General features: G+C 61.1%; 56 protein-coding genes (1 of these 56 running past the window's edge). 27 read left to right on the top strand and 29 right to left on the bottom strand.

All coding sequences use genetic code 11. The features are described from left to right. The 4 genes from EQV97_RS00280 to EQV97_RS00265 form a co-directional block, all read right to left on the bottom strand. Nucleotides 1-34, bottom strand: partial view of a tripartite tricarboxylate transporter permease gene (locus tag EQV97_RS00280; protein ID WP_122838523.1) — the 5' end (the start) only. It extends 1,475 nt beyond the left edge of the window; 34 of the gene's 1,509 nt are visible here — the first part of the coding sequence; it begins with the start codon at nucleotides 32-34; its stop codon lies beyond the left edge, outside the window. Nucleotides 35-52: 18 nt separating this feature from the next. Next, entirely contained in the window at nucleotides 53-547 is a 495-nt protein-coding gene (locus tag EQV97_RS00275; protein ID WP_122838522.1) for a tripartite tricarboxylate transporter TctB family protein, read from the bottom strand. Nucleotide 548: 1 nt separating this feature from the next. After that, nucleotides 549-1,493 (bottom strand): tripartite tricarboxylate transporter substrate-binding protein, encoded by a 945-nt coding sequence (locus EQV97_RS00270; RefSeq protein WP_240888654.1) that lies wholly within the window; start codon nucleotides 1,491-1,493, stop codon nucleotides 549-551. Between the two features lie 166 nt (nucleotides 1,494-1,659). Next, on the bottom strand, nucleotides 1,660-2,541 hold the full coding sequence (locus EQV97_RS00265; protein WP_122838520.1) for a LysR family transcriptional regulator: 882 nt from the start codon (nucleotides 2,539-2,541) through the stop codon (nucleotides 1,660-1,662). A gap of 92 nt (nucleotides 2,542-2,633) precedes the next feature. Between EQV97_RS00265 and EQV97_RS00260 the strand changes: the two genes are divergently transcribed. The 6 genes from EQV97_RS00260 to EQV97_RS00235 all read left to right on the top strand — a co-directional run bounded on the left by EQV97_RS00260 (nucleotide 2,634) and on the right by EQV97_RS00235 (nucleotide 9,577). After that, the gene (locus EQV97_RS00260; protein ID WP_240888070.1) at nucleotides 2,634-4,076 is read left to right on the top strand and encodes an aldehyde dehydrogenase family protein; all 1,443 of its coding nucleotides are present in this window, start codon (nucleotides 2,634-2,636) and stop codon (nucleotides 4,074-4,076) included. Between the two features lie 13 nt (nucleotides 4,077-4,089). Continuing rightward, complete coding sequence (locus tag EQV97_RS00255) at nucleotides 4,090-5,076, top strand: dipeptidase (RefSeq protein WP_240888069.1); 987 nt, start codon at nucleotides 4,090-4,092, stop codon at nucleotides 5,074-5,076. Nucleotides 5,077-5,181: 105 nt separating this feature from the next. Beyond that, entirely contained in the window at nucleotides 5,182-6,735 is a 1,554-nt protein-coding gene (locus EQV97_RS00250; RefSeq protein ID WP_122838517.1) for a BCCT family transporter, read from the top strand. A 2-nt stretch (nucleotides 6,736-6,737) separates the two neighbouring features. Further along, nucleotides 6,738-8,468 carry a hypothetical protein gene (locus EQV97_RS00245; protein ID WP_240888068.1) on the top strand — a complete coding sequence of 577 codons (1,731 nt, stop codon included), beginning with the start codon at nucleotides 6,738-6,740 and terminating at the stop codon, nucleotides 8,466-8,468. After that, a complete protein-coding gene (locus EQV97_RS00240) occupies nucleotides 8,468-9,169 on the top strand; it encodes a DUF3726 domain-containing protein (protein WP_240888067.1) in 702 nt (233 codons plus the stop codon). The genes EQV97_RS00245 and EQV97_RS00240 overlap by 1 nt, the downstream gene beginning before the upstream one ends. Nucleotides 9,170-9,202: 33 nt before the next feature. Continuing rightward, complete coding sequence (locus EQV97_RS00235) at nucleotides 9,203-9,577, top strand: RidA family protein (RefSeq protein WP_122838514.1); 375 nt, start codon at nucleotides 9,203-9,205, stop codon at nucleotides 9,575-9,577. A gap of 152 nt (nucleotides 9,578-9,729) precedes the next feature. Here the strand turns inward: EQV97_RS00235 and EQV97_RS00230 are convergent, their stop codons facing one another. Then, nucleotides 9,730-10,818 carry a polyamine ABC transporter substrate-binding protein gene (locus tag EQV97_RS00230; protein ID WP_240888066.1) on the bottom strand — a complete coding sequence of 363 codons (1,089 nt, stop codon included), beginning with the start codon at nucleotides 10,816-10,818 and terminating at the stop codon, nucleotides 9,730-9,732. Nucleotides 10,819-10,870: 52 nt separating this feature from the next. Further along, nucleotides 10,871-12,172: an FAD-binding oxidoreductase gene (locus tag EQV97_RS00225; RefSeq protein WP_240888065.1), complete on the bottom strand. Its 1,302-nt coding sequence runs from the start codon at nucleotides 12,170-12,172 to the stop codon at nucleotides 10,871-10,873. A 148-nt stretch (nucleotides 12,173-12,320) separates the two neighbouring features. Here EQV97_RS00225 and EQV97_RS00220 point away from each other — a divergent pair, with 148 nt between their 5' ends. Next, complete coding sequence (locus EQV97_RS00220; protein WP_240888064.1) at nucleotides 12,321-13,220, top strand: LysR family transcriptional regulator; 900 nt, start codon at nucleotides 12,321-12,323, stop codon at nucleotides 13,218-13,220. Here EQV97_RS00220 and EQV97_RS00215 read toward each other — a convergent pair. The 4 genes from EQV97_RS00215 to EQV97_RS00200 all read right to left on the bottom strand — a co-directional run bounded on the left by EQV97_RS00215 (nucleotide 13,217) and on the right by EQV97_RS00200 (nucleotide 17,421). After that, the gene (locus tag EQV97_RS00215; protein ID WP_122838510.1) at nucleotides 13,217-13,438 is read right to left on the bottom strand and encodes a hypothetical protein; all 222 of its coding nucleotides are present in this window, start codon (nucleotides 13,436-13,438) and stop codon (nucleotides 13,217-13,219) included. The genes EQV97_RS00220 and EQV97_RS00215 overlap by 4 nt on opposite strands. Before the next feature lie 164 nt (nucleotides 13,439-13,602). Continuing rightward, entirely contained in the window at nucleotides 13,603-14,856 is a 1,254-nt protein-coding gene (locus EQV97_RS00210; protein ID WP_240888063.1) for an OprD family porin, read from the bottom strand. A gap of 87 nt (nucleotides 14,857-14,943) precedes the next feature. Continuing rightward, nucleotides 14,944-16,248: a citrate:proton symporter gene (locus tag EQV97_RS00205; protein WP_122838508.1), complete on the bottom strand. Its 1,305-nt coding sequence runs from the start codon at nucleotides 16,246-16,248 to the stop codon at nucleotides 14,944-14,946. A gap of 90 nt (nucleotides 16,249-16,338) precedes the next feature. Continuing rightward, nucleotides 16,339-17,421 carry a 4-oxalomesaconate tautomerase gene (locus EQV97_RS00200; RefSeq protein WP_122838507.1) on the bottom strand — a complete coding sequence of 361 codons (1,083 nt, stop codon included), beginning with the start codon at nucleotides 17,419-17,421 and terminating at the stop codon, nucleotides 16,339-16,341. A gap of 168 nt (nucleotides 17,422-17,589) precedes the next feature. Between EQV97_RS00200 and EQV97_RS00195 the strand changes: the two genes are divergently transcribed. Next, a complete protein-coding gene (locus EQV97_RS00195; RefSeq protein ID WP_122838506.1) occupies nucleotides 17,590-18,480 on the top strand; it encodes a LysR family transcriptional regulator in 891 nt (296 codons plus the stop codon). A 71-nt stretch (nucleotides 18,481-18,551) separates the two neighbouring features. Here EQV97_RS00195 and EQV97_RS00190 read toward each other — a convergent pair whose 3' ends face one another. Together EQV97_RS00190 and EQV97_RS00185 are read right to left on the bottom strand one after the other, a co-directional pair. Beyond that, complete coding sequence (locus EQV97_RS00190) at nucleotides 18,552-20,042, bottom strand: aldehyde dehydrogenase family protein (RefSeq protein ID WP_240888062.1); 1,491 nt, start codon at nucleotides 20,040-20,042, stop codon at nucleotides 18,552-18,554. A 47-nt stretch (nucleotides 20,043-20,089) separates the two neighbouring features. Continuing rightward, nucleotides 20,090-20,479 carry a c-type cytochrome gene (locus tag EQV97_RS00185; protein ID WP_122838504.1) on the bottom strand — a complete coding sequence of 130 codons (390 nt, stop codon included), beginning with the start codon at nucleotides 20,477-20,479 and terminating at the stop codon, nucleotides 20,090-20,092. 278 nt (nucleotides 20,480-20,757) lie between these two features. On the opposite strand from EQV97_RS00185, the gene EQV97_RS00180 reads away from it, so the two are divergent. After that, entirely contained in the window at nucleotides 20,758-22,080 is a 1,323-nt protein-coding gene (locus EQV97_RS00180; protein WP_240888061.1) for an alginate export family protein, read from the top strand. 115 nt (nucleotides 22,081-22,195) lie between these two features. Here the strand turns inward: EQV97_RS00180 and feaR are convergent, their stop codons facing one another. Continuing rightward, nucleotides 22,196-23,116, bottom strand: a complete 921-nt coding sequence (gene feaR / locus EQV97_RS00175; protein ID WP_122838502.1) for a transcriptional regulator FeaR — start codon at nucleotides 23,114-23,116, stop codon at nucleotides 22,196-22,198. Here feaR and EQV97_RS00170 point away from each other — a divergent pair. Genes EQV97_RS00170 through EQV97_RS00145 form a run of 6 tightly spaced genes read left to right on the top strand, consistent with a single transcriptional unit; the run spans nucleotide 23,091 to nucleotide 26,935 of the window. Continuing rightward, nucleotides 23,091-23,459: a hypothetical protein gene (locus EQV97_RS00170; protein WP_240888060.1), complete on the top strand. Its 369-nt coding sequence runs from the start codon at nucleotides 23,091-23,093 to the stop codon at nucleotides 23,457-23,459. The genes feaR and EQV97_RS00170 overlap by 26 nt on opposite strands. Nucleotides 23,460-23,484: 25 nt before the next feature. Continuing rightward, nucleotides 23,485-24,633, top strand: coding sequence for an amine dehydrogenase large subunit (locus tag EQV97_RS00165; protein WP_122838501.1), 1,149 nt, complete (start codon nucleotides 23,485-23,487; stop codon nucleotides 24,631-24,633). 12 nt (nucleotides 24,634-24,645) lie between these two features. After that, complete coding sequence (locus EQV97_RS00160; protein WP_122838500.1) at nucleotides 24,646-25,185, top strand: MauE/DoxX family redox-associated membrane protein; 540 nt, start codon at nucleotides 24,646-24,648, stop codon at nucleotides 25,183-25,185. Between the two features lie 3 nt (nucleotides 25,186-25,188). Next, nucleotides 25,189-25,815, top strand: a complete 627-nt coding sequence (gene mauD / locus EQV97_RS00155; RefSeq protein ID WP_122838499.1) for a methylamine dehydrogenase accessory protein MauD — start codon at nucleotides 25,189-25,191, stop codon at nucleotides 25,813-25,815. A gap of 18 nt (nucleotides 25,816-25,833) precedes the next feature. Next, a complete protein-coding gene (locus EQV97_RS00150; RefSeq protein WP_122838498.1) occupies nucleotides 25,834-26,355 on the top strand; it encodes a methylamine dehydrogenase light chain in 522 nt (173 codons plus the stop codon). A gap of 58 nt (nucleotides 26,356-26,413) precedes the next feature. Next, nucleotides 26,414-26,935 carry a cytochrome C gene (locus EQV97_RS00145; RefSeq protein ID WP_122838497.1) on the top strand — a complete coding sequence of 174 codons (522 nt, stop codon included), beginning with the start codon at nucleotides 26,414-26,416 and terminating at the stop codon, nucleotides 26,933-26,935. A gap of 1 nt (nucleotide 26,936) precedes the next feature. Here the strand turns inward: EQV97_RS00145 and EQV97_RS00140 are convergent, their stop codons facing one another. Further along, nucleotides 26,937-27,590, bottom strand: coding sequence for a peroxiredoxin (locus tag EQV97_RS00140; RefSeq protein WP_045059024.1), 654 nt, complete (start codon nucleotides 27,588-27,590; stop codon nucleotides 26,937-26,939). A gap of 243 nt (nucleotides 27,591-27,833) precedes the next feature. After that, entirely contained in the window at nucleotides 27,834-28,163 is a 330-nt protein-coding gene (locus EQV97_RS00135) for a hypothetical protein (protein WP_122838496.1), read from the bottom strand. 182 nt (nucleotides 28,164-28,345) lie between these two features. Here EQV97_RS00135 and potE point away from each other — a divergent pair, with 182 nt between their 5' ends. The 3 genes from potE to EQV97_RS00120 all read left to right on the top strand — a co-directional run bounded on the left by potE (nucleotide 28,346) and on the right by EQV97_RS00120 (nucleotide 32,658). After that, a complete protein-coding gene (gene potE / locus EQV97_RS00130) occupies nucleotides 28,346-29,755 on the top strand; it encodes a putrescine-ornithine antiporter (RefSeq protein ID WP_122838495.1) in 1,410 nt (469 codons plus the stop codon). Further along, entirely contained in the window at nucleotides 29,752-32,037 is a 2,286-nt protein-coding gene (locus EQV97_RS00125; RefSeq protein ID WP_240888059.1) for an Orn/Lys/Arg decarboxylase N-terminal domain-containing protein, read from the top strand. Before potE ends, EQV97_RS00125 begins: the two co-directional genes overlap by 4 nt. 228 nt (nucleotides 32,038-32,265) lie before the next feature. After that, nucleotides 32,266-32,658, top strand: coding sequence for a hypothetical protein (locus EQV97_RS00120; protein ID WP_122838643.1), 393 nt, complete (start codon nucleotides 32,266-32,268; stop codon nucleotides 32,656-32,658). 60 nt (nucleotides 32,659-32,718) lie between these two features. Here the strand turns inward: EQV97_RS00120 and ligD are convergent, their stop codons facing one another. From ligD to EQV97_RS00100, 4 genes are all read right to left on the bottom strand, one after another. Next, nucleotides 32,719-35,346, bottom strand: coding sequence for a DNA ligase D (ligD, locus tag EQV97_RS00115; RefSeq protein WP_240888058.1), 2,628 nt, complete (start codon nucleotides 35,344-35,346; stop codon nucleotides 32,719-32,721). A gap of 3 nt (nucleotides 35,347-35,349) precedes the next feature. Further along, the gene (locus EQV97_RS00110; protein WP_240888057.1) at nucleotides 35,350-36,342 is read right to left on the bottom strand and encodes a class I SAM-dependent methyltransferase; all 993 of its coding nucleotides are present in this window, start codon (nucleotides 36,340-36,342) and stop codon (nucleotides 35,350-35,352) included. Nucleotides 36,343-36,352: 10 nt separating this feature from the next. Continuing rightward, a complete protein-coding gene (locus EQV97_RS00105) occupies nucleotides 36,353-37,738 on the bottom strand; it encodes an iron-containing redox enzyme family protein (protein ID WP_240888056.1) in 1,386 nt (461 codons plus the stop codon). A 239-nt stretch (nucleotides 37,739-37,977) separates the two neighbouring features. Beyond that, the gene (locus EQV97_RS00100; protein ID WP_122838490.1) at nucleotides 37,978-38,703 is read right to left on the bottom strand and encodes a tellurite resistance TerB family protein; all 726 of its coding nucleotides are present in this window, start codon (nucleotides 38,701-38,703) and stop codon (nucleotides 37,978-37,980) included. 264 nt (nucleotides 38,704-38,967) lie between these two features. On the opposite strand from EQV97_RS00100, the gene pcsA reads away from it, so the two are divergent. After that, nucleotides 38,968-39,690, top strand: a complete 723-nt coding sequence (pcsA, locus tag EQV97_RS00095) for a phosphatidylcholine synthase (RefSeq protein ID WP_122838642.1) — start codon at nucleotides 38,968-38,970, stop codon at nucleotides 39,688-39,690. Nucleotides 39,691-39,802: 112 nt separating this feature from the next. Here the strand turns inward: pcsA and EQV97_RS00090 are convergent, their stop codons facing one another. Both EQV97_RS00090 and EQV97_RS00085 read right to left on the bottom strand, forming a co-directional pair. Further along, the gene (locus EQV97_RS00090; protein WP_122838489.1) at nucleotides 39,803-40,615 is read right to left on the bottom strand and encodes a class I SAM-dependent methyltransferase; all 813 of its coding nucleotides are present in this window, start codon (nucleotides 40,613-40,615) and stop codon (nucleotides 39,803-39,805) included. A gap of 36 nt (nucleotides 40,616-40,651) precedes the next feature. Beyond that, the gene (locus tag EQV97_RS00085; RefSeq protein ID WP_122838488.1) at nucleotides 40,652-40,921 is read right to left on the bottom strand and encodes a DUF4242 domain-containing protein; all 270 of its coding nucleotides are present in this window, start codon (nucleotides 40,919-40,921) and stop codon (nucleotides 40,652-40,654) included. Between the two features lie 180 nt (nucleotides 40,922-41,101). On the opposite strand from EQV97_RS00085, the gene EQV97_RS00080 reads away from it, so the two are divergent. Next, nucleotides 41,102-42,076 carry an AraC family transcriptional regulator gene (locus EQV97_RS00080; protein ID WP_122838487.1) on the top strand — a complete coding sequence of 325 codons (975 nt, stop codon included), beginning with the start codon at nucleotides 41,102-41,104 and terminating at the stop codon, nucleotides 42,074-42,076. Between the two features lie 153 nt (nucleotides 42,077-42,229). Here EQV97_RS00080 and EQV97_RS00075 read toward each other — a convergent pair whose 3' ends face one another. The 3 genes from EQV97_RS00075 to EQV97_RS00065 all read right to left on the bottom strand — a co-directional run bounded on the left by EQV97_RS00075 (nucleotide 42,230) and on the right by EQV97_RS00065 (nucleotide 44,123). Continuing rightward, on the bottom strand, nucleotides 42,230-43,438 hold the full coding sequence (locus EQV97_RS00075) for a cytochrome c biogenesis protein DipZ (protein ID WP_240888055.1): 1,209 nt from the start codon (nucleotides 43,436-43,438) through the stop codon (nucleotides 42,230-42,232). A gap of 166 nt (nucleotides 43,439-43,604) precedes the next feature. Next, nucleotides 43,605-43,817, bottom strand: coding sequence for a hypothetical protein (locus EQV97_RS00070; protein WP_240888054.1), 213 nt, complete (start codon nucleotides 43,815-43,817; stop codon nucleotides 43,605-43,607). Nucleotides 43,818-43,859: 42 nt separating this feature from the next. Continuing rightward, nucleotides 43,860-44,123, bottom strand: coding sequence for a DUF2790 domain-containing protein (locus EQV97_RS00065; protein ID WP_122838483.1), 264 nt, complete (start codon nucleotides 44,121-44,123; stop codon nucleotides 43,860-43,862). 306 nt (nucleotides 44,124-44,429) lie between these two features. Here EQV97_RS00065 and EQV97_RS00060 point away from each other — a divergent pair, with 306 nt between their 5' ends. Further along, nucleotides 44,430-45,170, top strand: coding sequence for a response regulator (locus EQV97_RS00060; protein ID WP_045059010.1), 741 nt, complete (start codon nucleotides 44,430-44,432; stop codon nucleotides 45,168-45,170). Next, complete coding sequence (locus EQV97_RS00055) at nucleotides 45,167-46,471, top strand: HAMP domain-containing sensor histidine kinase (RefSeq protein ID WP_122838482.1); 1,305 nt, start codon at nucleotides 45,167-45,169, stop codon at nucleotides 46,469-46,471. The genes EQV97_RS00060 and EQV97_RS00055 overlap by 4 nt, the downstream gene beginning before the upstream one ends. Here EQV97_RS00055 and EQV97_RS00050 read toward each other — a convergent pair. Beyond that, nucleotides 46,464-47,153, bottom strand: a complete 690-nt coding sequence (locus tag EQV97_RS00050) for a GNAT family N-acetyltransferase (protein WP_240888053.1) — start codon at nucleotides 47,151-47,153, stop codon at nucleotides 46,464-46,466. The two genes, EQV97_RS00055 and EQV97_RS00050, sit on opposite strands and share 8 nt — an antisense overlap. A 206-nt stretch (nucleotides 47,154-47,359) precedes the next feature. On the opposite strand from EQV97_RS00050, the gene paoA reads away from it, so the two are divergent. From paoA to paoC, 3 genes are read left to right on the top strand one after another with little or no spacing between them, the layout of a single operon-like run. Next, nucleotides 47,360-48,001, top strand: coding sequence for an aldehyde dehydrogenase iron-sulfur subunit PaoA (gene paoA / locus EQV97_RS00045; RefSeq protein ID WP_240888052.1), 642 nt, complete (start codon nucleotides 47,360-47,362; stop codon nucleotides 47,999-48,001). Beyond that, nucleotides 47,998-48,954, top strand: coding sequence for a xanthine dehydrogenase family protein subunit M (locus EQV97_RS00040; protein WP_240888051.1), 957 nt, complete (start codon nucleotides 47,998-48,000; stop codon nucleotides 48,952-48,954). The genes paoA and EQV97_RS00040 overlap by 4 nt, the downstream gene beginning before the upstream one ends. Beyond that, complete coding sequence (gene paoC / locus EQV97_RS00035; protein ID WP_240888050.1) at nucleotides 48,951-51,149, top strand: aldehyde oxidoreductase molybdenum-binding subunit PaoC; 2,199 nt, start codon at nucleotides 48,951-48,953, stop codon at nucleotides 51,147-51,149. Before EQV97_RS00040 ends, paoC begins: the two co-directional genes overlap by 4 nt. A gap of 51 nt (nucleotides 51,150-51,200) precedes the next feature. On the opposite strand, the gene EQV97_RS00030 is transcribed toward paoC, so the two are convergent. After that, the gene (locus EQV97_RS00030) at nucleotides 51,201-51,671 is read right to left on the bottom strand and encodes a cupin domain-containing protein (RefSeq protein ID WP_240888049.1); all 471 of its coding nucleotides are present in this window, start codon (nucleotides 51,669-51,671) and stop codon (nucleotides 51,201-51,203) included. 102 nt (nucleotides 51,672-51,773) lie between these two features. Here EQV97_RS00030 and EQV97_RS00025 point away from each other — a divergent pair, with 102 nt between their 5' ends. Next, entirely contained in the window at nucleotides 51,774-52,667 is an 894-nt protein-coding gene (locus EQV97_RS00025) for a LysR family transcriptional regulator (protein ID WP_201147225.1), read from the top strand. A 76-nt stretch (nucleotides 52,668-52,743) separates the two neighbouring features. Here EQV97_RS00025 and EQV97_RS00020 read toward each other — a convergent pair whose 3' ends face one another. Beyond that, nucleotides 52,744-53,313: a YceI family protein gene (locus tag EQV97_RS00020; RefSeq protein ID WP_240888048.1), complete on the bottom strand. Its 570-nt coding sequence runs from the start codon at nucleotides 53,311-53,313 to the stop codon at nucleotides 52,744-52,746. A gap of 281 nt (nucleotides 53,314-53,594) precedes the next feature. Next, entirely contained in the window at nucleotides 53,595-54,941 is a 1,347-nt protein-coding gene (locus EQV97_RS00015) for an MATE family efflux transporter (protein WP_122838474.1), read from the bottom strand. 294 nt (nucleotides 54,942-55,235) lie between these two features. Between EQV97_RS00015 and EQV97_RS00010 the strand changes: the two genes are divergently transcribed. Beyond that, a complete protein-coding gene (locus EQV97_RS00010) occupies nucleotides 55,236-55,715 on the top strand; it encodes a phage infection protein (protein ID WP_240888047.1) in 480 nt (159 codons plus the stop codon). Here EQV97_RS00010 and EQV97_RS00005 read toward each other — a convergent pair. Next, nucleotides 55,696-55,889 (bottom strand): hypothetical protein (locus EQV97_RS00005; protein ID WP_240888046.1); only part of this gene is annotated, 194 nt, incomplete at its 5' end. The genes EQV97_RS00010 and EQV97_RS00005 overlap by 20 nt on opposite strands.

The raw sequence follows: 55,889 nt of genomic DNA, 5'->3' as shown, positions 1-55,889 counted from the left end.
AGAAACCCATCGCCAGGCTTGAGAGAATGTCCACGGTGCCGATCTCCTGCAGTCAGATCCAGGCGTTGACGAGCGGCGGCAGGGAAACCCCGAGGCCCGCATTGAACAGCCAGTAAATCGGCAGGGTCAGGGCCATGCCGATGGCGAGGTCGCGCACTGGCCGCCGGCTGCCGAAGCCTCGGGCCGCACAGGCGAACAACAAGGCGGCGGCCAGGACAAAACCGATGACATCGATCAGCACCGCCACCGCCACCAGCCCCGCCGTCACCCAGGCGGCACCAGCCTTGCCACCGGGCAGCGCCTTGGCAGATTCCTCATCGTGATCCGCCAGTTCGCGAAACCCGCCGGTGACTGCCTGGTAGCACAACAACAGCCCAACGCCGCCGACGAACGCCGCCAAGGCATAGGGGTAGACATAGGCCGGCAGGATCACAAAGCCCATTTCGGGCGGAAACTGCCAGGCGCCATACGCGAGCACCGCGCTGAGGGCGATCAGACCGACACCGATAGCCAGTTGCGCGGGCAGGACCGACCGGGTGCCGGCCATCTCAAAGCAGCCCGACCTTGACCAGCATCGCGCGCAATCGCACCTGTTCTTCTTCAACGAACTTGCCGAACTCATCACCCGTCAGGATGCTGGGCGACCAGGCGTTGAGCTGGACATTGTCTTGCCAGACCTTACTCTTGGTCGCGCCTAACACTGCCTCGGTTACCTGGGTGCGTTGCTCGGGCGTGAGGTTCGCCGCACCGTACACACCGCGCCAGTTACCGATGGTCACGTCGTAGCCGCTCTCCTTGAGCGTCGGTGCGTCAATGCCTTCGACCCGGGTCGGCGCCCCGATGGCGAGGACACGGAACTGGCCGTTCTTGATGTACTGCCCCAACTCTGCATAGCCGCCGGTGATGACCTTGATCTGGCCGCCAAGGGCCTGCGCCACCACTTCGCCGCCGCCAGCGAAGGCGACGTAGTTGACCTTGTTCACCGGAATGTCCAGTTTGCCGGCCAACTCGGCGATGCCGATATGATCGATCGAGCCTTTGGAACCACCGCCGAAAGTGACGCTGGTGGGTTTCGCCTTGAAGTCCTTGATCAGGTCATCCAGGGTTTTATAGGGCGACTCCTTGCGCACGGCGAGCACGTTGTACTCGGTGAACAGACGGGCAATGGGCGTCACGTCTTTCAGGCTGATTTGCGGTTTGTTCTGCTCGATGCCGGCGACCATGATCGCGCCGATCACCAGCAATGCGTTGGGGTCGCCCTTGGTGCTATTGGCAAATTGCGCCAACCCCAGGGTGCCACCTGCACCGCCCTTGTTTTCGAAGGTGACCGACTTGGCGGTGCCCGCCTCGACCATGGCCTTGCCCAGAATCCGCGCCGTCTGGTCGTAACCGCCCCCCACCGACCCGGGGGCCATGAACTTGACGGTGTCGAGGGCGAAGGCCGGTGTGGCGAGTACAGTGGCGGCCAGGGCGACAGCGAGGCAGCGGCGCATTGAGTGAACCGGAGCAAACATGGAGGAATCTCCCGAGATCGTTGTTTTTATAAGCCTGCGATTCCACACAGCGTAGTACACCTGTGGGAGCGAGCTTGCTCGCGATGGACTTGGTATCACCATCATGTCGCCGGCCAAAACACCATCACGAGATATCAAGCTTCACTCAGCTCGACTGGATATTCACCCGCAAAAACTCCATCAACTCCGCCGCGGCTGGCGACAGGCTGCGGTTCTTGCGGCACAGGATGCCAATCTGCCGCTCCACCTTGGGTTCCGCCAGCGGCAAGAACACCAGTTGATCATTGCCCAACGGAAACGCCAACGACGGTAATGTCGTTATGCCGATGCCCTCTTCAAGCATGGCGATCAGCGAAATCATGTTGGAGACAAACAATAAGCTGCTCTGCAGCAACTCGTGGGCCTGTGTTCCTTCGAGCAGGCGCGAGGTACCGTTACGCACCAACGGGTAGGCTTGCAGGCTAGACCAGTGCAACTGCTCGCCCGCCGCCACCAATGGATGATCTTTGCGGCACACCACGCCCACCCGGTCGCTGAGGATTGGCAGGAAATCGATATTGTCGTCCGGCATCCAGACGCTGCTTATGCCGAAATCCACCTGACCTTGCACCAACAGTTGCTGCACGCTATCGGCGTTGCCATCCTGAATGCTGATCTGGATTTTCGGGTGCTCGCTGACAAACTGTGCCAGCAGCCGGGGCAGTAGCCGGCTCGCCACCGACGGCACCGTCGCGATGCTCACCTGGCCAATTTCATGCCGGGCCAGCAGGCTCACTTCACTGGCGATCCGGTCGTGATGCGCGAGCAAATCCTGGAACAGCGGCAGGCAATGCTCACCGAAAGGCGTCAGTTCGGTTTTGCCGCCTTTCTCAAACAGCGCCTGCCCCAGTTTCTGTTCCAGCTCACGCACAGCAAGGGACAGCGCGGGCTGGGTGCGATACGCCTGTTTTGCCGCGCCATGGAAGCTCTTGAGCTGCGCGACCAGCACGAAGTAACGCAATTGAGTGATCTTCAGCTCTGGCAACACGGTAAGTTTTCCTTATCAGATCATATTTATTATTAATTTTTATTTGCACACTAATACTCGCAAGATGGGAACCACGCAATCGGAGGTTCCCCATGGCACTGCAAACTCATAAAAACTACATCGCTGGCGACTGGTGCGACGGCATGGATGTCATCGCTAACCACAGCCCGTCGGACGTAAACGATCTGGTTGGTCATTACCAACAGGCCAGCGTAGAACAGACCCTGGGCGCAATCACTGCGGCCCGTGACGCTCAACCGGTGTGGGCCGCGACCGGGTTGGAACAGCGCCAACAGGTGTTGATGGCCATCGGCAACGAGTTGATGGCGCGCAAGGAAGAGCTCGGTCAACTGCTCTCTCGCGAAGAAGGCAAACCTCTCGCCGAAGGCATTGGCGAGGTCAGTCGCTCCGCGCAGTTCTTCCACTACTACGCCGCCGAAGTGCTGCGCCAGCTGGGCGAAACAGCCGCCTCAGTACGCCCTGGCATCGAGATCGAAGTGCAGCGCGAACCGGTAGGCGTAGTAGGCATTATCACCCCATGGAATTTCCCCATGGCCACCGCCGCCTGGAAGATCGCCCCGGCCTTGGCCTTCGGCAACGCCGTGGTGTTCAAGCCTGCCAACCTGGTGCCCGCCAGCGCCTGGGCACTGACTGAAATCATCAGCCGCCAGAACCTGCCCGCCGGCACCTTCAACCTGGTCATGGGTAGCGGCAGCGTGGTGGGTGAAAGCCTGATCCAGTCTGCCGATATCGACGCGCTGACGTTTACCGGCTCACTACACACCGGACGCCGGGTGGCCGTCGCTACCGCAACCAACCTGGTGCGCTGCCAGCTCGAAATGGGCAGTAAAAATGCCTTGGTGGTGCTCGACGATGCCGACCTGGAAATCGCTGTCGAGTGCGCCTTGAACGGTGCCTTCTTCGGTACCGGCCAGAAGTGCACCGCTTCCTCCCGACTGATCGTCTGCGACGGCATTCATGATCGCTTTGTCACCGCGCTCACCGCGCGCATGCGGCAGTTGAAAGTCGGGCATGCCCTTGAACCGGGCGTGCACATTGGCCCGGTCGCCGAAGCCCGTCAGCTTGAGCAGAACCTGCAGTACCTGGAACTGGCCAAGGCCGAAGGCGCGACGCTGGTCGAAGGCGGTGAAGTGCTGGCGCTGGAGCCTGCCGGCCATTACATGCGCCCTGCGCTGTTCATCGATAGCAGCAACGACATGCGCATCAACCGCGAAGAAGTATTCGGCCCGATTGCCTGCGTGATCCGGGTCAGCGACATCGAACAAGCCCTCGCGGTACTCAACGACACCGAATACGGCCTGACGGCCGGAATTATCACCCAGTCCCTGCGCCATGCCAGCGAATTCAAACGCCGCGCCCGCACCGGATGCGTGATGGTCAACCTGCCAACAGCCGGCACCGATTACCACGTGCCGTTCGGCGGTCGTAAAAACTCGAGCTTCGGCCCGCGTGAACAGGGGCAGTACGCCCGCGAGTTCTACACCGTGGTCAAGACCACCTACGTGCGGCCCTGAATCGGAGAGCACTATGCAAGACTTGTTGATGATCGACGGCCTGCAGTACTCCAACTGGAGTGAAGAGATTTTTCGCCAGATGCAGGAAGGTGGCCTCAGCGCCGTCCACGCCACCATCGCGTACCACGAGAATGCGCGGGAAACCCTGTCGCGCCTGGGTGAATGGAACCGCCGCTTCGAGGCCTGGCCCGAGCTGATCCGCCCCGTGCGTGAAGCCGCCGACATTCGCCTGGCGCATCAGGAAGGTCGCGTCGGGGTTTTCTTCGGCTTCCAGAATTGCTCACCCATAGAAGACGACATCAGCCTGGTGGAAATCTTCCGGCAGTTGGGCGTGCTGGTCATGCAACTGACCTACAACAACCAGAGCCTGCTCGCCAGCGGCTGCTACGAGCGCGAAGACAACGGCATCAGCCGCTTCGGGCGCCAGGTGATCAGCGAGATGAACCGCGTGGGCATGTTAATCGACATGTCCCACAGTGCCGAACGCAGCACCCTGGAAGCCATCGACCTGTCGAGCCGGCCGGTGATCGTTTCCCACGCCAACCCCTCGAGCTTCCACGCCGCCAAGCGCAATAAATCCGACGCAGTGCTGCGCGGCATCGCCGATTCCGGTGGCCTGCTGGGTTTCAGCACCTATCCGTTCCACCTCAAGGGCGCGTCCGGCTGCAGTCTCGAATCGTTCTGCGACATGGTCGCCAACACTGCCGACCTGATGGGCGTCGAGCACATAGGCATCGGCACCGACCTGTGCCAGCAACAACCCCTTAGTGTCCTGGAATGGATGCGCAATGGACGCTGGAGCAAGGACAAGGACTACGGCGAGGGATCGGCCGACAACGCCAACTGGCCGCAACCGCTGCAGTGGTTCCGCGACAGCCGGGATTTCCCGGTGATCGCCCAGGGCCTGCGCGCCCGTGGTTTCGCTGAGCAAGAGGTGCGCAACATCATGGGGCTGAACTGGCTGCGACTGCTGGAAACCGCCACCACTGCCATTGCCTGACCCTGAAATTCACCGTGAGGACACTATGAAAAACAACAACAATAGCCTCCCGTTCATCTCCCTCATCGGCGATGCACAGCCTCAAGCGCGTATGTTGGAGGCATCATGAAAACATCTAGCAGCCTGCAAGCCGAAAGCCAGCCACTGGCCCTCGCGCCGCCGAAAAAAGACCTCGACTGGCCGCTGTTCCTGATCAGTGGCGGCTTCCTCGGCGCCTTTCTGATCGCCGCGCTGGTCGACATCGAAGGCACCTCGAAACTGGTGAACACCCTGTTCACCTGGTCGACCCGGTTCTTTGGCCTGTACTGGCAAATCCTCATGCTGCTGACGTTTGCCGTAAGCCTGTTCATCTGCTTCAGCAAATGCGGGCGGGTGCGCCTTGGCGGTATTGACCAGCGACCCGACACCAGTACCTTCAACTGGATAGCCGTGATCATGTGCGCGTTGCTCGCCGGTGGCGGTGCCTTCTGGGCCGCGGCTGAACCCATGATGCATTTCGCCAGCCCGCCGCCGCTGTTCGCCGGTGTGCAGGCGCATACAGAGGCCGCTGCGCATGCCGCGCTTGCACAGTCCTTCGTACACTGGGGTTTCCTCGCCTGGGCGGTGCTTGGCAGCCTGCTGTCGATTGTCCTGATGCACCTGCATTACGACAAAGGCTTGCCACTGGCACCCCGAACCCTGCTCTATCCGCTGCTTGGCGAGCGTGCGCTCAAAGGTCCGATTGGTACCCTGGCAGACGCCACCTCGATCATCGCCGTAGTCGCCGGGACCATCGGCCCGATCGGATTCCTGGGTCTGCAAATCAGCAGCGCGTTGCATTCAGTGTGGGGTATTCAGAACGACCTGACGACCCAGGCCATCACCATCATCCTGGTCACGGTGATGTACACCACCTCATGCCTGGTGGGTCTGAAGGGCATTCGCTTCGTCAGTGAAATCAACGTGTGGTTGATGATTGGCCTGGCGGTGTTCATGGTGGTGTTCGGACCGACCGCGTTCATCCTGGGCGGTTTCCCGACTGCATTTGCACTGCACGTGGAACAGTTCATCCCGATGACGCTGTTCCGCGCCGACCCGAAATGGCTCGACTGGTGGACAGTATTCTACTGGGGCTGGTTCATTGGCTATGCACCGATGGTGGCGCTGTACGTGGCGAAGATCTCCCGCGGCCGAACCATCCGCGAAGTGATCATGACGCTGTCGATCATCGCCCCCATCGTGACCATGTTCTGGTTCACCGTGGTCGGCGGCACCGGCATCGGCATGGAACTGCAATCGCCGGGCATCGTCACCGCCAATGGCGCGCAGCCTGAAGCGTTGCTGCTGGGTGTCACGCAGAACCTGCCGCTGGGTGGCCTGGTCTCGGCGTTGTTCCTGTTCCTGAGCTTCATCTCGGTAGCGACCAATGGTGACGCCATGGCGTTCACCGTCGCCATGGCCATGTCCAGAGACGACAAGCCGAAAAAATGGCTGCGGGCCTTCTGGGCCATCGGCATGGGCCTGGCCGCCGTGGTGCTCATCACCATTGGTGCGGGCGGCGTAACCGCGCTGCAATCGTTTATCGTGATTACCGCCGTGCCAGTGTCGCTGCTGATCCTGCCGTCGCTCTGGGACGCGCTGAAAATCGCCCGGTACATGGCCCGCGAGCAGGCGGTCTGAACATGAATAATCCAGGAAGCGTCACGATGTGGTACTCCCCTTGCGAACCATCGCAGCCGATACTGCGCCCGGCCGATCAGGTCATGGACCTCGATCGCCTGGGCAGCCAGTTCCAGAGCCGCCTGAGTTTCGTGCGCAGCAGCATGCGCCGCATGATGAACCAGCAATGGCGTATCCGGCGCCGCCGCTTCGACCTCGACGGCGAAGGTTTCGGCACCGCCATTTATCGAATCGATACGCCCCACGCCCACTACCACTGCGTGATTTTCTCGGCCTACCTGCCCCCGGAAAAACGTAGCGACCGGGTGATCGCCGATCAATGGGACGTCAGCTTCGTCCTGCTGGCTGGTGATGTCGATGAGCTGCAACTGCAGGACCTGCGCCGCAACGTGCCACTGCAGGAAGCCGGGCGATTTGACTCGCGAGTGCTGGTGTTGTCCCGGGCCAATCGAAGCCTGCGCAACTTTGAACGGTTCGTCGCTGCCTTGGCCGAAGGCACCCAGCCCGATCCCCAGCAGCTGGCCGAAGTGGGCTATCTGTATCGCACCACCGCCGTGTACGGCAATGGCAAGTTCGGCATCGCCGACTTCAGCTGCCTGCAAGGCAACGAGGATTTCACTCAGCCCTTCAGCGCGCAAATGTTCACCGTGTACCTGCTGCGCCATTTCAGTATCGAGCAGATCGAACACATGGCGCGGGCGCGCAATCCGCAACGGGCGGTTGGCCTGGCGATTGCCCTGCAACGTTACCTGGGTGTCGGCAATTCCACAGGCCTGGGCATGGCACCATTCCTGATCAATCATCCGCAGCTGGTTAACCAGTGGGTCTGGGCTCGGGAAACCGCACTGGCGCAGGTCCTGGGGCAAGCGGCGGATCTGCCACGGGTTGAGCGCCTGCGGGCATTGCTGGAACGGGGGCGCCGACATGTGCAAGAGACAGTCACCGACGACCAGCGCCAGGCGGCGCTCGATCAGTGCACGCTGGCTGACCTGGCACGCTTGATTCAGTGGTTCGACGCACAGCCTGTCAGTCCTGATCTGTGGACGCGAGTCCAGGGTTGGGCGCAGAGCCATGGCGGTAAAGGCTGCCAGGAATTGCTGGTGAGCCTGCTGCTGGAGCTGTACCCGCAGCTGGTCGATCCCCTGGCGGAACAGATGGCCGTCAGCGAAGGTTTTCGCCTCAACGCCGACATGCCGCTGACGGAGCTGCGCGTACTGATGGAGAACCACTACCGTTGGGCACTGGAGCTTGATCTGGACAGCCCTGCAGCCAATCACTTTTTCTGGTATCGCTCGGTAGAAAAAGAGGAGCCGCGCCTGGGTGAGCGCGCCATGGAGCCGGGAGCGGAAAAGGAAATGCAGCTGGGCATCGCGCACAACATCCAGCGCTGCCACACAGCACTACTGGCCTATCTGGAGCAGCACCCGCAGCAGCTGACGGCGCACTTTCTGCTCGCCCAACCGCAATTCAAGGGCACGGTGTGCCGTCTGCAGGGCATGGCTTGCTGCGCCTATGGCGAGATCCGCGCCAATCTGTTGCATCGCAGCATGCTGCCCATCGACTTGTTGCGCTGCAAACTGGCGTTCTTCGGCGCTGGCAAGTTCGATCCGAAATCCAGCCGCTGGGTGCGCATCACCTTGTTCCAAGGCGCGCCGCTGGTCAGCGAGATCGGCCAGCCTTTTGACGACGACTGGAACTTCGCCGTCATGCCCACCTTGGACGGAGAAGTCTGATGCGTGTTTCGTACAACGAAGTACAGGTGATCTGCCGCAAGGCCTTCGAAGGCCTGGGCTTTGCACCGGGTGACTGCGACGACGCTGCCGATATGATTGCCCGCCTGCAGCAGCAGGGCCTGGACGGCATTGGCGCGCTGAAAAAAGCCCTGGCGTTCCTGCATGATGAGGTCGATCGGCCCATCGAAACCAACTATGAAGACGCCGCGCAATTGACCCTCGACGCTCACGGCCAAAGCATCCTGCGCTGCGCCGCCCAGGCCGTCGAGCTGGGCGTGAGCAAGGCTTTGCGTGGCGGCAGCGCCTTGATCCGCATCCGCCATTGCCACAACCGCATCCTGCTGCTGGGTTACCTGGCTCGTTGCGCCGATCAGGGGCTGAACTTCTGCGCGTACTGGCGGGATGCGCGGCAGGAACTGGTCGCGACCTTCAGTGCCGGCGACAGCCAGCCATCCTTGCGCGTACATGATCTGCCGCAACCAGCCATGGATGATGAGCAGAGCATCAACGTGTTGGTCTCCCGCCACTTCACCCTCCTGCCGTGCCCGGGCCTGACTACCCGGCATTACCACACGTTCGTGGGCGGGCTGGAGGTGGATGACGAGGTGTGGGCCAGGTTGAAAAAACTCGGTGAACGAGTGCTGGTGGAAAGCACCGAAGAATCCCGACGACGTGGTGCCGGTGAAAGCAGCGACGCCTGATCAACTCTCTATCAACGCTTCAGGAATATTTGCATGAAATACGCAGTCAAGACCGACCTCTTCGCCTCTCGCGCTCCGCTGGAATGGGCCGTCGTCGGCAACGGCACGCTGTACACCGCACAAATTCCCATCGATCGGGAGGGGCAGGTGGTGCCCGGGGGAATCGAAGCCCAGACCCGGCAGACCCTGGACAACCTGCGCCACACCCTGGACGCCGCCGGCAGCTCGCTGGACGCCGTGACCCAGGTCCTGATCTATGTCACCGACCGCAGCTATCTGGCGACCGTGAATGGAATGTACACCGAATACTTCCAGGCGCCCTTCCCCAACCGTGCGGCGGTGGTAGTGGCGGGGTTGGCGCGGGAAGAAATGTTGGTGGAGTTGGTGGTTTACGCCTGCGTTGGGTGACTGATCCTGCACTTTGGTAGTGAACGTTAGACCACCATCGCCAGCAAGCCGGCGGCTGCATGGGATCGGGGGGACCCGCAGAAAGACGAGGTATCACAGATCCCCAGGAGCCTGCTTGCCGGCGATTATCGCAATGCGGTCTTTGCGACGGATCAGGTATTAGTCTTTAACCGAGTCCACAAACGCGTACTCAACCGCGCAATCGCCGCCGGCAACTCCTCGACCGTGAACAGCTTCTCCAGCACGGTCTTCGGCGGATAGATCGCCAGGTCCTGCTTCACCGCCGGTACCACATATTGATCCGCCGCCAGATTGGGGTTGGCGTAGTGGATGCTGTTGCTGATATTGGCAATCACCTGCGGCTCGAGCAGGTAGTTCATGTAGGCGTAACCGTTCTTCTCGTGCGGCGCGCTCTTGGGCATCACCACCATGTCAAACCACAGGGTCGAGCCCTCATCCGGAATCGAGTAGGCGATGTTGATGCCATTGTTGGCTTCCTTCGCACTGGCCGCCGCCTGCACCACGTCGCCGTTGAAGCCGATCACTGCGCAGACATTGCCATTGGCCAGGTCGCTGATGTACTTGGAGGCATGGAAGTACTGCACATAAGGGCGGATTTTCAGCAACGCCTGCTCGGCCTTCCTGTAGTCCGCCGGCTCGTGGCTGTGGGGCGGCAGGCCCAGGTAGTTGAGGGTGATCGGCAGGATTTGCGTGGGGTTATCAATGATCGCCACGCCGCATTGGCTGAGCTTCTTGATGTTCTCTTCGTCGAAGAACAATTTCCAGGAACGGGTAATATCGGTGTTGCCAAAAATCGCCTTGATCTTCTCGACGTTGTAGCCAATGCCCGCCGTGCCCCACATATAGGGGTAGCCATACTGGTTGCCCGGGTCGTTGACCTCAAGCTTGTGCAGCAATACCGGATCGAGATTCTTCCAGTTCGGCAGCTGGCTCTTGTCGAGCTTCTGCACGGCGCCGGCCTTGATCAGGCGCGAGAGAAAATGGTTTGAAGGGCTGACCACGTCATACCCTGTGTTGCCGGTCATCAGCTTGGATTCCAGCACCTCGTTGCTGTCATGAATGTCGTAGGTGGCCTTGATCCCGGTTTCCTTGGTAAAACTAGTCAGGGTGTCATCGGCGATGTAGCCGTTCCAGTTGGAGATATTGACCACTTCATCCGCGTAACTGGCTGCCGGGAACGAGGCGAGCATGACCATCAGGGTAAGGTTGTTGATGCGCATTTTCTGTCACCGTGTGTGCTGAGTTGTTGTTCTTGGTTGATCGACGGATGTTCTAGATTTCAGTTCTGGCCCTGACTGACTCCACACGCATGCGCAGCATGGCACCGATATCCAGCAACGGTTTGGGTGGCAGCCAGCCGGGTTGGGCTCGGCGCATCACCGATTGCAGGACTGGCGAATCGACGCCAGAGGACATTTCAGCCAGCAACCGCCCCCACAAAGTGCCGCGTGCCACACCGGAACCATTGCAGCCTGCCACCGCATAAACACCCTCCTCGACCTTGGCGAAGTAAGGCTGGCCGCTGCGCGATGCGCTCAAATGTCCGGTCCAGGTGTACTGGATGTCCTGGGCGCCGAGGAATGGGAAACGCCGCTGCAAACCCAGCACATGATGTTCACGGCGCACTCGCAGCTCGCTGGCGGATAAATCCCGCAACCGGTATTCCGCCGTGTTGCGGATCATCACCCGGCGGTCCGGGGTCAAGCGCACGGTGGCGCCCAGCGGCCGAGTGGACAGCACGCCCCAGGGCTCGACCGCGCCGATTGCCTGGTACTCGGCGTCAGTCAGCTGCCGGGTGAGGCTCGCGCTGAGCTCCATCGCAAACGTTGCGCTGTCGTCGATGCCCGAACGCGAGATGAATGCATTCAGGCATACCAGCACTTGCTGCGCTTCAATTCGGCCGGCAACGCCATTGGCGCGCACGCGCCCCTGACTCAGGCGCTCCAGACCGGTGATGTCGGTGTTTTCGTAGAGGGTGACGCTGGCGGGCAACGCATCCAGCAAGCCCTTGACGTACTTCGCCGGCTGCAACAACGCGTTGCCATTGCCGCACCAGATAGCCGCCTGGTAATGCCGGGTACCCAGCTGGTGATACAGCGCCTCGCCTTGTAGAAAATGCGCCGAAGCACCCACCGCGCGCAGGGTTTGCAGCTTGTCCTCGACCTGGGTCAACTTGCCGGGATCGCTCACCGCAAAAAAGTAACCATCGTCGCGAAAATCGCATTCGATGCCATGCCGGGCGATTCGCTGGCGCACCTCGAGGCTGGCAACCCGGGAGATCTCGGTGTCCACCTGATAGTCGGCAAAACCCTTGCGGCCCAACAACTCATCGGTGCCCGGATGTTCGTGGGCCACGGCAAACCCTGAGTTGCGCGCCGAAGCGCCCTGCGCCGCACGCTGGCGATCAACGATCACGATGCGGGCGTGAGGGTGCATCTGCGCGAGGGTGTGGGCGGCGTTCAACCCGGTAATCCCAGCCCCGATAATCAGCCAGTCAGCCTTCTCGGTACCCTTCAGGGAACCGCGCACGGGCGATCTGCCCGCCTGCGCAATCCAGCCACATTCATTGGTCATGCATCACCTCGATCCCCTGTTGTCCCGCCGTGGGCATTGCCCTTTCCCATGCGTTGAACGCATGAGAAACCTCGGCCACGACTGGAATTTAGAGCGCCAACAGTGATAAAACCAACGTTATAAAATCATCGAAGTATTCGGAAAACGCATGGATAAGCTTCGTCACGTCCCGTCGCTGCAAGCAATGCAGGCGCTGGTGGAAGTTGCCGACTCCGGCAGCTTCACTCAGGCCGCATCGAGGCTGTGCCTGACTCAAAGCGCTGTGAGTCGGCAAATTCAGCAGCTGGAGAGTCACTTCGGTGTCGCGTTGTTCGTGCGCACCAGTCGCAGCCTGAGTCTCACGCCCGAGGGCGAGCAGGTGCTAACCAGTGCCCGCAGCATCCTCGAGCAACTCAAAGCCCTGGAGGAACGGCTGGCCCCCAGGGAGCGTCCGTTTCGCATCCGCATGCACGTATCCCTGGCGGTGCGCTGGTTGCTGCCCAGGCTGAGCGAGTTCTACCGGTCTCATCCCGAGGTTTTGCTGTCGATCGAGACTGTGGCAACTGAGGTGGTGGAGCCAGCCGTCGACAGCGACGCCTACATCCTCTATCTGGCGCAACCATCGAATGATCCACAGTCCATGACGCTGTTCGAGGAAGCGCTTGTGCCCGTCTGCGCACCGGGGCTGGCGCACGCGCTGCGAGCAGTCGAAGACCTGGTGCATTGCACCTTGCTGCATCGCTCCTCGGACCGTCATGACTGGGTAAAATGGTTGGCAGCCAACGGCGGTGGACCGCTGGAGCGCTACCGGCACATTCCTTTCAACCTGGATGAACTGGCACTGGATGCCGCTGCACGCGGGCTGGGCGTGGCGATGACAGACCTGACCCTGGCGGGCGAGTCGGTAGATCGAGGCGTGTTGGTGATTCCCTTCGGTAAGGCGCTGAAGACAAAGGGCGTGTATGCGCTGACCCTGCAACCCTCAGCGAGCGCGCATCCGGCCTGTGGGCTGATCCTAGAGTGGTTCGCCCAGCAGGCCGAGGGGGAAATCGCGAACCCCGAAAGCTAGGTGCCGTTACCGATGCCCTCGGTCGCCTGGGCAAACGCCAAACCGGCCTCGCGCACCAGCTGACGCCATTCGTTGCTGTTGATCAGACCGGCACGTTCCATCTCGTCAGCGGCCTTGAGGAGCTCATCGTACTGCTCCTCACAATCCATGCGAATCAACGGCTCCTTGAGCAGTTGGTACCAGGCCGCCATTGCTTGCTGCTTTCGATCGTCGTTCATGGCCAGACTCCAACGGTTGTTTCTGGTTGGGCGTCTGGCGTGGATAGCGGTTCCCGGGTGCCGACATACGGCGACTGACTCAAATTCCTTGCCATGCCCTGGCCTGGCCTGGCCTGTGGGAGCAAAGCTTGCTCGCGATAACTCCCACCGATTAATCGCCACCTCTACCAAACCGCAACATCGTAGGTGACATAGACCCGATTACTGTCCCGCCCCCGCGCATAATCCGAGCGATACACATAGTTGCGCAACCTGATCCCCAAACCCTTGAATGCGCCGTCCTGCAGCACATACGCCAACTCGGCATCCCGCTCCCACTCATGCAACCGCGCGTCCCCGGATTTGCCATTGTCGCCACTCAGATAGCGCGTGGAAAACGTCAGGCCCGGCACGCCGGCCCGGGCGAAGTCGTAGGCGTAGCTGAGCATCCAGGTCTTCTCGTCTTCTTCGATAAACTTGCCGATCCCGACATTGCTGAACGAATAGACGGTCGCGCCGCTGATGTAGGGCAACCCTGCGTCGCCACTGAGTACCTGATACCCGCCGCCGAAACTGTGCCCTGTCAACGAGTAGGTCAACTGGCCGCTGAGCATATCGTTATCGATGACGCCACCCCGCCCCGTTCCGGCGTCCACGCTGTGGAAGTAGCGCAGGTCGCTGGTCAGCACGCCAGCACCCAGGGTCAGATCATGCTGGACTGCCGCGAACTGCTGACGATAGAAGTCCTGCAGTTCGCCGTAGAAGTACCCCAGGCGAATGTTCTTGCCCAGCTTGTAGTCGCCACCTGCATAGGAAAAATCCGAACCCTTGCCAGTAAAGCCATCGGGAATAATCGAGCGACTGTCCGACGAATCCCTGAGCTTGAACTGATCCAGATGACCGGCAGTGAGTGTCAGGTTGGCGATGTCGTTACTGGTGAACTGGGTGCCTTGATACGTCTGTGGCAACAGGCGCGCATCGTTGTAGATCAACACCGGTGTCCTGGGCAACAAAGAACCCTGCTTGACCACGGTTTTCGCCAGCCGGACCTTGCCCGCCACCCCCAGGCTTGCGAACTCATCCGCCGCACGTACGTCGTCGTGTACCGGCAGCAGACCCGTGCCGCTACGACCTTTGCCGGAGTCCAGTTTAACGCCGACGAGGCCCAGCGCATCCACGCCAAAGCCCAGCGTGCCCTGGGTAAAGCCGGACTGGTAATCGAGCAGGAAACCCTGCGCCCATTCAGTACGCTCGCTCTTGGCAGTCTGCGCCGCCCGGGCGCTCAGGCCGTTTTCATCACGGAAATTTTCGTTGAAGTACACGTTGCGTAATTGCAGCTTCAATTTGCTGTCTTCGATCAATCCCGCCGCCCAGGCACTGGCCGAAGGCACAGCGTTCAAGAGAACAGCAACGGCCCCGCAGGTCAGGAATTTGCTCATGTTCAATACTCATTATTGTTATTGGCCGATGCACTGATCCGCGCGCCCTTTTCCGGGCACGGGAGCAGTTTTCAGGGGGAAAGGCGATCAGACGAACAGGGTCAGTGCACCGGTCAACAGCGCCAACGCTGTGACAACCAGGGAAGTCAGCACCGCCCACTTGAAGGCGGCTTTCTGGAAGTCACCGATGTCGCGGTCGATCATGCCCATTAACAGCAAAGTGGATGCCACCAGCGGACTCATCAGATGCACCGGCTGGCCGAGGATCGATGCCCGGGCTATTTCCAGGGGGCTGATACCGTAAGCAGCTGCGGCGTTGGCGAGGATCGGAACCACGCCAAAGTAATAGGCGTCATTAGACAGGACGAAGGTCAAGGGCATGCTGGTAATGGCCACGACCAGCGGGAACAGATGCCCCCATGCCGGCGGAATCCAATCCACCAGGGTCTGCGCCAAGGCGTCGACCATCTTGGTGCCGGAGAAGATCCCGGCGAAAATCCCGGCCGCAAACACCAACAGCACTACAGTCATGGCGTTGCCGGAATGGGCGAGGATGCGTTCTTTCTGGATGTCCAGTTGCGGGTAATTGATCATCAGGGCAAGTACAAAGCCGATCAGAAACAGAATCGCCGAGTGCATCACGCCCATCACCAGCGCCGCCATCACCACGATGACCAGCAGCAGGTTGACGTAAGCCAGCTTCGGTCGTTTGTGCGGCGTATCGCCGAGGATCGCCTCGATATAGCAATTACCGCCACCGCTGCTCAGGTGCACATTACCGATACGCTTGCGTTCGGAACGGCCCAGCAGGAAAGCGGTAAACACCACCCACGCCGCACCACCCACCATAGTCGGCAGCAACGGAATGAAGTACTCCCCTGCATCCAGGCCCAGTGCCGCGATGGCTCGTGTGGCCGGGCCGCCCCAAGGGCTCATGCCACTCATGATGCTCAGCGACAACATGGCCACGATCCCGAGGATCATCGGATTCATGCCGATGCGCTTGTACAGCGGCAACATGGCAGCGCAGGTGATCATGTAGGTGGTCGTGCCGTCACCATCCAGTGCCACGGTCAACGAGAGCAACGCCGTACCCACGGCGATCTTCATCGGGTCGCCATTGACCCGCTTGAGGATCTTGCGGATCAGCGGGTCGAACAATCCGGAGTCGATCATCAGGCCGAAAAACAGGATCGCGAACAACAACAGCGCAGCGGAGGGAGCGACCATTTTCAGGCCGTCGAGCATCATTTTCCCTGTGGTTCCGCCGAAACCACCAATCACTGCAAAGACAATCGGTACAACCGTCAAGGCGACGATGGGTGACAGGCGTTTGGTCATGATCAGGAAGGTGAACACGACCACCATGGCCAAGCCGAGTAAGGCGAGCATAGGGCAATTCTCTTGTTGTTATAGGTGATAAGGCCGACGGCAAGGCAGGCAACCTGAGCCTACCAGACGACGCAGCCTGCGATCAGGGATCTAGCCCGCGAGTCGCTGTGAAACCGGTGCATACACAAAGCCGGAAAACAGGCGTCGGGCAGTACGCACGACAGAGGCGCGGATGGTTTCACCGTTCTCGCCGGTGTACGACAAGACCACGTCGATACCGCCGCCGGGGTGTTCGATCCGCACGTGTTGCAAGCGCGCGGTGGCGGTATCGCCGAGCATTTGGGCAACGATACTGCCTTGACTGACACAAGCGGTCGCCAGGCCAATGGAACCCGTGATGGCCAGCGAGCGATGACAGCTGTGCGGCATGAAGTAACGCACCTGCAGGGTGCCGCCGGCCTTGGCCGGCGATACCAGCACCGGCTTGGGAATGACCATGCCCTTCACATCGCCCAGACCCATCGCGGCACCTGCACGCAGGCGCAAGGCCTCCAGGCGACGCAGGAATTTCTTGTCGGCGTCCAGCTCTGCCGGGGTTTCATCGCCGCGCTTGCCCAGGTGGCGTGCCTCGATGAGCACCATCGGCATGGCCATGTCGATGCAGGTCACCGGAATGTCGTCGAACACATCCTGGGTGTTGCCGGTGGGAAAGAGCTTGCCGGTCTTGCACCCAGCCGCGTCGAGGAAGGTCAATTGAACCGGAGCTGCGCTGCCTGGCACTCCATCGATTTCGGTGTCCCCTTCATAGCTGACCTTGCCCTGGGGCGTTTGCACTTCAGAGGTGACGAAGGTCCCGGTATTGAGGTTGCGGATGCGCACGCTGGTCATCGTTTGGCTGGCCTTGACCAGGCCTTGCTCGATAGCGAATGGCCCGACCGCGCAGAGCATGTTCCCGCAGTTGGGGGCCGTGTCCACGCGACGCGAGGACACCATGACCTGCACGAACAGGTAATCCACATCGGCATCGGGGTGCAGCGACGGACTGACAATAGCGACCTTGCTGGTCTGCGGGCTGCCGCCGCCAATGCCGTCAATCTCCAGTTCGTGACCGGAGCCCATCAAGGCGAGCAGCAGTTCGTCACGCTGTTCAATGGACACGGGCAGGTCCCAGGCCAGGAATACGGGGCCCTTTGAGGTACCACCGCGCATCAGTACACAAGGAATTCGTTGCATGGCTACTGACTCTTGTTGATTAATCAGGGCGATTGATGTCTTGCAAACAAGAGTGACAGGGAAGCACTGGTGTTTCCAATGCAAAGATTCGAGCTATTATTGCGTTTGACGAAAGAGTTGAACGAGCGAAAATGGCACTTTTCGCCGAGGTATTTTTAAGGGGAATTTATGGAATATGAGCTTCAAGACATCAGATCATTCGTAAAAATCGCCGAACTTGGCAGCTTTCATGAAGCCGCTGATGCCTTGCACCTGTCTCAACCCGCACTGAGCCGGCGGATCAAGAAGCTGGAAGAGGGTCTGGGGACGGCGTTACTGGATCGCACCACGCGCAAGGTCAGCCTCACCAGCGTCGGGCGTGATTTTCTGCCCAAGGCGCGTCGACTGCTGGATGACTTCGACGACTCGATTCTCAACATCAGGGAGTTGGCCGAACGGCAGATCGGCCGGGTGACGCTCGCCTGCATCCCCACCGCCGCCTTCTACTTCCTGCCTTCGGTGATTCGCCTCTATAACGAACGCTACCCCAAAATCCGCATTCGCCTGCTCGACCTGAGCGCGAACGAAGGCCTGGAAGCGGTACTGCGCGGCGAAGCCGACTTTGGCATCAACATGATGAGCGGCCAGCATCCGGATATCGAGTTCGTGCCGCTGGTGAACGAGCCCTTTGTGCTGGCGTGCCGACGCGACCACGAACTGGCCGAACGCAGTTCAGTCACCTGGTCGGAGCTCAGTGAGTATCGGCTGATCGGCGTGGGCCGCCTCAGCGGCAACCGTATGTTGCTGGATCACGCTCTATCCGGTTTGAGCTGGCGTCCGCAATGGTTCTATGAAGTGCAGCATCTCTCGACTTCATTGGGCCTGGTGGAAGCCGGGCTTGGGGTGTCGGCAATGCCGAGCCTGGCAATGCCAGCGGGCGATCATCCAACGCTGGTCAGCATTCCCCTCATTGAACCTGTGGTGAACCGCTCTTTGGGGCTGGTGTACCGCAGAGGCGCATCACTCTCCCCCGCGGCGGAGAAGTTTGTCTCGATTCTGCTTGAGCAATGGCCGCAGTGACCCCTTCTATACCCGCGCGCCCAGAGCGCAATGCCGACACCTAATGTTTTCGTCGGCAAGCGCAGCCAGGATCAATGCGCAATACACACCGATTTCAACTCGGTATAGGCCTCGATCACCGCGCGTCCGAACTCGCGGCCCATGCCGGATTGCTTGACCCCGCCGAACGGCATTGCCGGGTCGAGCAGTACGTGGGCGTTGACCCACACGGTGCCGGCTTCGATGCGCGGGACCAGGTTCATCGCTTTGCCCAGGTCGTTGGTCCAAAGGCTGGCGGCCAGGCCGTAGCGGTTGTCGTTGGCCAGGGCGATGACGGCGTCTTCATCGTCGAAGGGCATGATGCCCAGCACCGGGCCGAACACTTCTTCCCTGCTCACGGTCATGCCGTGGTTGATATCGGCCAGGATCGTCGGCTGCACGTAGAAGCCCTCGCCCTCGAGCAACTCCCCGCCGCACACCACCCGTGCTCCTTCCTGGCGAGCCAGTTCGATGTGCTTGAGCACGCCTTGCTGCTGCTTGCGCGACACCAGCGGGTTGATCGCCGCGTTGCAGTTCATGCCGGCGCCGATCGGCATGGCCGACACCGCTGCCGCGAGGCCTGCAACGAAGCGGTCGTGGACCGAGCGATGCACATAGAAACGTGAGGCGGCGGCGCAGACCTGGCCGTTGTTCAGCAGGCCACCAAGGATCGCGCCCTGAATGGCTTTGTCGATGTCGGCATCGGCGAGCACAATCATCGGGTTCTTGCCTCCCAATTCCAGGGCAAAGCGCGTCATGTTCGCCATGCACGCCACACCCACGCTCTTGCCCACGGCCGTGGACCCGGTAAACGAGACTTTGCTCACCAACGGATGCGCCGTCAGCACGCCGCCCACCGAGACGCCGCCACCGGTTACGACGTTGAACACACCGGCGGGAATACCAGCCTCCAGCGCCAGCTCTGCCAGGCGCATGGCGGTCAACGGGGTTTCCATGGCCGGCTTGATGATCACCGTGCAACCGGTGGCCAGCGCGGGCATCAGCTTCCAGGCGGCGATCAGCAGCGGGAAGTTCCACGGCACGATGCCCACCACGACACCCACCGGCTCGCGCTTGGTGAACGCGGTGAATTTGGCACCCGGTGGCAGCGGGATCGACACGTCGAAAGTCTGCCCTTCGATCTTGGTGGCCCAGCCGGACATGTAGCGCATGAACTCTACGGTCGCGTTCAGATCCAGTGCGCGGGCCATGTTGATCGACTTGCCCTGGCTCAGGGTTTCCAGCTGGGCCAGCTCTTCGGCGTGCGCTTCGACCAGGCGGGTAAAGTTTAGCAGGATGCGCTCGCGATCCGCCGGACGCAGGCCCGACCACACCCCGGATTTGAACGCGGCGTGGGACGACTGCACGGCCTGCTCGACGATTTGCAGCGGCGCATCGAGGGTCTCGCACAGCGTCTGCCCGGTGGCCGGGTTGACCACGGCAATGCTCTGTCCTTCGGCGAACACCCACTGGCCATCGATAAAACAGCCATGCCGGCGCTCAAGGAATGCAGCCACCTGGGGCAGAATTTCAACGTTGCTCATAAGTTGCCTCTTATTCAGACGAATTGTCCGGCGCGTACACCGGCCGATTATTGTTGTTCTTTGAGGTAGCACACGACCGCCTGGCGATCGTCCGCAGAAGCGAGGCCCATGTAGGGCATGTAGGTTCCCGGCACGAACGCCTGGGGCTGAGCGATCAATTGCTCGATGTTCCCGGCTTGCCAGTCGATGTCTTTACTGCGCATGGCCTGGGAATAGTTGAAACCTTCCAGGGAACCGGATTTGCGTCCGATCACGCCTGCGAGGTTGGGGCCCATCATCCCTGTCAGGCCCTTGGTCACCGAATGGCAGACCGCGCATTCATTGGCGAACACCTGGGCGCCGTGGCCCTGGTCCGGCGCGCAGTCTGCGGCCAGCGCGGTGCTGGCCAAGGTGTATGAAAGCAGACCGACAAGTAGCCATCGCAGCGAGCTGAACATAGGAAAAGCACCTTGATATCCGCGTGCTCGCAATTGCCGAGCACCCACACTGAAAATACCGATGCGGGTGCACCGGGAGGTTGGAACGGATTGTCGATGGTCGCTGGCCTGGAGGATTTGCCCTGCGTGCCAGTCGTATTGGCGGGGCTGCCAAACCGGGTTTTCTGGCATGCACAGCCAACTCTTTGGCAACCACACAAAAGGCCTCGGATAGTCGCCGCCGTAGTATCGAAAAAGACCGCAACCCTGCGTTCAAGAACAAGAACGGATGCCACACGATGCCCAAGTCCCCCTTGCTTCGCCTTTCGACGCTCGCGCTGCTGATCAGCACAGGCAATGCCGGCGCCCATGAGCTGTATGCCGATGACGACACCCATCTGAACGCGACCCTGGAAGCGGTCTTTGGCATATTCCACAGCCAGGAAAACTATGCGCTGTCCGGCCGCCTTGGTCAGGGCTCCTCATCGTGGCGCGAGGGCTATATCAAATATGGCCTGAGCTTCGACCAAGGCCTGGCCGGCGCAGGCACCGCTTATGGAGCGGCAAACCTGCTCAGTTCCGGCACCTGGGGTGACGGCGATGCCGCCGGCTTCAGTGATGGTTCCGAGCGCACCACCAAGTTCGAAGACGCCTACCTCGGCTGGCGCTCGGGCAAGGTGTTCGAAGTGCTGGGAGAGGATGGTGTCGACCTGTCGTTCGGCCGGCAGAACATCGTGGTAGGCGATGGTTTCCTGATCAATGGCGACGCCCTGAACATCGGCAAGGGCCTGGCCGACGGAGAGTTTAACCGCGGGGGCGCCTACTGGCTGGCCGCACGCAAAGCTTTCGATCAGACCGCCGTATTGCGCCTGGGTGGCAAGGAAGGTTGGCGCAGCGATCTGATGTGGCTGAAATCGAACAACCGCGCGCAAGCGAAAACCGAGATGTACGTCGGCACCCTCGAGCACGTCAGTGAGGCTGGCACTGTGGGCCTGACCTACATCGACTCCACCGATGTCGACGAGCAATACGCGTCACCCCTGCAACTCGAGCGTGACGGCATGAAAACTTACAGCCTGCGCGCTCAAGGTAATGCCGGAGTACCCAACCTGTTCCTCTCCGGGGAATACGCCAAACAGGACAAACCTCACACCGCCAGCGAAGATGCCTGGTACCTGGAAGCGGGCTGGACCTTCGCCGACGCGCCCTGGACCCCGAACGTCAGCTACCGCTACAGCCGTTTCTCGGAGGGTTACGACACGCTGTTCTATGGTTTCAGTCGTGGTTTTGGCACCTGGTTCCAGGGGGAAGTGGCCGGTAACTATGCGGGTCCATTCAATAGCAATTCACGAATCCAGAACGTGACGCTGAAAGTCGCGCCTCTGGATAACCTGAGTGTTGGTGCGATGTATTTCAACTACGACACCATCGACCGTAACCTCGGCAATACCGACGGCCATGAAATCGACCTGTATGCCGAATGGCACGTCAACGACCACCTGACGGTGATGCCGTTGGTGGGGCTGTATCAGCCGGACAAGAGCGCTGAGCAAGGTGGTACGCAGTTAGGGAGCAATGACAGGAATCTGTATAGCCAGGTGGTGTTTGCGATGGGCTTCTGACCTGAACGAACACAAAAGCCTGCGATCTTTTGACCCTGAAAGATCAAAAGATCGCAGCCTGCGGCCGCCCCTACAGGGGATGGGTGTCGTTCCTACCGCTTGAGTCGCCGCGCGCTCAAGCCTGGCTATATCGCTTGCGGTAAGCCCCCGGGGATACGCCGAAACGCGCCTTGAACGCCGAGGAAAAGTAGCTGGAATCCGAGAACCCCCAGGCGTAGCACAGCGCCGAAAGTTTCTGTTCGCCATGGCTTTCACGCAGGTTTTGCGCGCAGAAATCCAGCCGGCGGTGCTTGATGTATTGCGCCACTACCAAGCCGCGCTTGGAGAACATCCGGTACAACCCACGCACCGAAATTCCCACGTCTTGAGCGATCGTCTCCGGGCACAGCTCTTCGGTGCTGATGTGCTCGTCGATGTAGGCGATGATCTTGCGAAACTGCCGCTCATGGGCATCGCCGCCACTGTCGCGGGCGCTGATACCCGGCAACAACAAGCTGGCCAGCGCATCCAGGACCGCCTCGCTTTCCTGCATGTCCAGGCCTTCCTGCTGGCGGGTTTCCAGCACCAGCCTATTGGCCATTGCCGCCAGTGGCGTGCCCGCCGCGATGCGCGTGGCGCAGCTCAGACCACTGAAGTGCGAGCCCCGCTCCACCACCTGGCGCGGCAGGATCAATGACAATTGCCGGGAGTCTTCATGGTAGGTCATGTCACTGGGGCGGCAAGCGTCGATCAGGGCGATATCGCCCAGGCCCAGGCGGGTACGGTTGTCGCCCTGCTCCAGCTGCGAACTGCCGCGCATCTGGAACACGGCGTAATAATGCCCGTCACTGCTAACGCTAACGTCCTTGCTGGTGCGATACAGGTGCACGTGTGCCATGTCGACGACACTGAGGTTGATGGCGCCACTGCGAAACTCCGCCAGCTCGCCATAAAAATCGCTGTCCAGCACCCGCGCGTCAAATCGCCCGCAGGCCTGGTTGACCTGGCTCAACCATTGTTCGAACGCCCCATTGCGAACCGTCGAAGAACTCATCATCACTGCAAAGCCTCACGTGTTTTTTTTATTTTTCGACCGCTTCGTCGAGCGGTTCGGCGAATGTTCGCAACTGGCCGCCCCCTTCCCTTGCCTGTCACAGGCTCGCCATTCTTCAGGCTCCAGCGTCGGCGTGCCAGCATTGTTTAGGGGTCAAGCGCGACTACCAGACGAGTGGAAACGCCAGCAATCACCGCTGCCCGAGGGATTTTTACGTGTTCTGCCGGCATTTGCCAATCAATGGCACAGACACACAACCACTTGGCAGCCACAGCAATTCTCCGCATTGCCCGGCAAGGCAGAATCGAACTGCAAAAATCTGCGTCTGCACCCGCGATTCGCGTGAACAATAATTCAGGGAGTTGCCCCTAATGCGAGCCACCAGGATCACCGTACAGTCAGCGCTGAGTCTGAGCCTGCTAGTACTCGGTTTGAACAATGCCAGCGCGGACCTGCCCGCTGACACGATCGGCCAGACCGTTCTGGCCTTTCCACCGGAAGCCCACCGCACGTTCATCGTCGATGTCGAATTCGAAAGTTTCGTGACGGGCCGCGTCACCGTGGTCGACCCCGACAAAAAACGCATCCTCGGCATGGTGCCCACCGGCTTCGCCGCGCCCTCGACGCTCAGCCACGACCAGAAGACCCTCTACAGCGCCGACATCTTCTACTCCCGCGGCACCCGTGGTACCCGCACCGATGTGCTGACCGCCTGGGACAGCTCGACCCTGTCGCCGGCCTGGGAATTGCTGATACCGACCAAACGCGCCGAGTCGCTGACCCAGCGCTACGGCCTGAAAACCAGTGCCGATGATCGCTTTGTCTACGTCTACAACTTCACCCCGTCGACCTCCGTGACGGTGGTCGATACCCAGGCCAAGGCCGTCACTTCGGAGATCGCCATCCCCGGGTGCGTGCTCAACTATCCGGTCGGCAATCGTCGTTTCGCCTCACTGTGCGGCGATGGCAGCCTGCAGGTCGTCACCCTGAATGATCAGGGCGTGGAAACCGCCCGCAGCCGCACGCCATTCTTCGACCCCAACGCAGAAAAGCTCGTGGAACGCGCCGTGAATGTAGGCGATACCTACTACTTCACCACGACCACCGGCACCATACGCCCGGTGGATTTCGCCGCCGATGCGCCAAAAATCCTGCCGGCCTGGTCGCTCAGCAGCGACGAAGAAAAGAAAGCCGGCTGGGCCCCCGGTGGCTGGCAGCTGATGGCGGTGGCACCAAAATTGAACCGCTTGTATGTGCTGATGCACGACGCCCACGAACCGATGAAGTGGGAAGACCCGAGCCCGCTGATCTGGGCCTTTGATCTGAAAACCCAAAAGAAAGTCGCGACCCTGGAAGCGCCGGTGCCCGTGTGGAGCATGCAGGCCACCGGCGACGAGAACCCGCTGTTGCTCGGCACCGACGTGGAAGGCGGCTTGCAGATTTTCGACCTCAAGACCAACAAGCTCACCGGCAGCATGGCCAAAGTCGCGAAAACCGCGACACAGGTCATGAGCTACTGACGAGGCCCGACCATGCACATTGATCCGATTTTCATTATCGCCAGCGCCCTGGCCATCGCCGTGCTGCTGGCCAGCGCCGCGACCCACAAGTTGCGCGCGCCGGCACGGTTTGCCAAACAACTGGCGGACTATCAGTTGCTGCCTGAGGCCCTGGTGCGACCCGGTGCACGGGTAATGCCGCTGCTGGAACTGACGATTGCCTTCGCGCTGCTGGTTCCCGTCAGTCGCTCATGGGCAGCGCTGACCGCCGCTGGCCTGATCACTCTGTACGCCGCCGCCATCGGCATCAACCTGCGGCGTGGCCGGCGGGACATCGACTGCGGCTGTGCCGGGCCTGACCAGGCGCAGCCGTTGCGCCCGATCCTGCTGCTGCGCAACAGCGTGCTGATCGCCCTGGCGTTACTTGCAAGCGTGGTGCCGCTGGCCCGTGACCTGAATCTATTCGACGGCTTTGTGACCATCGCCGCCAGCGCCGTGGCGCTGCTGATTTACGCCGCAGCCGATGGCTTGCTGGCGAACTCCCCTCTTCTGCTCAAACTGATTGGTAGGTGATCAATGGACGGCTTAATCGTTTCCAACGCGTTGCTCTGGATTTTGCTGCTGGCCCTGGCGTTCGCCGTAATGGGCCTGGTGCGTCAAATTGGCGTGCTGCACGGGCGCATCGCACCGGCTGGCGCACTGATGGTCGATAAAGGCGTGGCCGTGAACGAGCCCGCGCCGCAAGTGACCGCATCCGACCGCAAGGGTCGCCCGGTGAACTTCGGCTACGCCGGCGAAAAATCCCAGCTGCTGTTCTTCCTGTCGCCGACCTGCCCGATCTGCAAGTCGCTGCTGCCGGCAATCAAGTCGATTGCCCGGGAACAGGCCGATCGCCTCGACGTGGTGTTCATCAGCGATGGCGACATGGACGCTCAGCAAGCGCTGATCCGCGAACACAAGCTCGACGACGTGACCTACGTAGTCGGCCCGGAAGTGGGCATGACCTACCAGATCGGCAAGCTGCCCTACGCCGCTTTGATCGACAAGGCTGGCACTCTCCGCGCCAAGGGCCTGGTCAATTCCCGAGAGCACCTGGACAGCCTGTTCGAAGTCGAGCACCTGAAAAGCGCAACGCTGCAGGAATACCTGAACAGCCAGCCGCACCCCCATGCGCATGACCACAGCCATGGCCATAGCCACTGATTAGGCAGGGAGACTGTTATGAAATTGCTGGATCTGTTGTTTGAGCGTTCATCCCGTCGAGTCGCCGATACGACCTCGCGACGCAAACTGCTGGCGCGAATGGGCTCGCTGATGGTCGCCGGTGCCGCACTGCCCCTGCTGCTGCCGCTGGATCGCACCAGCAAGGCGCTGGCCGCCGATAACCCGAAAGCCGGAGACCCCGGTGACCCGAACAGCTGCGACTACTGGCGCTACTGCTCCATCGACGGTTTCCTGTGCAGCTGCTGCGGCGGCTCGGTAACCTCCTGCCCGCCGGGCACCGAAGCCTCGCAGGTGACCTGGATCGGCACCTGCCGCAACCCGGCCGACAACAAGGACTACATCATTTCGTACAACGATTGCTGCGGCAAACAAAGCTGCGCGCAATGTGCCTGCACTCGTAACGACAGTGAAGAGCCGGCCTACCGCCCGTTCAACAACAACGACGTGAACTGGTGCCTGGCCGCCAAATCGCACATCTACCACTGCACGGTTTCGATCATCCGCGGCGTCGCTGTCTAGTGCACACAAGCCGTTGGTTGCTCAGGTAATCGACGGCTTTTTCGCAGAGGTGTTGTTAATGCACAGGTTGCTCATCTTCGGTCTGGTCTGCGCCATGACCGCCCCGCTCGTTCATGCGCGGGCCATCCCCAACCCGGCGCAGCGCCATGCACCGGGTAATGAAGCACCACAAAAACCCATCGCCGACGCGGGCTACAGCGTTGGCGTGAACTACCAGCTGCAATGCGCCGGGTGTCACCTGGGCAATGGCATGGGCTCCCCGGCCAACGACACGCCACGCATGACCGGGTTCGTCGGCAATTTTCTCAAGGTGCCGGGCGGGCGCGAGTTTCTCGTGCGAGTGCCGGGCATGTCACAGTCGGCGCTGAACAACGCGCAGCTGGCCGACTTGCTCAACTGGCTGTTGCGCGAAGATGGCATGGCCGGCACTAGCATGCCGGCCAACTATCAACCGTACAGCACCGAGGAAGTCACCCGGCTGCGGGCAGCCACCATGCTCAATCTTCCCGGCACCCGCGCCGAGCTGATCAAGGCGATGCGGGCACAAGGCATCGCGATTGAAGACGGGATGGGCAACTGAGCTATTTCGGTTGCGCCACTGTGCGCAAATAGGGTTTTACCGTTTTAAAACCGTCCGGGTACTTCTTCTTCGCGTCCTCATCGGAAACCGAAGTCGGGATGATCACGTCCTCGCCCGGGCGCCAGTTCACCGGAGTGGCCACGGTGTGTTTGGCATTGAGCTGGATGGCATCGAGCAGTCGCAGCACTTCATCGAAGTTGCGCCCGGCGCTCATTGGGTAGATCAGCATGGCCTTGATCTTCTTGTCCGGGCCGATGATGAACACCGAGCGCACGGTGGCGTTGTCCACGGCCGTGCGCGCGCCGCCACTGGCATTGGGGTGGATCATGTCGTAGAGCTTGGCCACCACCAGGTTCTCGTCGCCAATCATGGGGTAATTGACCGCGTGGCCCTGGGTTTCCTCGATGTCCTTGGCCCAGCTTTGATGGTTGCCCACCGGGTCAACGCTGAGCCCGACGATCTTGGTGTTGCGCTTGTCGAACTCGGGCTTGAGCCCGGCCATGTAGCCAAGTTCAGTGGTGCACACCGGGGTGAAGTCCTTGGGGTGGGAAAACAGGATGGCCCACTGATCGCCAATCCATTCATGGAAATGCAGCGTGCCCTCGGTGCTCTCGACGGTGAAATCCGGTGCTTCGTCGCCAATACGAATGGTCATGTGCGTTCTCCTCGAGGTGAAGGGTTGGGAAACTGCTGGACGGGTCAGTATAGGAGACGGTTGAGGATAGGGGTCCGGGAATGGAGAACCCGTAGAGTCCGATGTGCTGCACAAATGCCCTGCACTACCCTGACCCTGTAGGAGCTGCCGAGTGAAACGAGGCTGCGATCTTTTGATTTTCCAGGATCAAAAGATCGCAGCCTGCGGCAGCTCCTACGGGGAACCCATGGAATTCCAGAGTGTTTACCGACGTGCCAGCTTGTACCGCACACAATCCTCATAAAAGCCCTGGCGGATTGCCGCCGGCTTGATCCGCGAGGGGCTGTCGTAGGTCTGTTCGGTGATGCCCATGGCCATCATGCGCATCCACGGCTTGGTGAATTTGTAGGTCTGCAGCTTCTGCCGCGCTGCGTACAGCGACACTCCCGCCAGCTTCAACTCCTGGGCTTTAGCGGCCGTCCCCGCGCCCCAGCTGCACATGTAACGATCATTCGTCTTCAGTTCCCTGGCTTCGGCCATCGTCGCCACACTGGCCAGCCCGCACGACATTAACGCGATCATCACACTGCGCATGTAGATTCGATCCTAACAATTTGAAATTAAATTGATTCTGATCAAATCCCGCAGTGTTCGGGGCCAGTAAAATGCCTTACCGCCACATGAGAATAATTCTTGATAAAGGCAAGACATTTCTTGCAACATCCATTTTGTTAGCTATAGCTAATACTCCCAATGTTCTAAAGTGAGGCAACGGAATGTCAGTCGCAAAGAAAATGACGGTAGGGCAACTGACAATGTTGACAGCCGTCAACATGTTGGGGTCCGGCATCATATTGTTGCCAACCAAACTCGCCGAAGTCGGCGGAATTTCTATCCTCTCCTGGCTGATCACAGCCACCGGTTCCCTGGCACTGGCTTACGCCTTCGCGCGCTGTGGGATGCTTAGCCGCAAAACGGGCGGTATGGGCGGCTACGCTGAATACACCTTCGGCAAGGCCGGCAACTACCTGACCAACTACACCTACGGCGTCTCGCTGTTGATTGCCAACGTGGCGATCAGCATTACGGCGGTCGGCTATATACAGACGCTGTTCGACGTCAAACTGGATTCGCTGCAAGTAGGCCTGGCGACCATTGCGTTGCTGTGGATCACCACGTTCGCCAACTTCGGCGGCGCACGGATCACCGGCAAAATCGGTTCGGTCACTGTCTGGGGCGTGATCGCACCTGTGGTACTGGTGTCCACGATCGGCTGGTTCTGGTTCGACAGCAGCGTCTACGCGGCGGGATGGAACCCGCACAACATGGGCTATCTGGAAGCAGCGGGGGCTTCGGTGGCGATCACGTTGTGGGCTTTCCTGGGCCTGGAATCGGCGTGTGCCAACACCGACGCCGTGGAAAACCCGGAGAAAAACGTCCCGATCGCGGTTCTGGGCGGCACGCTTGGGGCGGCGGTGATCTACATCGTCTCGACCAACGTCATCGCCGGCATCGTCGACAACCCGGAACTCGCCTCCTCCACCGCACCTTTCGGGCTGGTGTTTGCCAAGATGTTCACCCCGATGATTGGTGACATCGTGATGGGGACCATGATCCTCGCTTGCATCGGCTCTTTGCTGGGCTGGCAGTTCACCATTGCCCAGGTGTTCAAAAGCTCGGCTGACACCGGCTACTTCCTGCCGATCTTCGCCAAGGCCACCAAGACCGGCACGCCGATCGTGGGCATGTTGATCCTGCTGGCGCTGCAGACAGCGATCGGTCTATTGACCATCAGCCCCGACCTGAGCAAGCAGTTCGACATCCTCGTCAACCTGGCGGTGGTCACCAACCTGGTGCCGTACATCCTGTCCATGGCGGCCTTGATGACGATCCAGAAGGTTTCCAACGTACCCGCAGGCAAGGCACTGGCCACCAACATCATTGCCTGGATTGCCACGGCCTACAGCTATCTGGCGTTGTACAGCTCCGGCGAGCAGGCACTCATGCTCGGCGGCGTTGCGACGATCTTCGGCTACACCCTGTTCAGCTTCGTCAACAACCGCCTCATCGCGCTCGAAGCGCACAACAATAGCGTGCCGACACAGACGGTCAGCGCCCGGCACATTACGGGCGAACCGGTGCCGGTGAATCATTTGAAAGCTGTACCTGTGGAGGTTAGATCATGACGGAATATAAGCACTCACTGGGAATGCTCACGCTGGTCGTGGGCGCTCCCCCGGACAAACGCACCGTCTTCGGTCGTGCCCTGGATCAACTGATCCATGACGTGGAACAACGCTCCATCAGCGTGCTGATGTCGGAAAGCCTGAGCGACGCGACGTCGATCCTGCGTTCGGACTCGGCCATCCAGTGCGTATTGCTCAGCTGGGAGACGGACGAGAGTGAAGGCCATCAGGAATGTATCAAGCTGCTGACCACCCTGCGCGAACGCAACACTCGGGTGCCGGTATTCCTGATCAGCGACCGCAGTACCGCCTCGAGCATTCCGCTGGTGGTGATGCAGCACGCCGATGACTTCATCTGGCTGCCGGAAGACACCAGTCGTTTCCTCAGCGGCCGCATCATGGCGGCCATCGAGCGCTACCGTCAGGCTGCGCTGCCACCGATGTTCGGTGCACTCGTCAAGTTCTCCCGATCCTATGAATACTCGTGGCACACCCCAGGCCATGCCGGTGGCACCGCCTTCCTGAAAAGCACTGCGGGACGCGCATTCTACGAGTTCTTCGGGGAGAACCTGCTGCGCTCCGACCTGTCGATTTCGGTCGGTGAGCTCGGTTCGCTGCTCGATCACAGCGGCCCGATCGGCCAGGGCGAGCGCTACGCCGCCAAAGTCTTCGGTGCCCACCGCACCTATTACGTGACCAACGGCTCCTCGATGTCCAACCGCGTCATTCTGATGGCGAGCGTCACCCGCGATCAGATTGCCCTGTGCGATCGCAATTGCCACAAGTCGGCTGAACACGCGATGACACTGTCGGGGGCCATTCCGACCTACCTGGTGCCGACCCGCAACCGCTACGGCATCATTGGCCCCATCCTCCCGCAGACGTTGAGCGCCGAGGGCGTCAAGGCGGCAATTGCCAACAACCCACTGGTCAAGGAAGGGATCGATCCGACGCCCGTCCACGCCATCGTCACCAACTCTACCTACGATGGCCTGACCTACAACGTCACCCGAGTCGAGAAATTGCTGGGGGAAAGCGTCGATCGTCTGCATTTCGACGAGGCCTGGTACGGCTATGCGCGGTTCAACCCGCTGTACCGCGAACGCTTCGCCATGCATGGCGCCCCGGAGGATCACGACGAATCCCGGCCGACCGTGTTTGCCACCCAATCGACCCACAAACTGCTGGCCGCACTGTCCCAGGCGTCGATGATTCACGTGCGTAACGGCCGTAATCCGATCCCCCATGCACGCTTCAACGAATCGTACATGATGCACGCCTCAACCTCGCCGAACTACGCGATCATGGCCTCATGCGACGTCAGCTCGGCGATGATGGAAGCGCCCAGCGGGCAAATCCTCACCACTGAATCCATCGAAGAAGCGATCAGCTTCCGTCAGGTCATCTCGCGCATGTACCATGAGATGGCGAGCGATGACCAGTGGTTCTTCACCTGCTGGCAGCCTCCGACCGTGCAAGTCGGCGCGGCGGCGGTGCCGTTCCACGAAGTCGACCCGGTACTGCTCAAAAGCGAGCCGAACTGCTGGGTCCTGCACCCGAACGAGGTGTGGCACGGCTTTGGCGACATCGAAGACGGCTACTGCATGCTCGACCCGATCAAGGTGTCGGTGCTGAGCCCGGGCATGGGCGACGATGGCAATTTGCTGGAATCCGGTATTCCCGCATGCGTGCTGACGGCGTACCTCGGTCGCCAGGGCATCGTGGTGGAAAAAACCACTGACTTCACCATCCTGTTCCTGTTCTCCATCGGCATCACCAAAGGCAAATGGGGCACGCTGGTCAACGCCCTGCTCGACTTCAAGCGGGACTACGACGAGAACGTGGAGCTCGAACTGTGCCTGCCGGACTTGTTGGCCGCGAACCAGCAGCGCTATGCCGGCATGGGCCTGAAGAACCTGGCCGACGAGATTTTCGCCGCCATGAAGGAGAACAAGACCACTTCCACCATGGCCCAGGCCTTCGGCATGCTGCCGCAAGCCGAGTTCAGCCCGGTGGAAGCCTACGAGAAGCTGGTGAGGAACGAAGTCGAACTGGTGACCCTGGAAGAAGCTGCCGGCCGCATTGTCGCGACCGGGATCGTGCCTTATCCACCGGGTATTCCACTGCTGATGCCGGGCGAGAACGCAGGACCTGCGGATGGGCCATTGCTGGCATATCTGAAGGCGCTGGAGAACTTCGACAAATCCTTCCCGGGCTTCACCCATGATACGCACGGTATTGAAACCGAGGACGGCGTATCACGGTTGTTGGTGTTGAAGTGAGGTAAGCCTCTGGGGAGCGAGGGGTGTGCTCGGTGTCGTGGTGGGTCAGGCAATGACTGTATTGCCCGACACACCGCTATCGCGGGCGAGCCCCGCTCCCACAGGTTTTGTGGGGTCCCACAAGGGGCCTCGTCGGGGGTGGGATTTGTGCGCGGCATCGTTTCGGTGTGGGGTTGAAGGTAGTTTCGGCAGCCGATTGGGCTGCTATGATTGACCACCATGACCAACATGCCCGCGTTCCGCCAACCCTGCCCTCCCGGCGCCTGCGATTGCGGGCGCGATCCGCTGCTGGAAACCCCGGGCGCAGACGTACGCATCCTGCTGCTGACCCGGGCGGAAGAAAAACGTCTGCTCGAGCGTCTGGAGAACCTGCAGAGCCTTGGTGACCTGGAGCGCTTGCAACGGCGCATGCACGAACAACTGGGTATCCGCGTTGACATTGCGCCAGGCTTCAACGAAGTCCGGACCATGCGCGGCATCGCCATTTCGATCGCCGAACTGCCCGGCTTGTGCCGCAAGACCCGTGCATCGATCCCGGCGGCCATTCGGCGCGGGTTGGAGAAGCATCCTGAAGTGGCTTATGAATTGCTCAATGCCAATGACCTGCTCAGAGATGCCTGAAACGCAGATCAAGGGCAATTCCAGCAAACTCTGAAGCCCGCAATTAACCCCTTGTGGGGCCTATTTTTTCATTCCAACACGACGGCGCATATCGGCGGTGATGGTCTGGCGGGTTTTTTTCAGGTCTGCCCAGGGCTCATGGCCGACCTCGGCAAGGCGTTCATGCACGTTGTGCACATTCCATTGATTACCGCCCTTCAGCTCCTCTACCTCCTCCCTGAAAATCGGCACCGACACCGGCAGCCCTTCACGGGTGCGCACCGCATAGGCGCAGATCGTCGTGGCGCCGAGGCCGTTGCGCAGGTAGTCGATGAATATCCGACCGACGCGGTTTTTCGGTCCGGAGACCGCAGAAAAGCGTTCGGGCAGCAGTTTCGCCATGTGGCTGACAATCGCGTGACTGAATTCTTTCACCTCATCCCAGCCAAGTTTGCGGGTCAGCGGCACCACCACATGAATACCTTTGCCACCACTGGTCTTGAGGAAAGCCTTAAGCCCTAGTTCATCCAGCACCGACAGGGTCAGCTGAGTCGCCTCGACCATGCTTTTCCAAGGCAGCGCCGGGTCGGGGTCGAGGTCGAGGATGAATCGGTCAGGCTTGTCCAGCTTGTCGGACGCGGCATTCCAGGTATGCAGTTCCACCGTGCTCATCTGCACGGCACCGATCAGCGCTTCGGCGTTGTTGATCATCATCACCGGCTGCCCGGTAAGGTCCTTGTCGAGGGTAGTGATGCCCGGGATCGCGAGGCGCTCGGCGTTTTTCTGGAAGAACAGCTCGCCGGCGATGCCATCCGGAGCACGCACCAGGGCGACCGGGCGATCCTTCAGTTCGGGCAGGATGAATTCGGCGACTCGGGCGTAATACTCAGCCAGTTGCATCTTGGTGGTGCCACTGCTGGCATCGATCACCCGGTCCGGATGCGTAATACGTACCTTGCCTGCAGCAAGCCCCGCCTGGGATGGTGCCGGGCTGGCTTGTTCTGCGGCGGCTTTTTTGCCGGCAGGCTTTTTGGCTGAAGGTTTCCTGGTAGCAGATTTCTCGGCAGCAGGCGCCGATGCAGCGCTTTTTTTCACCACGGCTGGGCGCTCCTCAGTGATGTCTTTGGCCGGCTTGTCGTCACGCAAGCCATGGAACACCGCGTGGCGCACAGAGCCGTCCTTGGTCATTTCGGCAAAGGCGATTTCCGCCAGCAATACCGGCTTGAGCCAGTGCACACCCTTGGCATCGAACCCCGAGGGCGGGTTAGCCACCGAGGCTTTCTTCGCCTTCAACGGCAGCAGCTGCGCGTAGATGCTCTTCAGTGTCGTTTCGTTGAACCCGGTGCCCACCTTGCCGGCATAGCGCAATTTGCCGCTGTCGCGATCATGCAAGCCCAACAACAAAGCGCCGAAGGCACTGCGCGAGCCCTTTGGATCGGTGTAACCCACCACCACGAATTCCTGCCGATGCTTGCACTTGAGCTTGATCCAGTCACCACTGCGCCGCGACACATAAGGCGAGCCCAGGCGCTTGCCGATCAGGCCTTCCATCTGCATCTGGCAAGCGCTGGTGAGCAGGGCATCCGGCGCTTCGCCGAATGAGTCGGAAAACCGCAGCAAGGGATCTTCGTGAGTTCTGAGGACCGTCGCCAGTGCCACCCGACGTTCTTCCACCGGCACTTCACGCAGGTCGACGCCGTTGAGGTATGGCATGTCGAAAAGGTAGTAAAGGATGTTGCCACTGCTGCCCTCTTCGAAGGCATTTTGCAGGGCCTGGAAATCTGGAACTCCCTGCTCGTTGGCTACCACCATCTCACCGTCGAGCCAGGCCGACTCGAGGTCGAGGTCGGTCAGCGCCTTGGCTTGCGCCGGCAGTTTGTGTGTCCAGTCATGGCCGTTGCGAGTGAAGAGCTTGACCTGGCCATGGTCGATACGCGCCATGATTCGATAGCCGTCGAACTTGATCTCATAGCTCCATTCGCCATCCGGGGCTTTTTCGACCAAGGTTGCCAGTTCCGGCTTGATCAGCTCCGGGAGCTTGGCCTTGTGAGCGCCGGTCAGCTTGGCCGACTGGCCTTCAGGGGCGACCTTGGATGCGGGCTTTTTGACGGGCTTGGGTTTGGCGGCGGTCTTGGCCTTTTTCGGCAGGATGGTGCGGTCGCTGAGCACGCTGTCGGGCGCGGCGACGACCACGTCGTAATCGCTCTCGGGCTTGGCCGCGCTGTCCTGATGCTTGATCAGGAACCACTGCTCCTGTTTACCCGGCATGTGCGTGCGCACCAGGTTCCACAGCCCGCTGAGCTTCTCGCCCTGCAGTTCGAACTTGAGCTTGCCCTTGGCGTAGGCTTGGGCCGGATCCTCCTGGGGTATCCACACCCCGCGATCCCAGACGATCACATCACCGGCCCCGTAATGCCCCTCGGGAATACTGCCCTCGAAGGTCGCGTAATCGATCGGGTGATCCTCGACATGCACCGCCAGGCGCTTGACCTTGGGATCCAGGGACGGCCCCTTGGGAACCGCCCAGCTCTTCAGGGCTCCGTCGAGCTCCAGGCGGAAATCATAGTGCAGGCGCGAAGCGTCATGCTTCTGGATGCAGAACTGCAAGGCGTGGTCTTTGGCCTTTTGCTTACCTGGTCGTTTCGCCGCCGGCTCGGAAGTCGCGGAAAAGTCGCGCATGCGGTTGTAATCGTCGAGGTTCCGGGTCATGGCTCACTCCCCTGATGCCGTTGCAACGCTGCCCCCGATGCCGGGGCCGATGCGCGTGACGATCAACGCTACCACTGCGATCCGCTCGACCCGCTGATAACCCGGAGTCAAGAGTTCCTCGCCAAACACATCGGGATCGATCTCGCGGTAAGTCCAGGCGAACAGTGGCGAGGCCAGGCGCGGTGACAAGGCCTCAAGGAATGGATCCCGCCCCTCGACCATGGCCACCCCCGTGTACAGTACCAGCGAGCCCCCGGCTGCCAGGCGATTGAGTGCCTGTTCGACGATGCGCACCGACAACTGCTCGCCGAACTCACCACCGCCATGGCGGTAGGCGCGCTCACCGGGGTCGGCCATGTACGGCGGATTGGCGACTATGAGGTCAAACTGGCCGTCGACGTCCTGCAGCACGTCGCTGGTCTCCACTGTGATATTGGCCACCTCGGCCAGGGCGGCATTGACCGTGGTCAGGCGCAATGCTGCCGGGTTGATATCGACCGCCAGCACTTGCGCTTCACGGCGCGCCCGGGCAATCACGATTGCACCGACGCCAGCGCCGCAACCAATATCCACGGCACGGCGAATCGGCGCAAAGCTCTGCTGCAGGTGGCTGTGAATCAGCTGCGCAAAGCGATAACTGTCCGGCCCAAAAAATACCGAATCAGCCGCTTCAGTGGGAAAGCCCGAGTGCGCAAAGAGCAAATCGTCGAGGCTCGACCAGCGCACGCGACTTTTCAGCCGCCCGTGGCTGTCCTGCAGGACCCCAGCCTGCTGCAGTTGGCGCTGTTCATCGGCAGGCAGCAGCCCGGACTCAAATGTCCGCGACCAGCCGTAGACGTCTCGCAGGTTTTTTGCCGGGCGTGTGGCGTCGCGGTCGAGTACCCGCTGGTGGGTCAGCGGAGTGGGCGTGACAAAACGATAGCCGTCCGCCTGCAGGCGTCTTCCCAGCTGTAATAGAGCCAGTTCGTCGGCGTCCAGTCGTTCTTCCTGATTCATGTGCAGCTCCCTAGCGCAGGCTGGATTTGAGTTCGATGTAGCGCCGCGTGGCGAGCAATCCCGCCGGGTGCGAGTGACGATGAGCTGACAGCCACGGGATCAACACGGACATCTGTGCATGGGGATCCAGCCCCGCGAGGGAAGCTTGCAGCGTCTGCACGTCCGGGTCACTGATCGGCAGCTCGGGAACCCGGGCGGCACTGACTACACGCCGATGTGCCGGCCTGGCCCGCTCGGGCGCCCAGTCTCCAGCGATCCAGTCATGCAGCAATTGTTTCTCATAAGGGCTGAACACACCGAACATCGCCGCACCATCGCCCACAATCATCTGCCAGAACCGGCTGCCCTGCGGATCCTGGTGACGCTTGATCCAGCCCTTGTTTTCCATGGCACTGAGGAAACCGGGCAATTGCTCGGGAGAAGACAACCACTGATTGACCGTCTTGCCCTCGAAACGGCAATAGTCCGAATGCATGTGCTGGCCGAACGGACGCTTGCGTTCGAGCATGCCCAGCAGCTCTTGCTCAAGGTCGAACGACTCAATAATCGCGCGACTGCCCTGCCCCAGATCGTTCAGTCGATAGCCAGCAGCAACCCGACTCAGGAACTCTTCGCGGTCGCCTTCCAGCGGCATCAGCTGCAGCACCGACTGCACGGCTTTTTGCGCGTGGCCGGTGCTGGCGTTATCGATGGTGACATGGAGCGTGAAATAGTAGGGATCGATGCCCAGTTCGCTCAGTTCATAGGCGCTGATCAGCAGGTGCAACGGCAGTTGTTCATAACCGAGGTTGTAGCCGATGACTTCAGGCATGAAGTCATCGCTGCACTCGCCCAGCGCCAGCTGAATCGCGCCTTGCAGGTATCGCTCGTCGGGCAGCGCGCAGGCGTCATCCAGGCCATGTTCGGCCAGGAGCTTGCGATAGATCACTACGTGATTCTGCGCCGGATTGCCGTCGCCCAATTCTTCCAGGTAGGTGCAGATCAGCCCGTCGAACCGCGGGTCACGCCAGTGGCTCAGCAAGCCATATAACCACGCGCCGTCCACCAGTTTGGTCGGCCCGACAGCCTGCAGGAAGAACAGCGCATGGGCCTTGTTGCTGAAAAACTGACGTGGGCCGCCATCCTTGCGTTGTTGCAGATAATCGGCGTACTGGCGCGCTACCTGCGCGCAGTGCTGTTCCACAAACCCTGGCAAGCCAGACAGGTCCCGGGGCATCTCCTCAGGCAGGTCTTGGGCCTGTTGAAGTTGCTCGACCAGGAACGTCCGCGCCAGGGATTTGCGCTGCGCGTCATCGACGTTGAGCAGCAGTTGGGCATAGGTATTTTTCAGGCTACCGGCGGCCGGGATCGACTCTGCGTGGGCAGGCCGGGATTCAAGTCTTGTCAGGGCAGTCATGGGCGCATCTCTCGGTCTATGGCCAGTGGCAGGACGCTGAATCAACACGTCTCTACTGCAGCAGAGCGATGAGCCTGGGAGAAAATTCAATCGAGGTTAAAAATGGCCGGACAGACGGCCAGGGCCTGGAGTAAACAAGCCCCCTGTAGGAGCGAGCTTGCTCGCGATGGGGCCGGCCAGATAGACCGCTGCCTTCGTGATCGCCAGCAAACCCTGCTCATTCGGGTTTGCGTGATGGCTTATGCAGTGCCCTTGGCCTGCTGTTCCAGATGCACTTGCAGCTGTGGATCTATGCTCAATGCGGCTGCCAGTTCGTCGAGATACGCGCGCTCGGCATCCTGCTGGTCGTCCACCAGCATCACGCTGGCCAGGTACATTTCGGCAGCAATGCCAGGGTCCGTGGCCGACTGTGCCACGTCGGCAGCATCCAGAGGCCGGGATACTTCGTTGTCCAGCCATAGTTGCAGTTGCGGGTCGTCGGTGTGACGGCCGATTTCTGTACTGATCATCTCGTGCTCGGCAGGGTCGATCCGGCCATCGGCCTTGGCCGCTGCGATCAGCGCGCGCAAGATAGCGTGGCTGTGTTCCTCGACTTCCGGTCCGGCCAGCAGGTTCACGGTCTGTGGCGCTTGCTGCGGGGCAGATGACGCCTGATTGCGCTGCCAGGCCTGATAAGCCTGGAAGGCCATCATGCCGAGCGAGGCCAGAGCCGCGTAATTCATGGCACCACTGCGTCCGGATCGGTTCTGGTTCGCGCCGCCCAGGGACGAACCACCGCCAAGCAGGCCACCGAGCAAACCGCCCAAGCCACTGCCGCCCAAGCTGGAACCGGCGCGACCGCCACCCAACAGGCCACCCAGCAACCCGCCAAGATCACCGCCGATGCCGCCCTTGGGGGAAGCGGCACCCGTTTGCTGCGAGGCTTGGCCACGGAGCAGTTGTTCGAGCAGATCGCTGGTGTTCATGACGTCGTCCTTATCAAGGGATGTATTTCGGTCAGGAAACGATAGTCCTTGCGGGCCAATCTGCCACCACCGTCTGGCTGCCGACATCAGGGCAACAGCGGCGTGGATTTAGCCGATGTATTTTCCCGCGACGCAGCTAAGATTTACTGACGGTGAACCTTATTCGCGGATTTTCGGTCGATACCTGCAACCCGAACCGGTTTGCCGCCGCCCTCACTCTCGAGGGTGATGACTGGCTTGCTTCACTTTTTGGAGAACGCCCCCGTGATATCGACCCTACACATCGCCAGGCTCAAAGCATGGGGCGCCCATGGTTTTACCGCCACCGGCGTGGTCACCGCCTTCCTCGCGACCCTCGCCCTGCTGGATAACCAGCCGACCAGTTGCCTGCTGTGGCTCGGCGTCGCGCTGATCGTCGATGGCCTGGATGGCGCATTGGCGCGCAAGGTCAACGTGCAGTCGGTGCTGCCCAGCTTCGATGGTTCGATCCTCGACCTGGTCATTGACTACCTGACCTATGTATTCATCCCGGCGCTGTTCATCTATCGCTACATTCCGCTGCCGGAGTACACGCTGCTGCTGACGGTATCGCTGATCCTGGTGTCCTCGCTGTTCTGTTTTTGCAACGTCAATATGAAGAGCAAGGACAACTACTTCCAAGGCTTTCCCGCAGCGTGGAACGTGGTGGCGCTGTGCCTGTATATTATCGCGCCTTCGCCATGGATCACCTTTCTTACGGTGATCGCCCTGGCGCTGCTGACCGTCACCCGCATGAAATTCCTGCACCCGTTTCGCGTGCGTAAATTCATGCCGATCAACATTGCCGTGACGGCCATCTGGTTGTTGTGCAGCTTGTCACTGGTGGTCAACCATCCGGTGATCAACCCGCTGGTGATGGGGCTGTGGTTGCTGATGTCGGCTTACTTCCTGGGCATTTGCATCTGGCGCACGGCGCTGGAGTGGTTTGATGGATCGCGGCACAAATAAACTTTCAAATGATCACGCTACCTAGGAGCTGCCGCAGGCTGCGATCTCTTGATCCTGACTTTTTTACCTCAAGATCAAAGAATCGCTGCCTGGGGCAGCTGCTGCCCGGGGTTCAGCGCCGGGTGATGACCACCTCCAGGTACTCGCTCGGCACCACCAGAGATTTCTCGCCCGCCCTGTTCATCCGGTTCAGCAACTCGGTCAGGTCTGCTTCCAGCGCCGTGGCGCCATCGGGAGGGAGCGCGGCGAATGCCTTGTGCACCGGACCGTACCAGCTGCGAAACGTGTCAATGAAATGGGCCGCCGAGCGATAGCGGAAGTTGAAGGTCCGGCGGCTGACCTGGACCAGGAAATTGCGCTCGTCGAAGTGCGTATGCAGCCAGGCCTCGGTGCCCCACTGCGAAGGCGGTTGCGCCCCCGGCGGCGGCGGCATGTGCTTGCCCAAGGTCTTGAACACCTGGCCGACGAAGCCTTCGGGCGTCCAGTTGGCCAGGCCGATACGACCTCCGGGGCGACACACCCGGGCCAGCTCTGCAGCGGCTTTCGATTGATCGGGGGTGAACATCACACCGAAGGTCGACAGCACCGCATCAAAACTCGCATCTTCAAAGGGCAATGCTTCGGCATCGGCGACCTGAAAGGTGACTTGCAGGCGCTCTGCCCGCGAGCGGTCCTCGCCGCGTTCCAGCAATGCGGCCACATAGTCGGTGGAAGTGACGAGGCAACCGCGCCGTGCGGCCGCGAGCGTGGCATTGCCGTTTCCGGCAGCCACGTCCAGCACGCGCTCATCGCACAGCAGGTCGCAGGCCTCGGCCAACTGCTCGCCGACGATCTGCAAGGTGGTGCCGATCACGGCATAGTCGCCACTGGCCCAGGCGGCCATCTGACGGTTCTTCAAGGCAGTGAGATCAATGGGTGTACTCATGAATTCCGCTCCATTGCGGGTAGGAACGCAGCCAGCTTACTCAGCCGTGGTGGGATCGATGACGTGCATGACCTGGGAAATCCGGTTAGCCGGAAAACCGCTCAGCCGGGCGTGTTCCTGGATCTGCTGTTCATCCGGTGCGATATACACGCAATAGAGTTTGTCACCGGTGACGTAGCTTTCCTGCCACTGCACCTGGGGCAAATCGCGCAAGGTCCGGCAGGACTTTTGCGCCGCTGCTTTCAAATCCCGCTCCGACAGTGCTCCTGCACCTGCTATCTCCCGTTCAATGACGAACTTAGGCATGACAACCTCTCATTCTTGTTATGGGGACAGGGTCTTGTGCCCTGCAGGCAAACTATCGCCCCGCGGCAGGGCGGCGTCCTGTCCGATCGTCGGCCAGGCCTGTCCGATCGTCCGGAGTTTTTCCATTGCCTTGCGATCGGGCCACACTTGAAGGGCCCCCGCCTGCACGGGTAAATCCCCATGGACGCCCTGTCCCAGACCCTGCGCGTCGTCCGCCTGATCGGCGCGATTTTTATCAATGCCAGGTTTACCGCCCCCTGGTGCTACCAATCCCCGAGCGCCGACTCGGCCGCGCCCTTTCTGGAACCCGGTGCCGAACGGGTGGTCATCTTTCATCTGATTACCGAAGGCGAGTGCTACGTCGAACTCGGTGACGATCCGCCGTTGCTGCTGACCGCGGGCGATGTGGTGGTATTTCCCCAGGGCGATGCCCATCGCATGTGCTCGAGCCCGGGCCTGCCCCCTGCTACAGGAGCGCGCCTGGACGCAGTGCTGGCGCGTCGTCCACGGCAACTGAGCTATGGCGGAGGCGGCGTCGTCACACGCCTGGTGTGCGGTTATCTGGCGTGTGATACGCGGCTGGCGGGCATGCTCTTGACCGGCTTGCCCGCCATCGTGCGGGTCAATGTTCGCGGCTCGGACGCCGGGCTATGGCTTGAGTCCTCGGTGCGTTACGCGCTGACCGAAGCCCGCTCCCCCAGGCCCGGAGGCGAAGGCGTGCTGGCGAAACTGGCCGAAGTGCTGTTCATCGAAGTGCTGCGCTTGTACATGAACGAACACGGTGAGGGCCGCACGGGGTGGCTGGCGGGAGTTGGCGACCGGATTGTCGGCGCCGCCCTGAACGCCCTGCACAAAAGCCCTGCGAACGCCTGGACCCTGGAGGAGCTGGCCCGCACCGCCGGCACCTCAAGGTCGGTGCTGGCCGAGCGTTTCCAGCAATTGGTCGGCAGCTCGCCGATGCAATACCTGACGCAATGGCGAATGCTGCTGGCGGCCAATCTGCTGAGCCGCAGCAACAGTTCACTGACGCGCATTGCCGAGGAAGTCGGGTATCAGACGGACACCGCCTTCAGCCGCGCATTCCGGCGCGAGTTCGGCTCACCGCCTGCGGCCTGGCGCCGCTGCCAGGCAGGGACTGTGCAGCAGCGGCTGTGAGATCTGAACTATTGCCCGCCGGAGACCCACCCTGTAGGAGCTGCCGAAGGCTGCGATCTTTTGATTTTCTGCGGGATCACAATTGCCAAAGATCAAAAGATCGCAGCCTTCGGCAGCTCCTACAGGGTTCAGCTTGTCAGGCAATGGCCCCGATCAGGCTCCGGGCGCCTTGGCCTCCTCCAGCAGTTGCTGAATCATCTGCTCCTGCGCGTCGTAGGCGCCTTCGCCAAAATGGGTGTAGCGTACCTGCCCCTTGGCATCGACCAGGTAATGCGCGGGCCAGTACTGGTTGTCGAAATTGCGCCAGATCGCGTAGTTGTTGTCGATGGCCACCGGGTAGGTGATGCCGAGCTTCTTCACCTGATCCCGGACGTTATCGATGATGCGTTCAAAACCGTACTCAGGCGTATGCACGCCGATCACCACCAGGCCATCTTTCTCATATTTCTTCGCCCAGTCTTTCACGTACGGCAAGGTGCGCTGGCAGTTGATGCAGTCGAAGGTCCAGAAATCCACCAGCACCACCTTGCCTTTCAGCGATTCGCCGCTGAGTTCCGGCGAGTTGAGCCATTGGACCGCACCGGCCAGCGATGGCATGGCGCCCTGGGCGTTGTCCATGGTATCGGCCTTGACCTTGCTGACGAAGTAATCCAGCACTTTTGGCACGGTTTCCAGAACCCCCTTCTCAACGCTGCTGATGCCTTCGGACGACGTGCCAGCCAGCAGTGTCTTGTCGGCACCGGTGGAGATCACTGCTGCAGCGGCCAGCACTGCCACGCCAGCACCGCGACGCAACCAGCCGGTGACCGGTATCGATGCTTTGAGACGGTTTACCAGGCCACGACCAGCGAAAATCAGGGTACCCAGCGACAGCGCGCTGCCCAGCCCATAAGCCACCAGCAGCAGGCTGGTGCCGGCATTCGCGCCTTGCAGCATGGCGCCAGTGAGGATCACCCCGAGAATCGGCCCGGCACAGGGTGCCCAGAGCAGGCCGGTGGCCACGCCGATCATGATCGAGCCTGCGGGGCCGGACATTTTGCGCGTGTCGGGATCGAGGCGATTGCCCAGCAGCACGAAAGGCCGCGCCAGCCAACCGCCGATGCGTGCGGAAATCAGCGACAGCGCAAACAGTGCCATCACCACCAATGCCACGTGGCGGCCGGTGTTACTGGCCTGTACCACCCACTCGCTGCTGACCACCGCCAGGCTTGAGATCAGGGCGAAGGTCAGGACCATGCCGCCGAGGGTCAGCAGGATCGAGGTGCGGCTGCGGTCAACGCCGGCGAACAGGAACGGCACGACCGGGAGGATGCACGGGCTGAGGACGGTGAGAATACCGCCCAGGAAAGCGATGATTAACATGGGATCACCTGAATAATGAGCGGCTCATGCCCCCTGTAGGAGCGAGCTTGCTCGCGATGGTCTTTAACGAATACGCGGGGCGCCTGGCACCCCACGGTGTCCACTAGACCATCGCGAGCAAGCTCGCTCCTACAGGGGATTGGGGATTGGGGATTGGTGTTTGGGTTCAGGCCGTCTGGGTTTCCAGCAACTGCCCCTGCGGCGTGCGGCTGGAGCCATCTTCGGCCAGCAGCGGGCTTGCACCCTTGTGCTCCACAGGGGTCAGTTGAAAACAGGTGCTACCGGCGCAGCTACTCTGCTCCACCGCAGCATTGGCATGGGCAGCCGCGCCGGCTACGGAAAAAGCCACTGCGGTCAGATAACGGGTCAGGTTTTTCATGATGCGGATCCTCGTAAAATCAGTAATAGGCAATCAGGCGACTCAGTTGTCGTCGTTGCAGCCGTCAGCAAATTTGCGGTAGTCCAGGACCTTGGTGTCGCCCTGGGAATCGAGGTAGGTCAGCTGGGCGTTGATAATTCCGCAAGTCGGCGTGGCGTCCTGTTTCATCGAAATGACTTTCCTGATGTCCAGATGCGTGCCGTAGGTGTAGGTTTCAGGCTTGACCGTGGCTTCGGCACGGGCCGACAAGGTGCAGATATTCAGCGCGGCAAACAGGCAGGCGGCGTAGACGGCTTTGGTGTTCATGGCGGTTTCCTCAAGGCTTCAATGGGTCAATCGTGGTATTGAGCCGAGGCGGTTTGGGTTGCCTCGATGGAGCTCATTAGAAGCCCGCCAGGTATCCCCTCTGTGTCGGAAACAGGCGCGGGTTAATCGCTACGTATCAGAACCGCCTCCCGATACACAGCGATACAAAACCCGGAAAAAACACGGTTTTTGAGTCTGCGTGTGTCCGCCTTAAGGCCAGATACACTGCAATACAAAGGGCAGGAGTCACGCGCGCGAAGGCTCGATAGACTGCGCGACATCCCCCGTTTACAGAGGCCCGGCCCCATGGAACACGTTGATCACATTCTCATCGTTGACGATGACCGCGAGATTCGCGAGCTGGTCGGCAATTACCTGAAAAAGAACGGGCTGCGCACCACGGTGGTCGCCGACGGCCGACAAATGCGCGCCTTTCTCGAATCCACGCCAGTGGACCTCATCGTCCTGGACATCATGATGCCGGGGGACGATGGCCTGCTGCTGTGCCGCGAACTTCGCGCCGGCAAACACAAGGCCACCCCGGTATTGATGCTCACCGCCCGAAGTGACGAGACCGACCGTATCATTGGCCTGGAAATGGGCGCCGATGATTACCTGGTCAAACCCTTCGCCGCCCGGGAACTGCTCGCGCGCATCAGCGCCGTGCTGCGCCGCACACGAATGCTGCCGCCGAACCTGGTGGTTACCGAAAGCGGGCGCCTGCTGGCCTTCGGGCGCTGGCGCCTGGACACCTCGGCCAGGCACCTGCTGGACGAAGACGGCACCATGGTTGCGCTCAGTGGCGCCGAGTACCGTTTGCTGCGGGTGTTCCTCGACCATCCGCAGCGCGTGCTCAACCGCGACCAGCTGCTGAACCTGACCCAGGGCCGCGACGCCGACCTGTTCGACCGTTCCATCGATCTGCTGGTCAGCCGTTTGCGCCAGCGCCTGCTGGACGATGCCCGGGAGCCGGCGTACATCAAGACCGTGCGCAGCGAGGGCTACGTATTCTCCCTGGCGGTGGAAGTCATCGGGGCACCCTCATGAATTTCTCGCTGCGCTGGCCACGCACCCTCGCCTCGCGTCTTTCACTGATTTTCCTGGTCGGGCTGATCCTGGCGCAGGCGCTGTCCTTCGGCGTGCAGTATTACGAGCGCTACGAAAGCGCGAAAAACACCATGCTCGGCAATCTGGAAACCGACGTGTCGACCTCAATCGCGATCCTCGACCGCCTGCCTGCCAATGAGCGGGCCAGCTGGCTGCAACAGCTGAATCGGCCCAACTACGGCTACCTGCTCAACGAAGGAACTGCCGGGGTGCCCATGACTGATTCGCCGATGGCGATGACCTCGATCAAGGAAGCCATCGGCAAGGACTACCCGATGACCTACACCGACATTCCGGGGGAGCGAAAGCATTTCCAGGTGCACCTGAAACTGGCCGATGGCAGTCCGGTGACCATCGACGTCCGTCCGGCAATGGCGCCCTTGTCGCCGTGGCTGCCTGCGGTGCTGCTGGGGCAACTGGCGCTGTTGATCCTGTGCACCTGGCTGGCCGTGAGGATCGCCATCCGCCCCCTCACCCGCCTCGCCCAAGCCGTAGAAACCCTCGACCCCAATGCGCGACCGGTGCACCTGGACGAGAAAGGTCCTACCGAAGTCGCCCATGCGGCCAAGGCGTTCAACGCGATGCAGGCGCGAATTGCGGCGTACCTCAAAGAACGCATGCAACTGCTGGCGGCGATTTCCCATGACCTGCAAACCCCCATCACCCGGATGAAACTGCGCGCCGAATTCATGGACGACTCCAGCGAGAAGGACAAGCTGTGGAGCGACCTCGGCGAGATCGAGCACCTGGTGCGCGAGGGCGTGGCCTATGCACGCAGCGTGCACGGCGCCACCGAGGAAGTCTGCCGGACCCACCTCGATTCGTTCCTCGACAGCCTGGTGTTCGACTATCAGGACATGGGCAAGGACGTGTCCCTGGAAGGCAAGACCGACGCGGTGATCGACACCCGGCCCCATGCGCTGCGCCGGGTAGTGGTCAACCTGACCGACAACGCCCTCAAGTTCGCCGGCGCCGCGCAGCTGCACGTCGCGACACAGGCCGATGGCAGCCTGTCGATCAAGGTGATGGATCGCGGCCCCGGTATCGCCGAGGAAGAACTGGCCCAAGTGCTGGAGCCCTTCTATCGAGTGGAAAACTCGCGTAACCGCAGCACCGGCGGGACGGGCCTGGGCCTGGCGATCGCCCAGCAGCTGGCGCTGGCGCTGGGCGGGTCCTTGACCCTGAGCAATCGAGAAGGCGGCGGCCTGTGCGCGCACCTCAAGCTGCCCGCGGCTAAATAGCGCCATTACCCCGCCCGCGAACGAACTCGTGGGCTTTGTGGGTGAGCTGATCCAGGTGCCGATCGCGCTGTTTTTCGGCATCGACCATCGCCCGCTTGCCATGCTTTTGCAGCAGGTAAGTATGAATCTGCCGAACCTCCAGCGAGCTGTAGATGGGCCCTACGTCCAATAATCCCATGAGCCCGTCGCTGCTGTGGTCACGGGTGTTCATGAGCACCTGGGTGCCGCGCACGCCCACGACCTGGAAACTCATCGATTCGAACCAGGGCACCTTGGCCACGGCGCACGTCAGTTCGGCGTGGGGATAACGCCCCACCATCTCGCGCAACATCCGCCGGGCGATCCCCTGCCGCCGATGATTCGCCTGCACCGCCATGTACGCGACGCCACAGGCATCGGGATCGTCCTGGATCGGCAGGTATAACAGGAAACCAGCGACCTGCTCCGGGTCGTCCTCATCAGTGGCCACCAGCAACTCCACGGCAACCCCCTTGGTGCCGTTCAACGCCTCCAGATACAGATGCACTTCATAGCCGATCGCATATTGATAAACGTTGTAAAGCAGGTTGCTCGGCGGGATCGCGACCATGCTGATGTCAGTGAGGTTGTCGACGACCAACTGCAGAATCTGACTGGTCAGATGCTCTGGGCATGGGGCTTTGAAATGGGTGATCTGGGGCATGTGCGGCTCTGGGTCTGGCTGGTGCTCGAAGCAGTAATGATAACGCGCAGAATGCGCATCGGGTGACCGCCGAAGGACGAAGCGGCGAATTCATGAGCCCCACGCATAAGTCTATAGCCGATATACGCAAAAACATTCTGCCACTATGGCGGTCAGTCTTTCAGACGATCATCGGCCACGCCGAATCAATGACAGGAATCGAACCAATGGACGACCGTGACCCGCTTTCGATATCCCGACGAAAATTCCTGATTGTTGGCGCTGTCTCGGCCACGGCATTGGCGTTGCCCCCTTTCATCAGTGCCCAGGCCAGCGCCGCCAATGCGGCGCGACCGATCCAGGCGGCGGTGTCGCTGACGGTCAACGGCCAGTTACGCAACCTTGACCTCGATACGCGCACCACTTTGCTCGATGCATTGCGCGAACACCTTTTGCTCACCGGCACCAAAAAAGGCTGCGACCACGGCCAGTGCGGCGCGTGCACGGTGCTTGCCGATGGGCGGCGCGTCAATTCGTGCCTGACCCTGGCGGTGATGCACGAGGGTTCGAACATTACCACCATCGAGGGTCTTGGCACGCCGGACCAACTGCACCCGATGCAGGCCGCGTTCATCAAGCATGACGGCTACCAATGCGGTTACTGCACACCCGGGCAGATCTGTTCGGCGGTGGCGGTGCTCGGAGAAATCCGCGACGGCATTCCCAGCCACGTCAGCGCGAGTCTTACCGCCGCGCCCCAGCTGATCGCCAGTGAATTCCAGGAGCGCATGAGCGGCAATATCTGCCGCTGCGGCGCGTACTCCAACATCATCGACGCTATCAGCGAAGTCGCGCAGGCCAGCGCATGAGGCCCTTTACCTATCTACGCGCCAAGTCCCCTGCCGAAGCTGCCGCGCTGGCCGCCCAGGTAGACGGCTCCAGGTTCATTGCCGGCGGCACCAACCTGCTGGACCTGATGAAACTGGACATCGAAACCCCAACCCACCTGATCGACGTCAACGGCCTGGCCCTGGACCGCATCGAAGCCACCGCCGAAGGCGGCCTGAGAATCGGCGCACTGGTGCGCAACACCGACCTGGCTGCCGATTCGCGGATCCGCCAGGACTATGGCTTGCTGTCCCGCGCCCTGCTCGCCGGGGCCTCCGGCCAGTTGCGCAACATGGCGACCACGGCCGGCAACCTGCTGCAACGTACTCGCTGCCCGTACTTCTACGACACTCATCAAGCGTGCAATAAGCGCCAGCCCGGCAGCGGTTGCGCGGCCATCGGCGGCTTCAGTCGCCTGCTGGGTGTCATCGGCGTCAGCGACGCCTGTATTGCCACACACCCCAGCGACATGGCAGTGGCCATGCGCGCCCTCGATGCACAGGTCGAAACCGTGCGCCCCGACGGCAGCACGCGGGTCATTCCGATTGCGGACTTCCATCGTCTGCCGGGCAACACGCCAAACATCGAAACCGCCCTCGCCGCCCACGAACTGATCACCGCCGTGACCCTGCCGGCGCCGCTGGGCGGAACGCACATTTACCAGAAGGTGCGCGACCGGGCCTCCTATGCCTTTGCCCTGGTCTCGGTGGCCGTGGTAATCCAGCCGGACGGCTCCGGCCGCGTCTCCCTCGGCGGCGTGGCGCATAAACCCTGGCGTGTCGAAGCGGCCGAGGCATCAATGAACCAAGGCGCCGCAGCCGTTAGTGCAAAGCTGCTCGCAGGCGCCACACCGACGCATGACAACGCGTTCAAGCTGACACTGGTCGAGCGCACGCTCGCCTCGGTGATGGCGCAAGCGAGGGCCCAAGCATGAAATTCGACACCCCCGCCACAACCAACCCCATCGACCAGATGAAAGTGGTTGGCAAGCCTACTCCCCGGATCGAAGGCCCCCTCAAGACCACCGGTCTTGCACCCTATGCCTACGAACACCATACCGCCGTGCCGAATCAGGCCTACGGGGTGGCCGTTGGCTCGGGCATCGCCAAAGGCCGCATTGCCTCGATGGATCTGACGGACGCGCAAGCCGCGCCCGGGGTGATCGCCATCGTCACCGCAGAAAATGCCGGCAAGCTGGGCCAGGGCAAGTACAACACTGCCAAGCTGCTCGCCGGGCCAGATATCCAGCACTACCACCAGGCGATCGCCCTGGTCGTGGCAGAAACCTTCGAACAGGCGCGGGCTGCCGCCGAGCGGGTCAAGGTGCACTATGTGCCCACTGAGGGCGCCTTCGATCTCGCCCGCAGCCGCGAGTCGGCGGTAGAGGCCAAGGACCAGATGGCTGACGTCAGCCACGGTGATTTCGCCGCAGCCTTCGCCGCCGCACCGGTACAGCTGGACCAGACCTACACCACGCCGGATCAGGCCCACGCGATGATGGAGCCGTTTGCGTCAATGGCCTCATGGCAGGGCGATCAGCTGACGCTGTGGACTTCCAACCAGATGATCGACTGGTCCGTCACCGACCTGGCCACCACCCTCGGGGTGCCCAAGGAAAAGGTGCGGCTGATATCGCCCTACATCGGCGGCGGATTCGGCGGCAAACTGTTCATCCGCGCCGACGCAGTGCTTGCAGCATTGGGTGCGCGCCTGTCTGGCCGGCCGGTAAAAGTGGCGTTGGCGCGGCCAATGATGTTCAACAATTCCACGCACCGCCCGGCGACCATCCAGCGCATCCGCATTGGCGCCACCGCCGACGGCAAGATCACCGCCATGGGCCACGAAGGCTGGTCCGGCGACTTGCCCGGTGGCAAGGTCGAGCGCGCCGCGCAGCCGAGCAAACTGCTGTACGCGGGCGAAAATCGCCTGGTGAGCATGCGCCTGTCGACCCTTGACCTGCCCGAAGGCAATGCCATGCGCGCGCCTGGCGAAACGCCCGGCCTGATGGCGTTGGAAATCGCCATGGACGAGATGGCCGAGAAACTCAAGCTCGACCCGGTGGAATTTCGTGTGCGCAACGACACCCAGGTCGATCCGACCAATCCCAAGCGCCCCTACTCGACCCGCCAACTGATTGAATGCCTGCGTACGGGTGCGGCGAAGTTCGGCTGGAGCAAACGCCATGCACAACCCGGCACACAGCGTGAGGGGCGCTGGCTGATCGGCATGGGCGTAGGTGTGGCGTTTCGCAATAACAACCTGGTGAAGTCCGGGGCACGGGTGCGCCTGAATGACCAGGGTGTGGTGACGGTGGAAACCGACATGACCGACATCGGCACCGGCAGCTACACGATCATTGGCCAGACAGCCGCAGAGATGATGGGCGTGCCGCTGGACAAAGTGGTGGTGCTGCTGGGCGACTCAAGTTTTCCGGTGTCTGCCGGTTCAGGTGGCCAGTTCGGTGCCAACTGCTCCACCGCCGGGGTCTACGCCGCGTGCGTGAAACTGCGCGAAGCGGTCGCGCAGCGCCTGGACATGAACCCGGATGAAGCGGTCTTTGCCGAGGGCGAAGTGCGCTTCGCCGGCAGAAGCGTGCCACTGGGCAGCGCCGCCCAAGCCAGTGAAATCGTCGCCGAGGATTCGATAGAGTTTGCCGGGCTGAGCAAGCAGTACCAGCAATCGACCTTCGGTGCACACTTTGTCGAGGTCGCAGTGGACAGCGCCACCGGGGAAACCCGCGTGCGGCGCATGCTCGCCGTGTGCGCGGCGGGACGCATCCTCAACCCGACATCGGCGCGCAGCCAGGTGATCGGCGCGATGACCATGGGGGTCGGCGCGGCATTGATGGAAGAGCTGGCGGTGGACAAGCGCGTGGGGTTTTTCGTTAACCACGACCTGGCCGGCTACGAGGTACCGGTACATGCCGACATCCCGCATCAGGAGGTGATTTTCCTCGATGAAATGGACCCGATGTCCTCCCCCATGAAAGCCAAGGGTGTCGGCGAGTTGGGGCTGTGCGGGGTCAGTGCTGCGGTGGCGAACGCGATCTACAACGCAACCGGGGCACGAGTGCGCGAATACCCCATCACCCTGGACAAAATCCTCGACCAGTTACCGCCCATGATCTGACGGCTTCCCTGTGGGAGGTTTCTCCCACAGGATCATCAAATCCTGCTCCCGCTACTGCGGATACTCTTGCCCGCTCACCTGCTCCATCCACTCCACCACCTTGCCATCCTGCACTTCAGCAATGGCAATGTGCGTCATGGCCGTTTTTGCCGTCGCCCCATGCCAATGCTTCACATGGGGAGGAATCCACACCGTGTCACCGGGCTTGATCGATTGCGCCGGTTTGCCGGCCTCCTGTACCCAGCCGCTACCCGCAGTGACAATCAACGTCTGCCCCAGCGGATGAGTGTGCCAGGCCGTGCGTGCACCGGGTTCGAAGGTCACGGTGGCGCCACTGACGGCCGCCGGTGCGGTGCCCTTGAACGGCGCATCGACGCGCACGGTGCCGGTGAAAAAATCGGCCGGACCTTTGGCCGAAGGTTGGGAACCGTTAGGGGTAACTGTCAGCACGGGAGCCTCCTGAGCCTGGGAATCAAAGGTCAGTAGCGAGAGCGAGAGCGCGGTGGCTGCAAGGTGCTTCATGGCTGTCCTCGATAGACGATTAAATTCATCCTCAATCTACCGGCTGCGCACTCCAATGATTAGTCGCTAGAATCAGGTAAGACCTATGAGAGGGACTCATGAATGTTGCGGGAAAATGCGAATGATCTGCTCGCCTTCCTGGCAGTGGCCAGGGAGCGCAGCTTTACCAAGGCGGCCGGCAGGCTGGGCGTTTCCCAATCGGCGCTGAGCCACACCATTCGCGGCCTGGAAGCGCGCCTGGGCCTGCGTTTGCTGACCCGCACGACACGCAGCGTCTCGCCCACCGAGGCCGGCCAGCGCCTGCTGGAAAAGGTCGGCCCGCGTTTCGAGGAGATAGAGATTGAACTGGCGGCGCTGAGTGACCTGCGCGACACACCGGCGGGCAATATCCGCATCAACGCCATGGACCATGCCCTGGCCTGCATTCTGTGGCCGGTGCTCAAGCCCTTCCTGGCAAAGTACCCGGACATTTCGGTGGAAGTCTGCTGCGACTATGGCTTCGTCGACATCGCCGCCCAGGGTTTTGATGCCGGCGTGCGCCTGGGCGAAGATGTCGCCCAGGGCATGATCGCCACCCGAATCGGGCCGGACATGCGCATGGCGGTAGTGGGCTCGCCAGCCTACTTTGCCAACCGCGAGGTTCCGCAGACACCGCGCGATCTCACCGGCCACCAATGCAACAACCTGCGCCTGCCCACCCATGGCGGCCTGTATGCCTGGGAATTCAAAAAGGATCACGAAAGCCTCAACGTACGCGTATCGGGCCAGGTCACGTTCAATGGGGTGTACCAGTTGCTGGACGCCGCGCTGGACGGATTTGGCCTGAGCTACATTCCCGAAGACCTGATAGCGCCGCACGTTGCAGCCGGGCGACTGGTACACGTGCTGGAAGACTGGAGCCCCTGGTTTGCCGGGTTCCACCTCTACTACCCGAGCCGACGCCAGGCATCCCCGGCGTTTGCTTTGCTGTTGGAGGCGTTGCGGTACAGGACCTGACCAGGCGCACCCTGCGCAGCGTTACCAGCAATGCGCCAGCATGGTTGCCGTCATCAGCCAGATCCCGGGCAGGCTCTCAGTGTTCGGGCGCCACGACCCGAAACTTGATGTCGATGTCCTTGGAAACGACGGTGTCAGCCCACTCCCCTTCGCCGATCCGGAACAGGTCGCGGTCCAGAACGAACTCGCCATTGAACAGGCCGATGCCACTTTCCGGTTTCAACTCTACCTGGACTTGCACCTCTCGGGTCAGGCCCCTGATTGTAAGATTGCCGATCACGGCATAGCGGTTGTTGCCCAGGTCCGTGACCCGGGTCGATTCGAACACGCCCTGGGGAAATTCCGGGGTGTTGAACCAGGCGGGTTTCTGCAGTTCGAGGTTGGCGTCGCTGCTGCCGGCGTCGATGCTCGCCATGTCGATGACCAGTCGGGTGCGGGCTGCCGTGGGGTTGGCGGTGTCAAACTCGAAGCTGGCTTCGAACCTGCCGAACGTTCCGTAGACCTCGGAGCCCATCTGGTTGAAGGTGAAGCTGATTTTGCTCGCCGCAGGGTTCACGCGGGTGTATTCGGCGGCTTGAGTGCAAAGCACCGCCCCCATGATAAAAGTCATCGCCAACGCGATGGAACACGGGAATCGGCGGGTCATGTGATTCTCCGGTCGGGGCCAGGTTTGCCGATTGCAAGGCCGAATGCGGTAGATGGACTAAAGCAAAGAAACGCGCGTTGTTCCACTGTTGCCCAAGCCTGGCTTGCCAGCGATGACGCCCGCGAGATCGCCATCGCCGGCAAGCCGGGCTCCCACAGATCGGTGCCGAGCCCAACCCCGCGAACGCCTTGGCCCCTGTGGGAGCCTGGCTTGCCAGCGATGACGCCCTGCCATTCACTAACGCGACTACCGCCGAACGCACATCACCGCGTCATGTATTTCTAAACCAGCCGCTCGATCCGGCGGTGCAGCCAGACGAATCGGTAATACGCCGTCTGCAGCGCCAGCATGGCCAGGTACGCCACCGGAAACGCCATCCACACCCCTTGCAAACCAAACTGCGTATCCAGTGCATAGGCCACGGGCAATTGCACCAGCAGCACGCAGACGATCGAGATCGCCATCGGCACCAGCACCGTGCCGCTGGCGCGCATGATGCCGCCGATGATCGCCTGGAAACCAAAGATCAACAGGCTCCAGAGCATGATGTGCAGCAGGTGTTCGGCCATCGCCTGGGTCGAGTCGTCCGTGAGGAACAGTCCCAGCAACCAGTGCGACAACAGGTAACCCAGCAATACCAGGCCACCGGTCAGGCCTACGTTGATCCACAGCCCTGTGCGCAGGATCGGCCCCATGCGTTCCAGGCGCCCGGCGCCGATCGCCTGGGCGCCGAGAATCGAGGCGGTGATGGCGATCGACAGCGCCGGAAACTGCACGTAATTGACGATCTGCGTCACCGCACCATATGCCGCCGTCGCCTGGGAGCCGTGCTGGTTCACCAGCGCCAGGATCACCAGTTCCGACAACGACAGCACCACCATCTGCAAGCCCGTGGGCAAGCCGATGCGCAGCACTTTGCCGAGGATCACCCGGTCCAGGCGCATCGCCGCGAACATCTCCCGGTCGGGTGCCAACGGGTGGCGCCTGGCGATCAATCGCCACGCCAGCCACCCCATTGCCGCCAGGTTACCCGCCAGTCCGGCATACGCTGCGCTCTGAATCCCCATTGGCGGCAACCCCAGCCAGCCTCGAATCAATGCCGGCGTCAGCGCCAGGCCAATGCAGGTGGATACCAGCAATGCCACCAGAGGCGACATCGTATCGCTGACACCGCGCAGCAATTGGGTAAACAGCACGTACACCAGCAACGACGGCATGATCCACATCATCACGTGGGCATAGGCAACGGCGTCGTCCAGTACGTCGGGCGGCGTGCCCAGCCCTTGCAGCGCCGTCCGCGCAAATATACTGCCCAGCACTGCAGCCGTCAGGCCAATCATCGCCCCCAGCAGTAACGTCGTACCGGCAATGGCCTTGACCATGTGCGCCTCGCGCGCCCCCCAGGCCTGACCGATCAGCACCCCGGCCCCTGCGCCGAGGCCGATTACCAGCGCAATGAAAAAGAACACGATCGGGAACATCCCTGAGACCGCAGCAAGGGCTTGGGTGCCGAGCATCTGGCCAATGTAGATACTGTTGATGGTGCCCGACATGGACTGCAGGAAATTGGACAGCACCATGGGCGCGAGGAACAGCAGGTAGGTTTTCCAAAGGGGCTGGGTTGACATGAAAGGGAGGTCCGTCTCGACTGCGCAGGGTGAGTACTCAAGGATAGCCCCAGGGTCGGGGACAAGGGAAACAAAGGCTGCGCGTTTGCCCTGTGCGACCACACCTTGCGTTTCAACAACTGCCACTCAGTGGCGACCAGGTCCCTGTCGCCATTTGGATCATGCAGCCTGGAAGCATACGTTTGCTCCATCGCTGGCGTCGATAGTCACCATCAATTCAATGAAGTTCTCATAAAAATCCTGGGGCGTAACATCGCATCCATACCAACCAATAACACCCCGGAGCAGACTCTCATGAAACGCCAAGTCCTTCTCAGCATTGCATTCTCGGTTTTTGCAGCTAACGCTTTCGCCGCCACTTCCGCGCAGCCCGTCGTCGCTGAAGGCGGCTCGGATCGTCTGATTGAAAGTCGTGTAGCCGAAGGCGGCTCGGACCGTCTGCTGGAACGTCGTGTAGCCGAAGGCGGCTCGGATCGTCTGCTGGAACGTCGTGTAGCCGAAGGCGGCTCGGACCGTCTGCTGGAACGTCGTGTAGCCGAAGGCGGCTCGGACCGTCTGCTGGAACGTCGTGTGGCCGAAGGCGGCTCGGATCGTCTGCTGGAACGTCGTGTAGCCGAAGGCGGCTCGGATCGCCTGCTGGAACGTCGTGTGGCCGAAGGCGGCTCGGATCGTCTGCTGGAACGTCGCGTAGCCGAAGGCGGCTCGGATCGTCTGCTGGAACGTCGTGTAGCCGAAGGCGGCTCTGACCGCTTGATCAAGTACCGCGCTGCATGAAGAATCGCTCTGGATCAACACTCACCGAAAGCCCGGCCTCAGCAGCCGGGTTTAATGAGATGGTCAGCCTGACCGAGAAGCCCTGCAGGTTTACGCTTGCAGGGCTTTTCTCGTTTTCGGCGGAGGATCTCTCATGAATACGATGACGCTTCTCGGTATCGACATTGGCAAACA

The sequence above is a fragment of the Pseudomonas sp. TMW22090 genome (assembly GCF_022496665.1).
Classification (GTDB): Bacteria; Pseudomonadota; Gammaproteobacteria; order Pseudomonadales; family Pseudomonadaceae; genus Aquipseudomonas; species Aquipseudomonas gregormendelii.
Note: the sequence above shows the minus strand (reverse complement) of the source record. Positions and strands in the feature narration are given on the sequence as shown.

Coding starts and splice junctions, on each gene's coding strand:
- EQV97_RS00225 (WP_240888065.1), bottom strand. CDS start 12,172: ATGACCAATGAATGTGGCTGGATTGCGCAGGCGGGCAGATCGCCCGTG.
- EQV97_RS00030 (WP_240888049.1), bottom strand. CDS start 51,671: ATGAAGCACCTTGCAGCCACCGCGCTCTCGCTCTCGCTACTGACCTTT.
- EQV97_RS00070 (WP_240888054.1), bottom strand. CDS start 43,817: ATGAAAAACCTGACCCGTTATCTGACCGCAGTGGCTTTTTCCGTAGCC.
- EQV97_RS00075 (WP_240888055.1), bottom strand. CDS start 43,438: ATGTTAATCATCGCTTTCCTGGGCGGTATTCTCACCGTCCTCAGCCCG.
- EQV97_RS00230 (WP_240888066.1), bottom strand. CDS start 10,818: ATGCGCATCAACAACCTTACCCTGATGGTCATGCTCGCCTCGTTCCCG.
- EQV97_RS00020 (WP_240888048.1), bottom strand. CDS start 53,313: ATGACCCGCCGATTCCCGTGTTCCATCGCGTTGGCGATGACTTTTATC.
- paoA (WP_240888052.1), top strand. CDS start 47,360: ATGGACGACCGTGACCCGCTTTCGATATCCCGACGAAAATTCCTGATT.
- EQV97_RS00210 (WP_240888063.1), bottom strand. CDS start 14,856: ATGAGCAAATTCCTGACCTGCGGGGCCGTTGCTGTTCTCTTGAACGCT.
- EQV97_RS00205 (WP_122838508.1), bottom strand. CDS start 16,248: ATGCTCGCCTTACTCGGCTTGGCCATGGTGGTCGTGTTCACCTTCCTG.
- EQV97_RS00010 (WP_240888047.1), top strand. CDS start 55,236: ATGAAACGCCAAGTCCTTCTCAGCATTGCATTCTCGGTTTTTGCAGCT.
- EQV97_RS00100 (WP_122838490.1), bottom strand. CDS start 38,703: ATGAACACCAGCGATCTGCTCGAACAACTGCTCCGTGGCCAAGCCTCG.
- EQV97_RS00260 (WP_240888070.1), top strand. CDS start 2,634: ATGGCACTGCAAACTCATAAAAACTACATCGCTGGCGACTGGTGCGAC.
- EQV97_RS00250 (WP_122838517.1), top strand. CDS start 5,182: ATGAAAACATCTAGCAGCCTGCAAGCCGAAAGCCAGCCACTGGCCCTC.
- EQV97_RS00215 (WP_122838510.1), bottom strand. CDS start 13,438: ATGAACGACGATCGAAAGCAGCAAGCAATGGCGGCCTGGTACCAACTG.
- EQV97_RS00180 (WP_240888061.1), top strand. CDS start 20,758: ATGCCCAAGTCCCCCTTGCTTCGCCTTTCGACGCTCGCGCTGCTGATC.
- EQV97_RS00160 (WP_122838500.1), top strand. CDS start 24,646: ATGCACATTGATCCGATTTTCATTATCGCCAGCGCCCTGGCCATCGCC.
- EQV97_RS00050 (WP_240888053.1), bottom strand. CDS start 47,153: ATGCCCCAGATCACCCATTTCAAAGCCCCATGCCCAGAGCATCTGACC.
- EQV97_RS00245 (WP_240888068.1), top strand. CDS start 6,738: ATGAATAATCCAGGAAGCGTCACGATGTGGTACTCCCCTTGCGAACCA.
- ligD (WP_240888058.1), bottom strand. CDS start 35,346: ATGACCCGGAACCTCGACGATTACAACCGCATGCGCGACTTTTCCGCG.
- potE (WP_122838495.1), top strand. CDS start 28,346: ATGTCAGTCGCAAAGAAAATGACGGTAGGGCAACTGACAATGTTGACA.
- mauD (WP_122838499.1), top strand. CDS start 25,189: ATGGACGGCTTAATCGTTTCCAACGCGTTGCTCTGGATTTTGCTGCTG.
- EQV97_RS00235 (WP_122838514.1), top strand. CDS start 9,203: ATGAAATACGCAGTCAAGACCGACCTCTTCGCCTCTCGCGCTCCGCTG.
- EQV97_RS00055 (WP_122838482.1), top strand. CDS start 45,167: ATGAATTTCTCGCTGCGCTGGCCACGCACCCTCGCCTCGCGTCTTTCA.
- EQV97_RS00140 (WP_045059024.1), bottom strand. CDS start 27,590: ATGACCATTCGTATTGGCGACGAAGCACCGGATTTCACCGTCGAGAGC.
- paoC (WP_240888050.1), top strand. CDS start 48,951: ATGAAATTCGACACCCCCGCCACAACCAACCCCATCGACCAGATGAAA.
- EQV97_RS00125 (WP_240888059.1), top strand. CDS start 29,752: ATGACGGAATATAAGCACTCACTGGGAATGCTCACGCTGGTCGTGGGC.
- EQV97_RS00135 (WP_122838496.1), bottom strand. CDS start 28,163: ATGCGCAGTGTGATGATCGCGTTAATGTCGTGCGGGCTGGCCAGTGTG.
- EQV97_RS00120 (WP_122838643.1), top strand. CDS start 32,266: ATGCCCGCGTTCCGCCAACCCTGCCCTCCCGGCGCCTGCGATTGCGGG.
- EQV97_RS00080 (WP_122838487.1), top strand. CDS start 41,102: ATGGACGCCCTGTCCCAGACCCTGCGCGTCGTCCGCCTGATCGGCGCG.
- EQV97_RS00105 (WP_240888056.1), bottom strand. CDS start 37,738: ATGACTGCCCTGACAAGACTTGAATCCCGGCCTGCCCACGCAGAGTCG.
- EQV97_RS00150 (WP_122838498.1), top strand. CDS start 25,834: ATGAAATTGCTGGATCTGTTGTTTGAGCGTTCATCCCGTCGAGTCGCC.
- EQV97_RS00165 (WP_122838501.1), top strand. CDS start 23,485: ATGCGAGCCACCAGGATCACCGTACAGTCAGCGCTGAGTCTGAGCCTG.
- EQV97_RS00090 (WP_122838489.1), bottom strand. CDS start 40,615: ATGAGTACACCCATTGATCTCACTGCCTTGAAGAACCGTCAGATGGCC.
- EQV97_RS00065 (WP_122838483.1), bottom strand. CDS start 44,123: ATGAACACCAAAGCCGTCTACGCCGCCTGCCTGTTTGCCGCGCTGAAT.
- EQV97_RS00185 (WP_122838504.1), bottom strand. CDS start 20,479: ATGTTCAGCTCGCTGCGATGGCTACTTGTCGGTCTGCTTTCATACACC.
- EQV97_RS00085 (WP_122838488.1), bottom strand. CDS start 40,921: ATGCCTAAGTTCGTCATTGAACGGGAGATAGCAGGTGCAGGAGCACTG.
- EQV97_RS00275 (WP_122838522.1), bottom strand. CDS start 547: ATGGCCGGCACCCGGTCGGTCCTGCCCGCGCAACTGGCTATCGGTGTC.
- feaR (WP_122838502.1), bottom strand. CDS start 23,116: ATGATGAGTTCTTCGACGGTTCGCAATGGGGCGTTCGAACAATGGTTG.
- EQV97_RS00270 (WP_240888654.1), bottom strand. CDS start 1,493: ATGCGCCGCTGCCTCGCTGTCGCCCTGGCCGCCACTGTACTCGCCACA.
- EQV97_RS00110 (WP_240888057.1), bottom strand. CDS start 36,342: ATGAATCAGGAAGAACGACTGGACGCCGACGAACTGGCTCTATTACAG.
- EQV97_RS00040 (WP_240888051.1), top strand. CDS start 47,998: ATGAGGCCCTTTACCTATCTACGCGCCAAGTCCCCTGCCGAAGCTGCC.
- EQV97_RS00200 (WP_122838507.1), bottom strand. CDS start 17,421: ATGCAACGAATTCCTTGTGTACTGATGCGCGGTGGTACCTCAAAGGGC.
- EQV97_RS00060 (WP_045059010.1), top strand. CDS start 44,430: ATGGAACACGTTGATCACATTCTCATCGTTGACGATGACCGCGAGATT.
- EQV97_RS00025 (WP_201147225.1), top strand. CDS start 51,774: ATGTTGCGGGAAAATGCGAATGATCTGCTCGCCTTCCTGGCAGTGGCC.
- EQV97_RS00255 (WP_240888069.1), top strand. CDS start 4,090: ATGCAAGACTTGTTGATGATCGACGGCCTGCAGTACTCCAACTGGAGT.
- EQV97_RS00015 (WP_122838474.1), bottom strand. CDS start 54,941: ATGTCAACCCAGCCCCTTTGGAAAACCTACCTGCTGTTCCTCGCGCCC.
- EQV97_RS00220 (WP_240888064.1), top strand. CDS start 12,321: ATGGATAAGCTTCGTCACGTCCCGTCGCTGCAAGCAATGCAGGCGCTG.
- EQV97_RS00145 (WP_122838497.1), top strand. CDS start 26,414: ATGCACAGGTTGCTCATCTTCGGTCTGGTCTGCGCCATGACCGCCCCG.
- EQV97_RS00195 (WP_122838506.1), top strand. CDS start 17,590: ATGGAATATGAGCTTCAAGACATCAGATCATTCGTAAAAATCGCCGAA.
- EQV97_RS00190 (WP_240888062.1), bottom strand. CDS start 20,042: ATGAGCAACGTTGAAATTCTGCCCCAGGTGGCTGCATTCCTTGAGCGC.
- EQV97_RS00240 (WP_240888067.1), top strand. CDS start 8,468: ATGCGTGTTTCGTACAACGAAGTACAGGTGATCTGCCGCAAGGCCTTC.